Origin of the sequence: Buchnera aphidicola (Aphis nasturtii), from assembly GCF_005083345.1 — a bacterium.
GTDB lineage: Bacteria > Pseudomonadota > Gammaproteobacteria > Enterobacterales > Enterobacteriaceae > Buchnera > Buchnera aphidicola_R.
The window spans coordinates 115,344-173,014 of sequence record NZ_CP034888.1; the positions used below are offsets into that span (position 1 = coordinate 115,344).

General features: G+C 25.0%; 55 protein-coding genes (2 of these 55 cut by a window edge). 40 read left to right on the forward strand and 15 right to left on the reverse strand.

The genetic code is table 11. The features are described from left to right. The 10 genes from D9V63_RS00565 to tyrS form a co-directional block, all read left to right on the forward strand. Positions 1 to 599: the 3' portion of a riboflavin synthase subunit alpha gene (locus D9V63_RS00565; protein WP_158368418.1), read on the forward strand. It extends 28 nt beyond the left edge of the window; only the last 599 of its 627 coding nucleotides appear in the window; its start codon lies beyond the left edge, outside the window; its stop codon occupies positions 597 to 599. A 63-nt stretch (positions 600 to 662) separates the two neighbouring features. After that, positions 663 to 1,244, forward strand: a complete 582-nt coding sequence (gene rsxA, locus D9V63_RS00570) for an electron transport complex subunit RsxA (protein ID WP_158368420.1) — start codon at positions 663 to 665, stop codon at positions 1,242 to 1,244. 11 nt (positions 1,245 to 1,255) lie between these two features. Beyond that, the gene (locus D9V63_RS00575; protein WP_187308584.1) at positions 1,256 to 1,747 is read left to right on the forward strand and encodes an RnfABCDGE type electron transport complex subunit B; all 492 of its coding nucleotides are present in this window, start codon (positions 1,256 to 1,258) and stop codon (positions 1,745 to 1,747) included. 82 nt (positions 1,748 to 1,829) lie between these two features. After that, positions 1,830 to 3,380, forward strand: coding sequence for an electron transport complex subunit RsxC (gene rsxC / locus D9V63_RS00580; protein WP_158368424.1), 1,551 nt, complete (start codon positions 1,830 to 1,832; stop codon positions 3,378 to 3,380). Between the two features lie 24 nt (positions 3,381 to 3,404). Continuing rightward, a complete protein-coding gene (locus D9V63_RS00585) occupies positions 3,405 to 4,445 on the forward strand; it encodes an RnfABCDGE type electron transport complex subunit D (protein ID WP_158368426.1) in 1,041 nt (346 codons plus the stop codon). Beyond that, positions 4,432 to 5,046, forward strand: a complete 615-nt coding sequence (gene rsxG, locus D9V63_RS00590) for an electron transport complex subunit RsxG (protein ID WP_158368428.1) — start codon at positions 4,432 to 4,434, stop codon at positions 5,044 to 5,046. Before D9V63_RS00585 ends, rsxG begins: the two co-directional genes overlap by 14 nt. Positions 5,047 to 5,051: 5 nt before the next feature. Further along, complete coding sequence (locus D9V63_RS00595; protein ID WP_158368430.1) at positions 5,052 to 5,699, forward strand: electron transport complex subunit E; 648 nt, start codon at positions 5,052 to 5,054, stop codon at positions 5,697 to 5,699. Positions 5,700 to 5,733: 34 nt separating this feature from the next. Further along, the gene (nth, locus tag D9V63_RS00600; RefSeq protein ID WP_158368432.1) at positions 5,734 to 6,369 is read left to right on the forward strand and encodes an endonuclease III; all 636 of its coding nucleotides are present in this window, start codon (positions 5,734 to 5,736) and stop codon (positions 6,367 to 6,369) included. A gap of 16 nt (positions 6,370 to 6,385) precedes the next feature. Then, a complete protein-coding gene (priA, locus tag D9V63_RS00605; RefSeq protein ID WP_158368434.1) occupies positions 6,386 to 8,383 on the forward strand; it encodes a primosomal protein N' in 1,998 nt (665 codons plus the stop codon). Between the two features lie 101 nt (positions 8,384 to 8,484). Then, on the forward strand, positions 8,485 to 9,762 hold the full coding sequence (gene tyrS / locus D9V63_RS00610) for a tyrosine--tRNA ligase (protein ID WP_158368436.1): 1,278 nt from the start codon (positions 8,485 to 8,487) through the stop codon (positions 9,760 to 9,762). 38 nt (positions 9,763 to 9,800) lie between these two features. Here the strand turns inward: tyrS and D9V63_RS00615 are convergent, their stop codons facing one another. Further along, entirely contained in the window at positions 9,801 to 10,190 is a 390-nt protein-coding gene (locus tag D9V63_RS00615) for an iron-sulfur cluster assembly accessory protein (protein WP_158368438.1), read from the reverse strand. A gap of 219 nt (positions 10,191 to 10,409) precedes the next feature. Here D9V63_RS00615 and ydiK point away from each other — a divergent pair, with 219 nt between their 5' ends. From ydiK to yajC, 12 genes are all read left to right on the forward strand, one after another. After that, positions 10,410 to 11,504 (forward strand): AI-2E family transporter YdiK, encoded by a 1,095-nt coding sequence (ydiK, locus tag D9V63_RS00620; RefSeq protein WP_158368439.1) that lies wholly within the window; start codon positions 10,410 to 10,412, stop codon positions 11,502 to 11,504. A 397-nt stretch (positions 11,505 to 11,901) separates the two neighbouring features. Then, complete coding sequence (locus D9V63_RS00625; RefSeq protein WP_158368441.1) at positions 11,902 to 12,948, forward strand: 3-deoxy-7-phosphoheptulonate synthase; 1,047 nt, start codon at positions 11,902 to 11,904, stop codon at positions 12,946 to 12,948. Positions 12,949 to 13,064: 116 nt separating this feature from the next. Next, on the forward strand, positions 13,065 to 14,993 hold the full coding sequence (thrS, locus tag D9V63_RS00630) for a threonine--tRNA ligase (protein ID WP_158368443.1): 1,929 nt from the start codon (positions 13,065 to 13,067) through the stop codon (positions 14,991 to 14,993). A 3-nt stretch (positions 14,994 to 14,996) separates the two neighbouring features. Continuing rightward, complete coding sequence (gene infC / locus D9V63_RS00635; RefSeq protein WP_158368445.1) at positions 14,997 to 15,536, forward strand: translation initiation factor IF-3; 540 nt, start codon at positions 14,997 to 14,999, stop codon at positions 15,534 to 15,536. A gap of 68 nt (positions 15,537 to 15,604) precedes the next feature. Further along, positions 15,605 to 15,802 carry a 50S ribosomal protein L35 gene (rpmI, locus tag D9V63_RS00640; RefSeq protein WP_158368447.1) on the forward strand — a complete coding sequence of 66 codons (198 nt, stop codon included), beginning with the start codon at positions 15,605 to 15,607 and terminating at the stop codon, positions 15,800 to 15,802. 41 nt (positions 15,803 to 15,843) lie between these two features. Beyond that, positions 15,844 to 16,206 (forward strand): 50S ribosomal protein L20, encoded by a 363-nt coding sequence (rplT, locus tag D9V63_RS00645; RefSeq protein WP_158368449.1) that lies wholly within the window; start codon positions 15,844 to 15,846, stop codon positions 16,204 to 16,206. 216 nt (positions 16,207 to 16,422) lie between these two features. Continuing rightward, on the forward strand, positions 16,423 to 17,412 hold the full coding sequence (gene pheS / locus D9V63_RS00650; protein WP_158369269.1) for a phenylalanine--tRNA ligase subunit alpha: 990 nt from the start codon (positions 16,423 to 16,425) through the stop codon (positions 17,410 to 17,412). 9 nt (positions 17,413 to 17,421) lie between these two features. Next, positions 17,422 to 19,833 (forward strand): phenylalanine--tRNA ligase subunit beta, encoded by a 2,412-nt coding sequence (gene pheT / locus D9V63_RS00655; protein ID WP_158368451.1) that lies wholly within the window; start codon positions 17,422 to 17,424, stop codon positions 19,831 to 19,833. Positions 19,834 to 19,837: 4 nt separating this feature from the next. Then, a complete protein-coding gene (locus D9V63_RS00660) occupies positions 19,838 to 20,140 on the forward strand; it encodes an integration host factor subunit alpha (RefSeq protein ID WP_158368453.1) in 303 nt (100 codons plus the stop codon). A 29-nt stretch (positions 20,141 to 20,169) separates the two neighbouring features. Further along, the gene (gene queA / locus D9V63_RS00665) at positions 20,170 to 21,237 is read left to right on the forward strand and encodes a tRNA preQ1(34) S-adenosylmethionine ribosyltransferase-isomerase QueA (RefSeq protein ID WP_158368455.1); all 1,068 of its coding nucleotides are present in this window, start codon (positions 20,170 to 20,172) and stop codon (positions 21,235 to 21,237) included. A gap of 46 nt (positions 21,238 to 21,283) precedes the next feature. After that, on the forward strand, positions 21,284 to 22,393 hold the full coding sequence (gene tgt, locus D9V63_RS00670; RefSeq protein ID WP_158368457.1) for a tRNA guanosine(34) transglycosylase Tgt: 1,110 nt from the start codon (positions 21,284 to 21,286) through the stop codon (positions 22,391 to 22,393). 29 nt (positions 22,394 to 22,422) lie between these two features. Beyond that, positions 22,423 to 22,767 (forward strand): preprotein translocase subunit YajC, encoded by a 345-nt coding sequence (gene yajC / locus D9V63_RS00675; RefSeq protein WP_158368459.1) that lies wholly within the window; start codon positions 22,423 to 22,425, stop codon positions 22,765 to 22,767. Between the two features lie 34 nt (positions 22,768 to 22,801). On the opposite strand, the gene glyS is transcribed toward yajC, so the two are convergent. Next, positions 22,802 to 24,868: a glycine--tRNA ligase subunit beta gene (gene glyS / locus D9V63_RS00680; RefSeq protein ID WP_158368461.1), complete on the reverse strand. Its 2,067-nt coding sequence runs from the start codon at positions 24,866 to 24,868 to the stop codon at positions 22,802 to 22,804. A 43-nt stretch (positions 24,869 to 24,911) separates the two neighbouring features. After that, positions 24,912 to 25,778: a glycine--tRNA ligase subunit alpha gene (gene glyQ / locus D9V63_RS00685; RefSeq protein ID WP_158368463.1), complete on the reverse strand. Its 867-nt coding sequence runs from the start codon at positions 25,776 to 25,778 to the stop codon at positions 24,912 to 24,914. A 129-nt stretch (positions 25,779 to 25,907) separates the two neighbouring features. On the opposite strand from glyQ, the gene folE reads away from it, so the two are divergent. The 3 genes from folE (at position 25,908) to rplY (ending at position 27,891) form a co-directional block, all read left to right on the forward strand. Next, positions 25,908 to 26,576 (forward strand): GTP cyclohydrolase I FolE, encoded by a 669-nt coding sequence (folE, locus tag D9V63_RS00690; RefSeq protein ID WP_158368465.1) that lies wholly within the window; start codon positions 25,908 to 25,910, stop codon positions 26,574 to 26,576. A 143-nt stretch (positions 26,577 to 26,719) separates the two neighbouring features. After that, positions 26,720 to 27,556, forward strand: coding sequence for a deoxyribonuclease IV (gene nfo, locus D9V63_RS00695; protein ID WP_158368467.1), 837 nt, complete (start codon positions 26,720 to 26,722; stop codon positions 27,554 to 27,556). 50 nt (positions 27,557 to 27,606) lie between these two features. Further along, positions 27,607 to 27,891, forward strand: coding sequence for a 50S ribosomal protein L25 (gene rplY, locus D9V63_RS00700; protein ID WP_158368469.1), 285 nt, complete (start codon positions 27,607 to 27,609; stop codon positions 27,889 to 27,891). A gap of 28 nt (positions 27,892 to 27,919) precedes the next feature. Here the strand turns inward: rplY and D9V63_RS00705 are convergent, their stop codons facing one another. Beyond that, the gene (locus D9V63_RS00705; RefSeq protein WP_158368471.1) at positions 27,920 to 28,678 is read right to left on the reverse strand and encodes a DedA family protein; all 759 of its coding nucleotides are present in this window, start codon (positions 28,676 to 28,678) and stop codon (positions 27,920 to 27,922) included. A gap of 178 nt (positions 28,679 to 28,856) precedes the next feature. Here D9V63_RS00705 and D9V63_RS00710 point away from each other — a divergent pair, with 178 nt between their 5' ends. The 3 genes from D9V63_RS00710 (at position 28,857) to D9V63_RS00720 (ending at position 31,909) form a co-directional block, all read left to right on the forward strand. Continuing rightward, complete coding sequence (locus tag D9V63_RS00710) at positions 28,857 to 30,155, forward strand: peptidylprolyl isomerase (RefSeq protein WP_158368473.1); 1,299 nt, start codon at positions 28,857 to 28,859, stop codon at positions 30,153 to 30,155. A 94-nt stretch (positions 30,156 to 30,249) separates the two neighbouring features. Next, positions 30,250 to 31,065 carry a 16S rRNA (adenine(1518)-N(6)/adenine(1519)-N(6))-dimethyltransferase RsmA gene (gene rsmA / locus D9V63_RS00715; protein ID WP_158368474.1) on the forward strand — a complete coding sequence of 272 codons (816 nt, stop codon included), beginning with the start codon at positions 30,250 to 30,252 and terminating at the stop codon, positions 31,063 to 31,065. 31 nt (positions 31,066 to 31,096) lie between these two features. Next, complete coding sequence (locus D9V63_RS00720; protein ID WP_158368476.1) at positions 31,097 to 31,909, forward strand: symmetrical bis(5'-nucleosyl)-tetraphosphatase; 813 nt, start codon at positions 31,097 to 31,099, stop codon at positions 31,907 to 31,909. Positions 31,910 to 31,968: 59 nt separating this feature from the next. Here the strand turns inward: D9V63_RS00720 and folA are convergent, their stop codons facing one another. From folA to ribF, 8 genes are all read right to left on the reverse strand, one after another. Next, the gene (folA, locus tag D9V63_RS00725; protein WP_158368478.1) at positions 31,969 to 32,469 is read right to left on the reverse strand and encodes a type 3 dihydrofolate reductase; all 501 of its coding nucleotides are present in this window, start codon (positions 32,467 to 32,469) and stop codon (positions 31,969 to 31,971) included. Between the two features lie 77 nt (positions 32,470 to 32,546). Beyond that, the gene (gene carB, locus D9V63_RS00730; RefSeq protein WP_158368480.1) at positions 32,547 to 35,777 is read right to left on the reverse strand and encodes a carbamoyl-phosphate synthase large subunit; all 3,231 of its coding nucleotides are present in this window, start codon (positions 35,775 to 35,777) and stop codon (positions 32,547 to 32,549) included. 13 nt (positions 35,778 to 35,790) lie between these two features. Next, positions 35,791 to 36,930, reverse strand: coding sequence for a glutamine-hydrolyzing carbamoyl-phosphate synthase small subunit (gene carA, locus D9V63_RS00735; protein WP_410051812.1), 1,140 nt, complete (start codon positions 36,928 to 36,930; stop codon positions 35,791 to 35,793). Between the two features lie 179 nt (positions 36,931 to 37,109). Further along, positions 37,110 to 37,943: a 4-hydroxy-tetrahydrodipicolinate reductase gene (dapB, locus tag D9V63_RS00740; protein WP_158368484.1), complete on the reverse strand. Its 834-nt coding sequence runs from the start codon at positions 37,941 to 37,943 to the stop codon at positions 37,110 to 37,112. A 9-nt stretch (positions 37,944 to 37,952) separates the two neighbouring features. Beyond that, entirely contained in the window at positions 37,953 to 38,891 is a 939-nt protein-coding gene (ispH, locus tag D9V63_RS00745; protein ID WP_158368486.1) for a 4-hydroxy-3-methylbut-2-enyl diphosphate reductase, read from the reverse strand. A gap of 79 nt (positions 38,892 to 38,970) precedes the next feature. Then, positions 38,971 to 39,450, reverse strand: coding sequence for a signal peptidase II (gene lspA / locus D9V63_RS00750; RefSeq protein WP_158368488.1), 480 nt, complete (start codon positions 39,448 to 39,450; stop codon positions 38,971 to 38,973). Continuing rightward, entirely contained in the window at positions 39,447 to 42,257 is a 2,811-nt protein-coding gene (gene ileS, locus D9V63_RS00755) for an isoleucine--tRNA ligase (protein ID WP_158368490.1), read from the reverse strand. Before ileS ends, lspA begins: the two co-directional genes overlap by 4 nt. A 10-nt stretch (positions 42,258 to 42,267) precedes the next feature. After that, on the reverse strand, positions 42,268 to 43,215 hold the full coding sequence (gene ribF, locus D9V63_RS00760; protein WP_158368491.1) for a bifunctional riboflavin kinase/FAD synthetase: 948 nt from the start codon (positions 43,213 to 43,215) through the stop codon (positions 42,268 to 42,270). 184 nt (positions 43,216 to 43,399) lie between these two features. Between ribF and rpsT the strand changes: the two genes are divergently transcribed. Continuing rightward, positions 43,400 to 43,669, forward strand: coding sequence for a 30S ribosomal protein S20 (rpsT, locus tag D9V63_RS00765; RefSeq protein WP_158368493.1), 270 nt, complete (start codon positions 43,400 to 43,402; stop codon positions 43,667 to 43,669). A 53-nt stretch (positions 43,670 to 43,722) separates the two neighbouring features. Here the strand turns inward: rpsT and dnaJ are convergent, their stop codons facing one another. The 3 genes from dnaJ to D9V63_RS03125 all read right to left on the reverse strand — a co-directional run bounded on the left by dnaJ (position 43,723) and on the right by D9V63_RS03125 (position 47,218). Then, entirely contained in the window at positions 43,723 to 44,859 is a 1,137-nt protein-coding gene (gene dnaJ / locus D9V63_RS00770; RefSeq protein ID WP_158368495.1) for a molecular chaperone DnaJ, read from the reverse strand. Positions 44,860 to 44,955: 96 nt separating this feature from the next. Next, positions 44,956 to 46,872: a molecular chaperone DnaK gene (gene dnaK / locus D9V63_RS00775; RefSeq protein ID WP_158368497.1), complete on the reverse strand. Its 1,917-nt coding sequence runs from the start codon at positions 46,870 to 46,872 to the stop codon at positions 44,956 to 44,958. A gap of 199 nt (positions 46,873 to 47,071) precedes the next feature. Continuing rightward, complete coding sequence (locus tag D9V63_RS03125) at positions 47,072 to 47,218, reverse strand: hypothetical protein (RefSeq protein ID WP_187308589.1); 147 nt, start codon at positions 47,216 to 47,218, stop codon at positions 47,072 to 47,074. Here D9V63_RS03125 and ndhC point away from each other — a divergent pair. From ndhC to nuoL, 11 genes are all read left to right on the forward strand, one after another. Further along, positions 47,154 to 47,531, forward strand: a complete 378-nt coding sequence (gene ndhC, locus D9V63_RS00780; protein WP_158368499.1) for an NADH-quinone oxidoreductase subunit A — start codon at positions 47,154 to 47,156, stop codon at positions 47,529 to 47,531. The genes D9V63_RS03125 and ndhC overlap by 65 nt on opposite strands. A gap of 49 nt (positions 47,532 to 47,580) precedes the next feature. Beyond that, positions 47,581 to 48,255, forward strand: a complete 675-nt coding sequence (locus tag D9V63_RS00785; protein ID WP_158368501.1) for a NuoB/complex I 20 kDa subunit family protein — start codon at positions 47,581 to 47,583, stop codon at positions 48,253 to 48,255. A 93-nt stretch (positions 48,256 to 48,348) separates the two neighbouring features. Further along, the gene (gene nuoC, locus D9V63_RS00790) at positions 48,349 to 50,145 is read left to right on the forward strand and encodes an NADH-quinone oxidoreductase subunit C/D (RefSeq protein WP_158368503.1); all 1,797 of its coding nucleotides are present in this window, start codon (positions 48,349 to 48,351) and stop codon (positions 50,143 to 50,145) included. Between the two features lie 31 nt (positions 50,146 to 50,176). Continuing rightward, on the forward strand, positions 50,177 to 50,656 hold the full coding sequence (gene nuoE / locus D9V63_RS00795; RefSeq protein ID WP_158369271.1) for an NADH-quinone oxidoreductase subunit NuoE: 480 nt from the start codon (positions 50,177 to 50,179) through the stop codon (positions 50,654 to 50,656). Then, positions 50,653 to 51,999, forward strand: coding sequence for an NADH-quinone oxidoreductase subunit NuoF (gene nuoF, locus D9V63_RS00800; RefSeq protein WP_158368505.1), 1,347 nt, complete (start codon positions 50,653 to 50,655; stop codon positions 51,997 to 51,999). The genes nuoE and nuoF overlap by 4 nt, the downstream gene beginning before the upstream one ends. Before the next feature lie 47 nt (positions 52,000 to 52,046). Then, the gene (gene nuoG / locus D9V63_RS00805) at positions 52,047 to 54,770 is read left to right on the forward strand and encodes an NADH-quinone oxidoreductase subunit NuoG (RefSeq protein ID WP_158368507.1); all 2,724 of its coding nucleotides are present in this window, start codon (positions 52,047 to 52,049) and stop codon (positions 54,768 to 54,770) included. Then, positions 54,767 to 55,735: an NADH-quinone oxidoreductase subunit NuoH gene (gene nuoH / locus D9V63_RS00810; RefSeq protein ID WP_158368509.1), complete on the forward strand. Its 969-nt coding sequence runs from the start codon at positions 54,767 to 54,769 to the stop codon at positions 55,733 to 55,735. Before nuoG ends, nuoH begins: the two co-directional genes overlap by 4 nt. A gap of 24 nt (positions 55,736 to 55,759) precedes the next feature. After that, on the forward strand, positions 55,760 to 56,302 hold the full coding sequence (gene nuoI / locus D9V63_RS00815) for an NADH-quinone oxidoreductase subunit NuoI (protein ID WP_158368511.1): 543 nt from the start codon (positions 55,760 to 55,762) through the stop codon (positions 56,300 to 56,302). A 16-nt stretch (positions 56,303 to 56,318) separates the two neighbouring features. Further along, the gene (nuoJ, locus tag D9V63_RS00820) at positions 56,319 to 56,825 is read left to right on the forward strand and encodes an NADH-quinone oxidoreductase subunit J (RefSeq protein ID WP_158368513.1); all 507 of its coding nucleotides are present in this window, start codon (positions 56,319 to 56,321) and stop codon (positions 56,823 to 56,825) included. 34 nt (positions 56,826 to 56,859) lie between these two features. Continuing rightward, positions 56,860 to 57,162, forward strand: a complete 303-nt coding sequence (gene nuoK / locus D9V63_RS00825) for an NADH-quinone oxidoreductase subunit NuoK (RefSeq protein ID WP_158368515.1) — start codon at positions 56,860 to 56,862, stop codon at positions 57,160 to 57,162. Then, on the forward strand, positions 57,159 to 57,671 hold the start of the coding sequence (gene nuoL / locus D9V63_RS00830) for an NADH-quinone oxidoreductase subunit L (protein ID WP_158368517.1). Its footprint extends 1,320 nt past the window's final position; only the first 513 of its 1,833 coding nucleotides appear in the window; its start codon is at positions 57,159 to 57,161; its stop codon lies off the right edge, out of view. The genes nuoK and nuoL overlap by 4 nt, the downstream gene beginning before the upstream one ends.

Sequence of the window (57,671 nt, forward strand, 5' to 3'; positions counted from 1 at the left end):
CTCAAGTTATTTCTATAGATAAGAAAAAAAAATTACATACTTATACTATTAATTTGCCATCGATTTTATTAAAAGGGTTAAAACTTGGTGCTTCAGTTGCAAATAATGGATGTTGTTTAACAGTGAAAACAATCGATAGGTATTATGTAGTTTTTGACGTAATGCAAGTGACTCTTGAACATACTAATTTAGGGTTTGTTAATATAGGAGATTATATTAATGTTGAAAGATCTGTAAAATATGGTGATGAAATTGGCGGGCATATAGTATCTGGTCATATTATGAATACTGCTGAAATTTCTAAAATATTAAAATTAAATAATAATTATATTATATGGTTTAAAATAAAAAATTTCTCTTTAATGAAGTACATTTTTTATAAAGGTTTTATTTGCATAGATGGAATAAGTTTAACAATTGTTAATATTACTAGGAATGAGTTTTGTGTTAGTATAATACCTGAAACATTGTCTTTAACAACAATAGGTTTTAAAAAAATTGGAGAATTAGTTAATATTGAAATTGACTTATACACTCAAATTACTGTAGATACAACAGAACGTTTGATTAATAATAATTTTTTTGTTCCATGCAAATAATTTAAAAATTTTTTATAATATATTACTTAATTATATTTTATTTTTTATAAATGGAAGTTATAAGTGAAAAATTATTTTCTATTTTTTATATCAAATATATTAATTGATAATTTTATTTTGGTAAAATTTCTTGGTTTATGTCCTTTTACAGGAGCATCAAATAAATTCAAAATTGCTGTAGGTATTAGCTTTGCTACAACTTTTGTCGTATTTGTATCTACTATTATTTTGTGGTGTATTAATTTTTTCATTTTATCTCCATTTGATTTAGTTTATTTAAGAATTATTATATATATGTTAATAATTTCATTTTGTGTACAGTTTATAGAAATAATTTTACAAAATACTAGTCCTTTTTTATATCGTATACTTGGTATTTTTTTACCATTAATTACAACTAATTGTGCGGTTTTAGCGATTCCTTTATTTTGTTTATATGAAAATTATACATTTTTAGATTCAATATTTTATGCAATTAGTTCTTCTTTCGGTTTTTCTTTAATTATGATTATATTTGCAAGTATTAGAGAACGTATATTATTATCTGATATTCCTATTATATTTCAGGGATCTCCTATTGTTCTTATTACTATAAGTTTAATTTCTATCGCTTTTATGGGATTTAAGGGTTTAATAAAAACATAATTATGTTTACGATAATAGTTATTTTAATTTTTTCTTTATTTTCGTTTTTTTTAGGTTTAGTACTATCATATATAAATGATATTTTTCCTATAAAAAAAGACCTAATGATAGATAAGATTAATGATATATTACCTCAAAGTCAGTGTGCAAAATGCGGATATTCAGGTTGTTATCCTTATGCAAAATCAATAATAAATAATAATGAAAAGATTAATAAGTGTGTTCCTGGTGGAGATGAATTAATATTTAAAATTAATAAATTATTAAATTTAGACGATAATTTAAAAGATGTAAATATTCAAAATAAATCAATTGTATATACAACAGTAAAAATTGATGAAATAAACTGCGTAGGATGTTCTAAATGCGCTGTATTTTGCCCAGTAGATGCAATAATTGGAGCTCCTAATTTCACGCATACAGTAGTACAAAATTTTTGTACTGGTTGTAATATTTGTTTATTACATTGTCCAACTAATTGTATTAAAATAATTAAAGAATAATATCTAATGCTAAAAATAAAATATATTTTAAAAAAATGTTTATTTAAAAAATTTTGGAAAAATTTGATATTTAATTTTATTAATAAAAAAAAAATATAATTTTCCAGGTGGAGTAAAATGCTTACCAATAAAAGAAGAACTAAATAATTATATTATTAATCACATTCCTATTCCCAAAAATTTTATTATTTATGTTAAATATAATACTTTAAAAAAAAGTATGTTAAGAGTTAAAATTAATCAGAAAGTATTATGTGGTCAACCTTTAACTTTTGGTGATTCTTCAAGTGTCCCTATTCATTCTCCTACTTCGGGTTTAGTTCAAAGTATAGAATTTAATTCTAGTCATGTTGATTTGAATAAAGAAAACATAAAAATTACAATTTTATCTGATTATTTAGATCAATGGATTAGATTAAAAAAAATTGATAATTATAAATTATATTCTGCTAAAAGCTTAATAAAAATTATTTATCAATTGGGTATAGTAGGTCTTGGAGGTGCTCATTTTTCTTCTTCTAAAAAATTAACGCTAAGTATTAATAAAGTACATACGTTAGTAGTAAATGCAGTGGAAAGTGACCCTTATATAACTGCTGATTATTGTTTAATTAATAATTATTTAAATGAGATATTCATAGGATGTAAAATCGTTTCTTGGATATCTCAAGTAAAAAATATTTTAATTGTTATTCAAGAGGATAAAATTGAATTAATTTCAAAAATTCAATTATTAATTCAAAATAAAACACTATTTAAAATTTGTATTTTAAAAAAAAAATATCCTGGAGGTAGTAGTAAAGTTATTATTAAATCTTTAACAGGAAAAGAAATTCCTTTTGGAAAACACTCTATAGATATAGGATATCTTATTTTTAATATTTCAACTGTATATGCTATTAAAAGAGCTATTGTTAATGGAGAACCATTAATTCAGAGAATTATTAGTTTATATAATTATAAGAATCATTTATCTAAAAATTTTTTAATTAGAATAGGAACTCCTATAAACTTTCTTTTAAATTATTTAAAGATTAAAAATAATTTAGATCATATGATTTATATAGGCGGTGTATTTATGAATAATTTTCTTACTGATTTAAATTATTCAATATCAAAAGATATTAATTGTATTACAATATATAAAAAAAAACATAAAAAATCTATTAGTTACTCATGTATTAATTGTAGTTATTGTGTTCAAGTATGCCCAGTTAATTTACTTCCTCAAAAATTATATTTATATTCTAAAAATAAAAATCATAAAAAAACAAAGAACTCTTATATTATGGATTGTATTGAGTGTAAAATTTGTGAAAAGGTCTGTCCTAGTAATATTCCATTAGTTAAATATTTTAAAAATGAAAAAATTATTCAAAATAAAATCAATATAGAAACTAAGCAAAAAAAAATTTTTTTTCGTCGTTTTCAGTTACGAGAAGAAAGATTATTAAACCAAAAAAAAATGTTTTATGAAAATAATAATCACTTTAATAAAAAAAAATTAACAGAATCTAATATTTTAAAAAAAACATTAAAAAAAGAATTTATTAATAAAAACAAAATAGAAAAAAATATTAGAAAAGAAATATTGCGTTCTATAATAGAACGTGCAAAAAATAAAATTTTATAATCTTACTTTTAGAATAACATAAAAATGAATCTTCCTTATATATATAATATTTACAATGTAAAAAAAATGATGTTTTTTGTTCTTATAGCATCTATCCCGGCTATGTTAACAGAATGTTATTTTTTTGGTGTAGTTATATTAATACAAATATTTTTATTTATAATATGTTCTTTGCTATTAGAAATAATTATATTAAAAATATGTCGTAAAAATATTAAAGATAATATATTAGATAACTCATCATTGGTCACTTCAGTACTACTAGGTTTAAGTATCCCTTCTACGTTGACTTGGTGGATGATAATATTTAGTTCTTTTTTTGCTATTGTTGTCTCTAAACATTTATATGGAGGTTTAGGACAAAATATATTTAATCCAGCTATGATTGGTTATGCTGTATTACTCATATCTTTTCCTTTAAATATGAGTTCCTATTACAAAGAAAATACTAAATTATTTTCTTTAGATGATTTACAAACTTCAATAAATAAAATTTTTTTTAAAACAAAAAAAAGTATTATTTTAAATAATAGTCCTGATATTTTTACAGAAGCAACACCTTTAAATAACTTTAAAAACACGTCTCGTATTTTTTATGATACTTCTTTAAAGGATGTAACGATACAAAATAAAAAAATAACTATCTTTACGCCTTGGAGTTACATTAATATAAGTTTTTTATTAGGTGGTATTTTTTTATTATATAAAAAAATTATTTGTTGGCGTATTCCACTTAGTTTTTTATTATCTATATTTATTTTGTCTATTTTGAGTTATTTATTTTCAACGAATTTTATTGTTTCTCCATTTTTTCATCTTTTTTCTGGTGGAACAATGATATGTGCTTTTTTTATTTCAACTGATCCAGTTACAACCTCTTATAGTAATATAGGGAAAATGATTTTTGGTTTAATACTTGGCTTATTAGTTTACATAATTCGAATTTATAGTGATTATCCAGATGGAGTAGCTTTTGCAGTATTACTTGGAAATATGCTAGTTCCATTAATAGATGATTTTTTGAATACATCTGGATATGGGCATAAAAAATATGAAAGATTTTAAAAAAATATTAAAAAATTCATTTATAATGAGTTTTTTTTCTGTTTTATGTTTATGTATGGTTATATATATAAATTGTATTACGAAAAATCAAATAAAAAATCAAAAAGAACAAGAAAAAAAAATCTTTATTCAACAAGTAATACCATATAATATTTATAATTCTTATAAAGTAAAAAAATATTTAGTAAATAATGCATTATTAGGGGATTTAAAAAAACATAATTTATGGTTATTGTTGAAAAATCAAACAGCAAAAATTGCTATTATTGAAAGTATAGCCCCAGACGGATATTCTGGTTCAATTTATATATTAGTAGCAGCATATTTAAATGGTAAAATTATTGGTGTTAGAGTTTTATCTCATAAAGAAACTCCTGGAATTGGAGATAAAATTGATATATCTATTTCTAATTGGATTACTAAATTTAAAAATTTAAGTGTAAGAAATGAACAAGATAATCGTGTATTATTAAAAAAATATGGTGGTCAAATCGATCAATTTACAGGTGCTACTATTACACCACAAGCTGTAACTAATGCTGTAAAAAGAACAGTTATTTTCATTAAGAAAATCCCATTTATATTTTCTTTAAAGAGATAAAATATATGAGATGGAATAATTTTTTTAAAACAAGATTATGGTCAAATAATTCTTCTTTTGTTCAACTTTTAGGTTTATGCCCTGTTTTAGCTATGACTACAAATGCAGTCAATGCTATAGGATTAGGCATTGCAACGACATTTATATTAACTATTACAAATAGTATTATTTCTATATTTAAGTATATAATACCTAAAAATATTAGAATTCCTATTTTTATGTTAATTGTTTCTTCAACAGTAACTTGTGTGGAAATGATATTGCATGCATACCAATTTAATTTATATAAATCATTAGGCGTATTTATTCCGCTAATAGTAACGAATTGCATTGTTATTGGTAGAGCAGAATCTGTAGCTTATAAAAATTCTATTTTAATTTCTTTTTTTGATGGATTATTAACAGGTTTAGGATCAACATTAGCAATGTTTATTATAGGTTCAATACGAGAGATATTAGGTCATGGAACATTTTTATTTGAAAGCAATAAAGTTTTTAATTTTTTAGGAGCTAATGACTTTTTTACAATATTGAATAAAAATATAATAATAATTTTAGCAGTATCTCCTCCAGGAGGATTTTTAGTGCTAGGTTTTTTCATTGCTTTTAAAAATTATTTAGATATCAACAACACAAAAGAAAAAAAATTTTAAAATATATTCATTTAGGTTTGAGCATAATATAAATATGAATAGGACAATACGTTATAAAATTTTATCTTTATTTAATATATATCAACCATATCCTACAACAGAACTAGTTTTTACATCAGATTTTGAATTATTAATATCTTTGATATTATCTGCACAATCAACTGATGCTACGGTAAATAAAACAACTTTTGTTTTATTTAAAGTTGCTAATACCCCTGAAAGTATTTTACAATTAGGTGTAAAAAAATTAAAATATTATATTAAAAGCGTTGGTTTATATAATACTAAAGCCGAATATATTATTAAAACATCTTTTTTATTGTTGAATAAATATCATAATAAAATTCCTGATACTCGTATTGAAATAGAGTCTTTACCTGGGATAGGTAGAAAAATAGCAAATATTCTTTTAAATTTATTATTTAACAAAAAAACTATTGCGGTAGATACACATGTTTTTCGAGTCTCTAATAGAACTGGGTTTGCTATAGGAGAAAGCGTAATTAAAGTGGAAAAAAAATTAATGAAAGTTGTTCCATCTATATTTAAAAAAAATATTCATTTTTGGTTTGTATATCATGGACGTTATATTTGTAAAGCACGAAAACAAAAATGTAATATTTGTTTGATAAACAAATTTTGTGAATTTACTAATAACAATGCTATATGATACGTTGAATATATAAGTGATTATTGTAGATGTTGTCTTACCCTTTCCGATTAAAACATATTTTAGTTATATATTTCCATATTCAATGAATCCTATAGTTGGTGGTCGTGTAATTGTTCCCTTTCATTCAAAAGATGTCGTAGGTATTATCATTTCTTTTGATAAAAAAAGAAATTTAAATAGTTTAAATTTTAAATTTGTTAAACGCGTTATTGATCATCAACCAATTTTGAACTCTTCCTTATTAAATATTTTAATATGGTCAAGTAAATATTATCATTATCCTATAGGAAGTATATTTCTTTCGATCTTACCAAATATTTTTAAATCTAAAAATATAGATAAAAATATTGATCAAATTTGTTTTTCGCAAAATATAAAACAAGTTAATCAATTTAAAATTAATAAAAAATTTTTTTTAAGTAAAAAAATGTTGTTTAAAATAAATAAAATTTTAATTAAAAATTCTTTTACATCTTGGTTAATATCAGAAATTAATTTGTTTGTAAAAATTAAATTTTATTTAGGTTTATTCGAAAAAATTTTAAAAAAAAAATTACAAATTTTAATTATTGTTCCATATATAAAAGATACATATAAAGTATTGTTTTTTTTAAAACAGTATTTCAATATTTCTATTGATGTTATACATTCTAATCTGAGTGATCAAATGTTTTTTAATATATGGATTAAAACTAAAAATGGACAAAATTCTATTGTTATTGGAACAAAAAAAAGTGTGTTTTCTCCTTTTTTAAAATTAGGTTTAATTATACTGCTTGAAGAACATAACTCAATATACAAAAATATAGATAAATTTAAATGTAATATTAGAGATATAGCAATATTAAGAGCATTTAAAGAAAATATACCTATTGTTTTAGATTCAAAAACGCCTTCTTTAAAAACATTATATAATATTATTCATAAAAAAATTTTTTGGATAAATTTTAACCAAATCGATAGTGGTTTAATTTTAAAAAATGAAATTATTGATTTAAATAAAGAAAAAATAAGAACACATTTGTCAGATACTTTAATTAATAGAATTTTTGAAAATATAAAAAAAAATTTTTCAGTTTTATTAATTTTTAATCCGTCTGATTTTATTTTTTTAGGTTTAATTTGTAATTATTGTAATTGGGTACCTAGATGTAATATTTGTCATAATTATTATGAAGTGAAAAAATACAATGATATTGTATTTTGTAGAGCTTGTTTAATTTATTATAAAAAACCATTATTGTGTTATAAATGTAATTTGTTTCCATTAACGAAATTTAATTTTGGTATAAAAAAAATTAAAAAAAATATAAAAAAAATTTTTTCTAATATACCACTACTATTTTTAACAAATTCAAGAAATACTAAAATACAAAAATTAAATTCAAATATTTCTAATTTTTCTATTTTACATTCCGGTATTATTATTACCACAGAAAAAATAGTTCAAAATTATTATTTTCCAAATGTAAAACTAATTGGTTTAGTGAATATTGATCATCATTTTTTTTCTTTAAATTTTAATAATACTGAATATTTTTCTCAATTTTATTTTAATCTTATCAATCTAATACAAAAAAAATCAAAATTTTTCAATATATTAATTCAAACATCGATTCCTAATAACAAACATTTAATCAATATATGTAATAAAAAGTATTTTTTTTGTGCTCGTAATATCCTCATTACAAGAAAAAAATTTTTATTACCTCCATGGAATGTTCAAGTTGTTTTATATTGTCACAGTAAAAAATCTAAACAAAGTTGTATTTTTTTAAAATTTATATATATTTTTTTAAAAAAACAATCTAAAAAAGATAATATTGTTTTATGGTTTGTTGGCCCTGATCCTGTTTTTTCAATATCAAGAAAAAAATATATTTATAAATTATTAATACAATGTTCTTCACGTATTTATTTACAAAAAACATTACGAATTTCACTTGAAATTTCAAAATATTTTTCTATTTTTAATCACATTGAATGGTTTTTAAACTTTGATGTTAATTAATTTTAATAAAATCAAAAATTTTATATATCTTATTATTGAACTTAAAAAGAAATTAGAATAAAATATTAAGACAATTTAAATTTTATTTGAAAAGGTTTTTAATGAACCGTATTAATTTAATTGATGAATTAAAACAACGAAATTTAATATCTCATGTTTCAAATGAAATGATGTTAAAAAAAAATATTGAAAACAATATTATTTCACTGTATTGTGGATTTGACCCAACTGAAGAAAGCTTACATATAGGTCACCTTTTACCTTTGATCACGCTTAAAAGATTTCAAATGCAAGGTCATAAACCTATTGTTTTAATTGGAGGTGCTACAAGTCTCATTGGAGATCCTAGTTTTAAAGAAAAAGAACGTGTATTAAATTTTGATAATAAAATTGATATGTGGATAATCAAAATAAGCAAACAAATATCTTCTTTCTTAGATTTTGATTGTTCTAAAAATAATAATGCAACTATATTAAATAATAAAAAGTGGTTTGAAAAAATCAATGTTTTGTCATTTTTACGTAGTGTTGGAAAACATTTTTCAATTAATACTATGATTAATAGAGAAGCAGTAAAACAACGTATAAAAAGATTAGATCAAGGTATTTCTTTTACAGAATTTTCATACAACTTATTGCAAGCATATGATTTTTTTATATTAAATAAAAAAAAACAAGTATCTCTTCAAATTGGAGGATCTGATCAATGGGGTAATATTTCTGCAGGCATGCACTTAATAAATCGAACTTCTAAAAACGAAGTATATGGTCTAACACTTCCTTTACTTATACAATCTAATGGTATGAAATTTGGAAAAACAGAATCTGGAACTATTTGGTTAGATTCTAAAAAAACAACTCCTTATAAATTTTATCAATTTTGGAAAAACATAGAAGATACTAATGTTTATAATTTTTTAAAATTGTTTACTTTTTTAGATTGTAATGAAATTAATCAAAGAGAAAAAAATAAACATAAAAATAATCAAATTATTAACGATAAAGATTATTTGTCTAAATATATGACTCGTTTAGTACATGGCGAAGAACATGTGCTGGCTGCAGAAAGAATTACAAATATGCTTTTTTTACAAAATATAAATGAAATAAAAAAATCTGATTTACAGCAACTAAAAAAAGATGGAATACCTTATATTGAAGCGCACCAAATTAAAGATTTACAAGAAGCATTAGTATTATGTTCATTAGCAAAATCTCGAACACAAGCAAAAAACATGATAATATCCAATTCTATATCTATTAATACCAATAAAATTGTAAATACAAGTCATATTTTTAATAATAATGATAAATTATTTAATCAATTTACTTTAATTTCAAGGGGAAAAAAAAATCATTGTCTTATATGTTGGCAATAAATTATTTTTTATCTTCGATAGTGCAATCATTAATTAAATTATAAATCAATTGAGAAACTTTCTCCGCAACCGCAAAATTTGTCTAATTTAGAATTATAAAATTTAAAAATTTTATTAATATTATTTTTTACAAAATCAATTTTAATACCATCTAAAAATGGAATATCTTTTTTAGCAATGTGTATTAAAATATTTTCGTAAAAAAAAATTATATTATCTTCTGCTTTCGATTGTGTTTCATTATTAATTAACTCTATTTGATATCGAAAACCTGCACAACCAGATTTTTTTATACTTAATTTAATTCCTTTATTATTTTTTTGAAGACTGATTAGAAATAATATTTGCTTGATAGCACTCTTAGTAATTTCAATTCCCTTCCATGTGCATTGATTGAATAAATAAGTATTTTCTTGTTTTTTTTTCATTTTCTTCTCTTTAATTAATTTTTGATGAAAAGAATATTTTTTAAATAATAATTTAAGTTACGTTTATATATCTTTTTATTTTATTTAAAGAGTATTTTTTCTTTCATGATTTTTAAAATTTTAATGTTATAATTTTTGACTAATAAAATTTTTTAATTATTTTCACTCATCATCTATAATAAAAAAATATTTATAAAAATATTGAGGTGAAACAATTATATGCAAAATCCAAAAGAAAAAATGGATTTATCGCAGTTTATTTTATCATTAATATTTATTATTGCTATAAGCATTACAAGTTTTTTAATAATAAAACCATTTATATTAGGATTTTTATGGGCTAGTACGATTGTAATTGCTACTTGGCCTTTAATGTTAAAAATCCAAAAATTTTTAGGAGGTCAGCGTTTAGTTGCCCTCATTAGTATGATTATTATTTTATTATTATTGTTTATCATTCCAATAGTACTTTTAGTAAATAGTTTAATTGCAACAAGTATTCCTCTTATTCATTGGTTTAGTTCTAATACTTTAGAGTTTCCAGAGCTAATTTGGCTTCAGGATATACCAATTATTGGAAAAAAAATTTTTATTAGCTACAAAGAATTATTAGATAGTGATGGAGCCGAATTAATTAAAGAGGTTAAACCTTATATGGGTCGGACAACTGAATTTTTTATAATTCAAGCTAAAAATTTCGGATTATTTGTAATGCATTTAACTTTAATGTTGATATTCAGTATTGTGCTTTATTGGAATGGTGAAAAAATTAGTAACGCAATTCGTCAATTTGCATCTCGAATCAATTCTAAAAATGGAGATGCTATTATTTTACTTACAGTACGAGCTATAAGATCTGTTGCGTTAGGAGTTGTAGTAACAGCTTTAATTCAAGCTTTTTTATCTGGTCTAGGTTTATTGCTTTCAGGTGTTCCATATTGGACTTTATTGATGATTTTAATTGTTTTTTCTTGTTTAATACAATTAGGTCCATTACCAATTTTATTACCATCTATTATTTGGCTTTATTGGAATAATCACACTACATGGGGTACATTATTGTTAATTTGGAGTTGTTTTGTATTTATATTAGATAATATACTTCGGACTTTATTTATCAGAATTGGTTCTGATTTACCAACTTTTTTAATTTTATCAGGAGTTATAGGTGGTTTATTAACTTTTGGTATAATTGGTTTGTTCGTTGGACCCGTAGTATTAGTAATATTATATAGATTAACAATATCTTGGATCTATGGCATTTCTATCAATTCTTTTATTGACAATATAGATTCAAAATCAAAAATTAATTAATGGTCATAGAACATTAATAGTATTAAATCTGTAAATTTTAAGTTATAAAAATAAATTAGTTAATTTAATTTAAAAATAGAATAAGTACTTTTAAAAATAAATAAAAAATTATGATATTATAAAAAATAATTTAATTATGTTTAATATTTACTGAACAGAATATTAATAATCTTGTATAATTGTATGATTTTTAGGATTTTATCTTCATTTTATTTCCTATTTTAAGCTTTTTTTATGATGTTTAAAGTATACTATTATACTTCTTTTCTCTAAAATTATAATATTTTTAGTATGCCAAAAAAATTTCTTAGAGAAAAGTTTATGATTAATTAGTTTATCGTGATTTTATCACATTTTGATATTCTTTTTAGGATAAAAAATTCGTTTAGAGAATAAAATGAAAAAAACAGATGAACTACGTACAATACGAATCGATCCATTAATAACTCCTTCTGAACTAGCGAAAAAATATTCTATTACTTCAGATATTATGGATAATGTTATTATAACAAGACAGAATATTGCACGAATTATGACTGGTCAAGATTTACGTTTACTTGTTGTAATAGGTCCATGTTCTGTTCATGATCCTCTAGCTGCAGTTGAATACGCTCATCGATTATATGAATTACGCAAAAAATATCAAGATCGTCTTGAAATTATCATGCGTACATATTTTGAAAAACCAAGAACAGTAGTAGGTTGGAAAGGATTGATTTCAGATCCAGATTTAGATGGTAGTTTTAGAGTAAATCATGGACTTTCTGTAGCTCGTAAATTATTATTAGACATTAATACATTAGGAATGCCTGCTGCAACGGAGTTTTTAGATATAGTAGTAGGTCAATTTATTGCGGATTTAATTAGTTGGGGAGCGATTGGAGCGAGAACTACTGAAAGTCAAATTCATAGAGAGATGGCTTCCGCACTTTCATGTCCAGTAGGATTTAAAAACGGTACTGATGGTAATATACGTATTGCCATTGATGCTATTAGAGCTGCTCAAGCTCGTCATTTATTCTTTGCTCCAAATAAAGATGGACAAATGACTATTAACCATACTAGTGGAAATCCATATGGACATATTATTATGAGAGGTGGTCGAACTCCTAACTATCATGCTAAAAATATTGAATCAGCAATAAAAGAATTACGTGAATTTAATTTAATAGAGCATTTAATGATTGATTTTAGTCATGGAAATTGTTTAAAAGAACATATTCGTCAAAAAAATGTTGCTGTTTCTATTTCAAAACAGATCGCTTCAGGATCTAAAAACATATTTGGGGTCATGATTGAAAGTTTTTTAGAAGAAGGATTTCAAACGGTATTAAAAAATAAGCCGCTAATATACGGAAAATCAATTACTGATGCTTGTTTAAACTGGAAAGACAGTGTTTTAATTATTAAGCAATTAGCAGATGCGGTAGATACTCGTTTTTAGTTTATATGCTAGTCAACATTTTGACTAGCATGTTTTTATTAGTTAAATAAATTTAATTTTATAAAATTAATTTTTATAAATTATTAAAAATATTTTTTAAATAAAGGTATATCAGAATGCCTGTAATAAAATTTTGTGATGGAAGTAAAGAAATTTACGAGCATTCTATCTCGTTAGAAGAAATTTTAAAATATAAAAATCCTAATATACTTAAATCTTTGATTGCTATTTCTGCAAATGAAAATTTTTTACATTTAAATACTTTAATTAAAAAAGATACTTCTATAAAACTTATTACTAAAAAAGATATTGATGCATTAAAGATTGTTCGGTATTCATGTATACAACTCTTAAGTTATTCTATAAAAACAATATGGCCATTATGCAAAATTGCCGAAAGTAAAATTACAAGTGACGGTTTTTATTGTGATGTAGATATAGAAAGTAAAGTTTTAGAAAAAGATCTTATTTTAATAGAAAAAAAAATGAAAGATCTTTTAAACAAAAAATATAATATTGTAAATAAAAAAGTATCTTTTAACGAAGCTGTAAACAAGTTTGAAAAACGATTAGAGATATATAAAGTTGATTTAATAAAAAGTAACTTTCTAAAAAATGATCTAATTTCTTTATATTATCATGAAAATTATGTAGATTTTGATATTGGAATGCAGGTATTTAATATAAAGTTTTGCAAATATTTTAAATTACAAAAAATTAGTGGTGCTTATTGGAAAGGCAATAAAACAAATAAAATGTTACAACGTATTTATGGTACTGCTTGGTTATATCAAGAAGAATTAGATAAATATTTAAGTTATATTACTGAAGTAGAGAAAAGAGATCATAGAAAAATTAATAAGTACTTAAAATTATATCATATGCAAAATGAATCTCCTGGCATGATTTTTTGGCATAATAATGGTTGGATTGTTTTTAATGAATTAGAAAATTTTGTTCGAGAAAAACTAAAAGTATATAAATATAAAGAAGTAAAAACGCCTTTATTAATAGATAAATCAATATGGGGAAAAAGCGGTCATTGGGAAAACTATAAAGATGCTATTTTTACTACTTCATCAGAAAATAGAAAATATTGTATCAAACCTATGAATTGCCCTGGACATGTTCAAATTTTTAATATTGGATTAAAATCTTATCGAGATTTACCTATTCGTATGGCGGAATTTGGAAGTTGTCATAGAAATGAATCTTCTGGATCTTTACATGGCTTAATGAGAGTTCGCAATTTTACTCAAGACGATGCTCATATATTTTGTACTCCAAAGCAAATACATTCTGAAATAAACAATTGTATTAAAATGATATATGATTTATATAGTATATTTAATTTTAAAAAGATCATAGTAAAATTTTCTACTCGACCAAAAAATCGTATTGGTGATGATTTAATTTGGGATAAAGCAGAAAAAGATTTATCTGATGTTTTAATACAAAATAATTTAGAATTTGAATATCAATTGGGAGAAGGAGCTTTTTATGGTCCTAAAATTGAATTTATTCTACAAGATTCTTTAGATCGAAGTTGGCAATGCGGAACGATCCAGTTAGATTTTTATTTGCCAGTTCGTTTGAATGCATTTTATGTTAATGAATATAATAAAAAAAGTGTTCCTATAATAATTCATCGAGCTATATTAGGTTCCATTGAACGTTTTATTGGCATATTAATAGAAGAGTGTTCTGGAAAATTACCAACGTGGTTATCTCCAATACAGGTCATTGTCATTGGTATTAAAAGCTCTCATTCTATTTATGTAAACCAAATAGTTGAAAAACTTAATGTTTTAAATATTCGTGTTGAATCAGATTTAAGAAATGAAAAAATAAGTCTTAAAATTCGAGAACATACTTTACGTAAAATTCCATATATATTAATTTGCGGTGACAAAGAAATTCAATCTAACACAGTTTCTGTTAGAAATAGAAATGGAAATAATTGTGGTGTGTTAGATATTAATTTATTTATTAAAAAACTACAAAATGAAATATTTACTCGTAGTTTTTTTCCAATGGAGGAATAAAGTATTAAAGTCGGAAAAAGAACTCAATTAACAAAGCCAAATCGTATTAACAATGAAATTCGTGCAATTAAAGTTCGTCTGACAGGTATTGAAGGCGATCAAATAGGAATCGTTAGTTTACGTGAAGCTTTAGAAAAATCTGAAGAATTAGGATTAGATTTAGTAGAAATTAGTCCTAATGCAGAGCCCCCAGTTTGTCGTATTATGGATTATGGAAAATTTCTTTATGAAAAAAGTAAATCTTCTAAAGAACAAAAAAAGAAGCAAAAAGTTATTCAGGTAAAAGAAATTAAATTTCGTCCTGGTACTGATGAAGGGGATTATCAAGTTAAATTACGCAATTTAATTCGTTTTTTAGAAGACGGTGATAAAGTTAAAATTACCTTACGCTTTCGAGGTCGAGAAATGGCTCATCAAAAAATAGGCGTAAATGTTTTAAATAGAGTAAAAAATGATTTAATTGAATTAGCAATTGTTGAATCATTTCCATCTAAAATTGAAGGTCGTCAAATGATAATGGTTTTAGCTCCAAGGAAAAAATAGTAATTTTTGACTAAACGTTATTCAAAAATAAATATATAATTATTTTTATAATTTCAAAGAAACATTATATGCCAAAAATTAAAACTTTAAAAAGTGCAGCAAAACGTTTTAAAAAAACTGCATCTGGTAAATTTAAGCGTAAACAGGCAAATTTACGTCATATTTTAACAAAAAAAACAACAAGTAAAAAACGTCATTTGCGTCCTAAAGTACTAGTATTAAAAGGAGACATGGATAAAGTAAAATCATTCTTACCGTATGTATAAATTTACTTTTACTAAAATTGTATGAACAGGAGAGCATATCAATGGCTCGTGTAAAACGTGGTGTGACTGCTCATGCTCGTCATAAAAAAGTTTTGAAACAAGCAAAAGGTTATTATGGAGCTCGTTCTCGTATTTACAGAGTAGCATATCAAGCGGTGATTAAAGCTGGTCAATATGCTTATCGTGATAGGCGTCAAAGAAAAAGACAATTTCGTCAGTTATGGATTACGAGAATAAATGCAGCAGTTCGTCAAAGTAAACTTTCTTATAGTAAGTTTATATATGGATTAAAAAAAGCGTCTATTAACATTGACCGTAAAGTATTATCTGACATTGCAATATTTGATGTATCTGCATTTAATGTTTTAGTTGAAAAATCAAAAAAAGCTTTGCTTGTAATATAATAAATTGTTTTTTAATAAATAAAGCCAGGGGAAATTCATCTCCCCTCCATTTTAGTTATATTTAAATTTTTAGTTATGAGCAATATTTATTACATAAATTAATTAAAATATTTATATTGTCATATCTTAAAAATCCAATAAAATAAGCTTCCTTTATGGAAGCTTTTTAATATCCAAATAATGGTATACTTACATAAAAATATAAAAGAGTTAAAAATGTTAATGTTAGAAAAATTATGGAATATCATTGAAAATGAAATTGAAAATTCCGATAACATAAATATGTTAAATGAAATTAAAATTAAATACTTAGGAAAAAATGGTATTTTTAATGGTTACATGAAAAACTTAAAAAATTTTTCTTTTGAAGAAAAAAAAAAATACAGTATTATTATTAATACAGTTAAAAAAAACACGATATTTAAAATTAATACGAAAAAAATTGAATTAAATAAATTTATTATTAAAAAACGTATTGAACAAGAAAAAATTGACGTATCTTTACCAGGTCGTTATGTTAAAAATGGTTCTATCCACCCTATAAATTATAGTATTAATATTATAAAAAAATTTTTTTATACATTAGGATTTCAATCAGTTAATGGTTTAGAAATAGAAGATGAATATCACAATTTTAATGCGTTAAATATACCTAAAAATCATCCTGCACGTGATCATCATGATACCTTTTGGTTTGATGAGAACCGATTGTTAAGAACTCAAACTTCTAATATGCAAATTCGCATTATGAAATCGCATAAACCTCCAATGAGATTTATTTTTCCTGGAAAAGTTTATCGCAATGATTATGATTCTACACATACACCTATGTTTCATCAAGTTGAAGGTTTAATAGTTGAAAAAAATATTAATTTTTCTCATTTAAAATGGATTATATATAATTTTATATTTAATTTTTTTAATAAAAAAGTTTCTCTTAGATTTCGTCCTTCTTATTTTCCTTTTACTACGCCTTCATCTGAAGTTGATATCATGACAGATTCTGAAAAATGGTTAGAAATTTTAGGCTGTGGAATGGTGCATCCCTTAGTGTTAAAAAATGTTAATATTGATTCTAATGTATATTCTGCTTGTGCATTTGGGTTAGGGGTAGAGCGAATAACTATGCTGCGTTATGGAATTTCTGATCTTCGATCTTTTTTTGAAAATGATTTAAGGTTTATAAAACAATTTAAATATATTTAGCGAGATAAAATGAAATTCAGTGAAAAATGGTTACGTGAATGGGTTAATCCTAAAATAAATAGTGTTATTTTAAGTGAACAAATCATAAATTCTGGTATAGAAATTGAATCTATTCGTAAAATTACACCTTTATTTGAAGGTGTAGTAGTGGGAAAAATAATTTCTTGTGTTAGACATCATAAATTAAATCAGCTTAAAATAGTTACAGTAGATATAGGAAGAAAAAATTTATTAAATATTTTATGTAAATCTTTAAATTGCCGAAATAAAATCAAAGTTGCAGTCGCTGTTATTGGTAGCGTATTACCTAATAATATAAAAATTAATTTAAAAAAAATTTATGATCAAAAATCTGAAGGAATGTTATGTTCTTTTTCTGAATTAGGTTTATTTCATTCTAATAATAATGAAATTATTGAATTTCCCGAACAAACTCCAATAGGCATTAATGTTAATGATTATTTTTTATTAGAAGATAATATTATAAAAGTAAATACCACTCCTAATCGACCAGATGGGTTAAGTATTATAGGCATAGCTCGTAATATAGCAGTTATGAATAATATAAAGATCATTCCATTAAAAGAAAACGATAATCCTATTGTGATTAAAAATAAGTTCCCAATTTATATGAATTCGAAAAAAAAAGATATTAATTTTTTTGGAAGAATCATTGAAAATATAAATATGAATACGCAAACTCCGTTTTGGATGAGCAAAAAATTATTTATGTGTGATATGTTGTCAGACAATGTCATAATGAATATCATTAATTATGTTTTAATTGAAATTGGACAACCTTTAAACGTATTAAACTCGGATTTAATAGATACTTTTATTCAGATTAAAACAAATAATAAAAAAACAGTCTTCAATTTAAAAGAAGATCTCAAAGTAACATTAGATCAAAATGTATTAGCATTTTTTGATAAATCAAAAATATTATTTCTTCCTGGAAATATCAATTCTGATGTATTAGAAATAAATCAAAATACTAAAAATATATTTTTGATTTCATATTTAGTAGATCGAGAATCTATTTTTAATATCACTAAGATAGTTGGTTCGAATAAAGTTCTTCATTATTATGATCATGGTGTTGATTTTTCACTTCAAAAATATGCTTTAGAATATGCAACAAAATTAATTATTCAAATATGCGGTGGAAGTGCAGGTATCATTAGCTATCATAAGGATAATTTTAATTTAACCCGCATCAATAAAATTAAATTATATTGTAAAAATGTTAACAAAATAGCTGGTTTTTTTATTGATTCTAAAATTTTTTTAAATATTTTATCACGTCTTGAATATAAAATAGAAAATAAACAAGATTATTGGGATGTTACTCCACCAACTTGGAGATTTGATATATTAATAGAAGAAGATGTAATAGCTGATATACTTCGTATATATGGTTATGATGAAATTCCACTGATTCCATTAAAATCAAGTTTTAATCATAATTTTTATAAAACAACAAATGATTCTAAAAAAGATTGTATATTAAGTCAATTATCAAACTTACTTGTTCATAGAGGTTACTATGAAGTAATTACTTATCCGTTCATCGATCCTATTTTGCAAAAAAATATTTTATCAAATAATGGAAAAGAATTGTTTATTTCCAATCCTATTGCGCAAGATCTCTCTTGTATGCGTAAATCATTATGGCCAGGTCTAATTAAGACTCTTTCTTATAATAAAAATCATAAACAAGATAGTATTCGTATTTTTGAAAAAGGATTATGTTTTTCAATAGATAACCAAAAATCTCTTGGAGTAAATCAACAAATTTTTTTAGGCGGAGTGATTAGTGGTTTTAATGAAAAAGAGAATTGGCTTTCTCAAAGAAGAAAAGTAGATTTTTACGATTTAAAAGGCGACTTAGAATCCATATTAACATTAATATTCGGTTTGAATAATTGGACAATGAGACAATATAAAATACTAGGATTACATCCAAATCAAAGTGTACAAATTTTATTAAATAATAATGTTATTGGTAATTTTGGTAAAATAAATCCAATTTTAGAAGAAAAATTGGATGTAGATAGTAATACTTTTTTATTTGAGTTATTAATTGATACAATTTTTGATTTTAAAATTTTTAAAAATTTTAAAGTAAAAGATTATTCTAAATTTCCAAGTAGTCGTCGTGATATTTCAATATTAATATCAGAAAAAATTGCATATTCAGATATCATTGAATTATGTAAAAATTGTTTTTTAAATCAAGAAGTAAAAATTAATTTGTTTGATATTTATTCATGTAAAAATTTTCCTAATAAAAAAAGTTTAGGGATTAGTTTTATTTTTCAAGATCAAAGAAAAACTTTAAAAGAAAATGAAATTAATTTAATGCTTGATTATTGTATAAAAACATTAATAAACAAATTTCAAATTATTTTAAGGAAATGAATATATGGTATTAACAAAAGCTAAAATTTCAGAAAATTTATTTGAAAAATTAAAATTAACTAAACTTGACGCAAAAGCATTGGTAGAATTTTTTTTTGAAGAAGTGAGAAAATCTTTAGAAAAAGGAGAAAATGTTAAATTATCTGGATTTGGAAATTTTCAATTAAAAAATAAAAAAGAACGTCCAGGTAGAAATCCAAAAACAGGAGAAAAAGTAATTATTTCAAAAAGACGAGTTGTTACTTTTAAAGCAGGTCAAAAATTAAAAAATCGTATTGAATATTATTTTATAAAATCTAAATATTAATATTTAATTTATTTTTAAAGAAATAAAATATGAATCTTAGTAATTTTTCTTTTGAGATACCAAAGTCATTAATAGCTTTTTATCCCTCTTTAATACGAAGTCAATGTCGTTTAATGATAATTGATGGTTGTACGGGAAAAATAAATCATAAGTATTTTTTAAATATTATAAATGAGATTAATTCTGGTGATTTAATTATTTTTAATAATACAGAAGTCATTCCTGCTCGTTTATATGGTTGTAAAGAAAGTGGAGGTAAAGTTGAAGTTTTACTTGAAAAAATATTAAATAATAATAATATACTTGCATATCTTAAATCATCAAATCCAGTAAAAATCAATTCTAATCTTTTTTTTGGAATATATCATGAGATTAAAGGGTCTATAATTAGTTATAATAAACCATTCTATGAAATTAAATTTAATAATAATAAAATTTCATCTCTCCATATTTTTAATAAATATGGCTATATACCTTTACCTCCTTATATTAAACGGAAAAATCTAAGATTAGATGAAACTTTGTACCAAACCGTGTACAAAAAAAATTTAGGATCTATTGCAGCACCTACTGCAGGTTTGCATTTTGATATACCTTTGCTACAAGAATTATTTAAAAAAGGAGTAAATATAGGTTTTATAACCTTACATGTAGGTAGTGGTACATTTCAACCTGTCAAAACTATACAGATAGAACAACATGTTATGCATTCTGAATGGGTTAGTGTTTCTTCAGATTTAATTAATAAAATTAAAATATGTAAAAATAATGGAGGTCGTATAATAGCTGTTGGGACTACTACGTTACGTGCTTTAGAAAGTGCATATCATTCTACTTCCTGGAATAATATAGAAAACTATTCAACAAATACGAATATTTTTATATATCCTGGTTACAAACATAATGTTGTTGATGCATTAATTACTAATTTTCATTTTCCTGAATCAACACTAATCATGTTAGTCTCTTCTTTTTTAGGGTATCGAAATACTATTAATGCTTATCGTGAAGCAGTTGAAAAAAAATATCGTTTTTTTAGTTATGGAGATGCGATGTATATTACATACAATAAATTAGCTCCTTATGAAAAAATATAAAACTAAAAAATTTTCATTAATATGTTATTTATCTTATGGAAAAAAAATGAAATTTCAAGTTATCAGTCAAGAAAAAAAAGCAAGGTATGGAGTTTTTCATTTTAATAAACAACGTATAGAAACTCCTATTTTTATGCCTGTAGGTACATATGGAACAGTAAAAAGCCTTAGTACTGAAGAAATTCAAAACACTGGTAGTAAAATAATTTTAGCTAATGCATTACATTTACATTTAAGACCAGGACAAGATATAATTAAATTACATGGTAATTTAAACAGTTTTATGAATTGGGACGGACCTATTCTCACAGATTCTGGTGGTTTTCAAATTTTTAGCCTTTCAAAATTTTGCAAAACAAATGAAAAAGGAGTAATTTTTAAAAATCATATTAATGGTCAAAGTTTATTTTTGACACCGGAACTTTCAATGGAAATTCAATTAAATCTAGGTTCAAATATTATTATGGTTTTTGATGAATGCATTTCTTATACCAAAGATTGGGAAAAAACAAAAAATGCTATGGAAAAGTCATTAAATTGGTCTAAGAAATGTCGTATATATTTTGATTTAAATAAAAAAAATAACCATCTTTTATTTGGAATTATTCATGGAGGTATATATCCAAAATTACGAGATATATCGTTAAACGAATTAATTAAAATGAATTTCGATGGATATGCTTTAGGTGGCTTAGCAGTTGGAGAATCTAAATCTGAAATGCATCAGATCTTAGATCATATTGTTCCACAAATGCCGGAAAATAAACCAAGATATTTAATGGGAGTAGGAAAACCAGAAGATTTAATAGAAAGTATATATCGTGGTATAGATATGTTTGATTGCGTTCTTCCTACGCGAAATGCAAGAAATGGACATTTATTTGTAACTAATGGTATAATAAAAATCAGAAATAAAAAATATCAAAAAGATTTATCTGTATTAGATGAAAAATGTCTTTGTTATACTTGTAAAAATTATAGTCGCTCATATTTACATCATTTAGATGCTTGTAATGAAATTTTAGGGGCACGTTTAAACACTATACATAATTTACATTATTACCAAACATTAATGGATAATATAAGACATGCAATTAAAGAAAAAAGATTTGATGATTTTATAGTAAATTTTTATAACCAAAAAAAAATAAATTAATATTTATAAATATGCTAAGGAATTTTAAAATGAGTATTTTAATTGAAAATGCTAATGCTGCAGTACATCAACCAATAGAAGGAAATTCTTATTCTCTAATTATTATGTTAGTAATTTTTTTATTAATTTTTTATTTTATGCTTTTTCGTCCTCAACAAAAAAAAGAAAAAGAACGAAAAAATCTTATGAAATTAATTGCTTTAGGTGATGAAGTAATGACAACTAGTGGTTTTTTAGGTCGCGTAAAAAATATCACAGAAACTGGATATATTTTATTAGAACTAAATGATACAAATGAAGTTTTTATAAAAAAAGATTTTATACTTTCATTACTTCCCAAAAACACTTTAGAATCTTTGAAAAAAAGTAAATAATTAAAAATTTTTTAATTATATTAAATAAATTTTATTAATATAAATAAGAAAAGTTAGCTATTTTAAGAAAAATTTTTTCTACTTTTTTTAACAAAATTAATCTATTATTTTTAATCTCAGAGTTACAATGATTTATTTTAACTGTATTAAAAAAATTATTTATAGGTTTTTCAAAATTTTTTAATTTGGATAAAATTATTTTATAATTTTTTTCTATAAATAACTTCTGTGTATTATTATTAAAATTTGTTATTTCTTTAAATAAATTTTTTTCTTCTTCTATTTGTATTAAGTTAGTGTTAATTTTAATATTACTTATATCTTTTTTATGAATGCTTAAGATATTAGATATTCTTTTTATTATTAATAAAATTGATTTTGATTCTGTTTTTTCTTTAAAATTTGATATTGCTTTAATTTTTTTATGAATGTCTAAAATGTCTTGTACTTGGCAGAATAAAACCGATTTAATTATTTTAATGTTATATCCTTTTTTTTCATAAAAAGATAATAATCTTAATTTAAAAAAATTTATAATTTTATTAGATATTAATATATAATCTAATTCTTGTTTATTGTAAATTTTAAGACTATGATGAATTAAAAGATTTAAGTCTAAAGATATTTGTTTATTAATGATAATACGTATTATTCCTAATACAGCTCTTCTTAAAGCAAACGGATCTTTATTTGATAATGGTATTTGATTGATCAAAAACATGCCGCATAAAGTATCTATTTTATCAGCAATTGATAAGATCGATCCTATATCACTAGATGGAAGTATATCTTCAGAAAAAGCTGGTAAATATTGTTCTTTGATAGAAAGAGCAATTGTATGTTTTTCTTGGTTTTGAATAGCATAATACATACCGATTACTCCTTGTAATTCTGGAAATTCACATACCATGTCTGTAATAAGATCACATTTTGATAAAATTGCTGATTTTATTAAATCCATTTTATTATTACTACTAGACATAATATTTACGAGTAATTTTAAACGCATAGTTTTGTCATATAATGTACCTAAATTTTTATGGAATAAAACTTTTTTTAATGATGGGAGATAATCTAATAATTGTATTTTATTATCTTTATTTAAAAAAAAGATTATATCAGATAATCTAGCTTCCATTACTTTTTCGTTACCTAATATAATTTGACTTTCTTTATTTGAATGTATATTAGTTATAAAAACAAAATATGGTAAAATTTCTTTTTTTCTGTATATTGGAAAACATTTTTGTTGTTTTTCTATGATATAAATAAGAATTTCATTTGGTATATATTTAATATACTTTTTTTTGAAAGCAACTAAAACGCCTTTAGGCGATTCTACTATTGAATTTATTTCCTCTAAAAGATGATAGTTAATTTTTGCATGTCCATTTACTTTTTTAGCAATTTCTATTATTTCTTTTTTAATCTTTTCTTTACGAGTTTCATAATCAGCTATGATATTACTATATTTTAATAAGACAGAAGGATATTCTTTAGCATGATTAAGATATATTTCCTGTTCTTTGGAAGAAATATGATTATGAAGTTTATTTGTAGAGGTGATGTTAAAAACTTTATTATTAATGATTTTATCATCTAACATCATCAAAATATTTCTAATAGGACGAAAAAATTTAATATTGTTTATATCCCATCGCATTAAGTTTTGAATGCTGATTTTTTTTAATGACATTTCTACTATTTTAGGAAGTAATATTTCAATTTTTTCTTGTTTTTTCTCTTTGTAATATACTAACCATGAGCCTTTTTCATTTATTAATTGATTCGCTTCATTGATTTTAATACCGATTTGTTTAGCCCAAGAATATGCGTACTTTGTTGGCGTTCCATCAATATTAAAGGAATTTTTTAAAGAAGGTCCTTTTTTTAAAATTTTTTTTATTTTTTGAGAATTATCAATATCCAGAATTTTTAATGCTAATCTTCTAGGAGTAGCAAAATAATCAACTTTTTTATATTCGATATTATTTAGATGCAATGCATTAACAAAATTTTCATAAAATAAAATAATTAAGTTATATAATATTTTAGCAGGTAATTCTTCTGTTCCTATTTCAACTAAAAATATTTGTTTCATTTTTTTCTCTTTTTATTAATATATCAGATGTTTAGTTTGTTTTTCATTTTAAATATTCTTTTGCAATTCTTTTAGTTAAACTTCTAATTTTTAAAATATAATTTTGACGTTCGCTAGAAGATATTGCTTTTCTTGCATCTAATAAGTTGAATACGTGATTTGCTTGTAATGTTTTTTCATATGCCACCAAAAGTAACGGTTGTTTTAAATTAATTAAATTATTAGCTTCAAACATGTATTTTTCAAAATATTCAAATAATAAATCAATATTTGAATATTCAAAGTTATATTTTGATTGTTCGATTTCATTTTTTTTAAAAATATCACCATAAGTTATTGTTTGGAATTGATTTGAATTCCAAATTAAATCATATACATTTGGTTGATTTTGTATATGCATAGCGATTCTTTCTAAACCATATGTAATTTCTACCGTTACAGGGTTACATTCTATGCCACCAACTTGTTGAAAGTAAGTAAATTGAGTAATTTCCATACCATTAAGCCAAACTTCCCATCCAATACCCCGTGCGCCTAAAGTAGGGTTTTCCCAATTATCTTCTATAAAACGTATATCATTATTTTTTTCATCTATTTCAAGTAAATTCAATGATTCTAAATACATATTTTGAATATTTTCAACTGGAGGTTTAATAATTACTTGAAATTGATAGTAGTTTTGTAAACGATTTGGATTTTCCGCATATCTTCCATCAGTTGGTCTCCTGCAAGATTGTATATAAGCAGCTTTAATGGGTTTAGGGCCGAGTGCCCCTAAAAATGTTATATTATGAAATGTGCCTGCACCCATGGGTAAATCTAACGGTTGAAAAATAGTACATTCTCGTTTCATCCAGTATTTTTTTAAAATTTGAATTAAGTTATAAAAAGTATTGTAATGATTTTTCATTGTATACCTTTAAATCAAAAGAACAGTATTTATTTTTGTATATTATATATAATGACATTTATAATCTATATATTTTATATATAAACGTTATATAAAATATTATTATTAATAATCAGGAGAAGTTTAAATATGATTAAAATTAGTAAAGAAGCTAAATTAGCGCGTAACGCCTTGTTATCAAAAGACTTAGAAAATCCTATTCTAAAAGAATACAATGGTATAGAAGAAAAAGAAAGAGAATTATTAATTGCTAAATATATGCATAAAATTATGCATATTTTAAATTTAGATACAAAAAATGATAGCTTAAAAGAAACACCTTATCGTATATCAAAAATGTATAACAAGGAAATTTTTTCAGGTTTAGATTATAAAAATTTTCCAAAGATTACATTTATAGAAAATATAATAAAATCAAATGATATGATTATTGTTCGTGATATTATATTAATGAGTACTTGTGAACATCATTTTATTACTATTTATGGAAAAGCTACTGTTGCATATATTCCTAAAAAAAAAATTATTGGATTATCTAAAATTAATAGAATTGTACAATTTTATTCAAAACGACCTCAAATTCAAGAACGTTTAACTAAACAAATATCAGTAGTATTGCAAACTTTGCTTCATACTAAAGATGTTGCAATTATTCTTAATATGCATCATTTTTGTGTTAAAGCACGTGGTATTTGTGATGTAAATAGTACTGCTATCACTTCGTCTTTAAAAGGATTATTTAAAACTAAAAAAAGTATTCGTGATCAATTTTTTTTGAAAAATAATATGCAAGGATAAATATATTTACTATATTTAATTGATTAAAATATTATTTCTCAGTATGATATGATTTTTAATTTGTAAATATTTTGATATTTAAATTAATTTTAATATAAAAAAATTATTTGTGTAAATATTTAAAAATTTTTTGGACAATTAAAATGAAATATATTGGTGCGCATGTTAGTGCTTCCGGTGGTTTAGACAAAGCAGTTTTTCGAGCATTTCAATTACATGCTACAGCTTTTTCATTTTTTACTAAAAATCAATTACAATGGTCTGCGTTGCCTTTAAGTTTAATAGATATAAATAATTTTAAAAAATCTTGTGTTAAATATAACTTCTTTTTTGAAAAAATTTTACCACATAGTAGTTACTTAATTAATTTAGGTCATCCTAATAATGATTTATTAAAAAAATCTCGTATAGCTTTTATTCAAGAAATAAAACGTTGTAATGATTTGGGTTTATATTATCTAAATTTTCATCCTGGTAGCCATTTAAATAATATTTCAGAAAAAGATTGTTTATCAAGAATTTCCGAATCAATTAATATAGCTTTAGAAAACACTGATAATGTAACAGCTGTAATTGAAAATACTGCAGGACAAGGGACTAATGTTGGATATTGTTTTGAACATCTATATGAAATCATAAACAAAATAGATGATAAATCTCGAATTGGAGTTTGTTTAGATACCTGTCATTTATTTGCTGCAGGATATGATTTGCGTACAAAAGAGAATTGTCAAAATACATTTAATAAATTTTTTAATTTAATAGGATTGAAATACTTAAAAGGTTTGCATCTAAATGATTCAAAAAAAGAGTTGAATAGTCGTGTTGATCGCCATGAAAATTTAGGCTTAGGTTATATTGGGAAATTAGTTTTTGAATGGATTGTTCAAAACAGATGTTTTTCTAACATTCCAATGATATTAGAAACTAGCAATGCGACGATGTGGTCAAAAGAAATTTCTTGGTTAAAATCATTATAAAATAATGTTATATTTTAATACATATATTTTATTATAAGAGAGAGTATATTATGTTGATTATCAATGCAGACATAAGAGAAAAAAAAGGAAAAAGTTTTAGTAGGAAATTACGTATTCAAAATAAATTTCCAGCTATTTTATATGGGCTAAATAAAACTCCTATATCTTTAACTTTAGATCATAATTCTGTTTTTAATTTGCAAAAAAAAATAGATTTTTATCAAAAAAAAATATTATTATTGATTAATGGGAGAGAATATAAAGTGAAAGTACAATCTATACAAAGACATGCATTTAAACTAAAATTATTGCATATTGATTTTTTATATATTTAAAAATATATTTTAAAATTTTGCTAAAACGTCATAGTATACTAGATAAAACTTTTCTAAAAATTAACATTGTAGGATGGAATTGTATTAATATTAAACCAACCAATCCAAATATCAAAAATATGAGCGCAATAAATCCAATATTTTTTTGTATAATGTTTATATGATCTCTATTTTTTATTTTTTTTATTTTCCACCATTTTGATATTAACCATATTCCTATCCAAAATAAAATAGCAATAACTAATAAAAACCATTTAAAATAATTATTACTGGAATCTGTAGGTATATTAATAGTTATACCTGCAATAATTCCTGGGAAAAAATATACCGGAGGCCATAATATACAACCTATTAAACTAGGGAAAAAAAATTTTTTTAATGGTAATTTTAACATACCCGAAACCATTGGTATTAATGGTCTAGTTGGTCCTATAAAACGACCTATTAATATTGTTAACATACTATGTTTATGTAGCAATATTTTAGTTTTTTCTAATATTTTATAATGCTTTTTTAAAAAAGAAAGATTATGCAACCAGTTTTTAAAGTATAGCCCAATATAATATGATAACCAATCTCCTAATAAACATCCAATTATTCCTGCGACCCAAGAAGGATAAAAAAATAATTTTTTATTACCTATCAGCGTGCCTAATGTTGCCATTAATACTATTCCTGGAAGTAATAAACCAATTAATGCAAGAGATTCTAAAAAAGAAACTATACCTACTATACACAGTGAATATATTAAAGAATGTGTTATTAAAGATGTTAACCAATATTCCATAAAGATCCATACATTATTATTTTTATTGTGATAAATTTCAATATATTATTTGAAATTCAATATATTTTATACTTTATATTTTTTTTAAAAAAATCTCAAGTAAATATTTTATATTGGAATATCATTATAATATAAAAATAGTTATAATAAAAAATTTAAAATTTAAAGAAGAATAAAAATGAGAGTTTATGTCGTTGTGATTTTGTATGTATTATCAAGTGTATTTTCAAATTGTTGCGCTAAGATTTTTGAAATTGATAAGATTCTTGCTGTTGTCAACAATCAAGTTATATTAGATAGTGATATAGATCAAGTTCTTTTTTATTTAAAACAAGAAAACAACACTATCACAGTTCCTTTAAAAATCAATTTTTTAAGAGACAAAATATTAGAAAAATTAATTGTAGATTCTTTAATTTTAGAAGAAGCAAACAAGTTGAATATTACAGTTTCTGATATGCAATTAGATACAATATTTAGCAATATTGCTTTTAAAAAGCATATTACTTTAAATGAACTAAAGAATAACATTATATTAAATAACACTAACGATTTCTTCAATTATGAAGATTATATACAAAATGTAAAAAAATCATTAAAAATTAAAATGTTACAAGATTATTTGTTCAATAGTAATATTGATATCTCTGAAAGAGAGATATATCATTTATTAAACGAGAAGATAACAAAACAAAATGATTTAAAAAAAATTAATTTAAAACTTATTATTTTACCTCTTTCAAAAAGAGAAAATGATAAAGCAATTAAAAATAAAAAAATATTAATTAATCATCTTTTTAAAATGATTAATAATAATTCTAATTTTGACTATTTTTATGAATTTTTTAAAAAAAATAAAAATTGTTTTTTATCAGAAAATATATCATTAAAACATTTAAAAAATTTAAAAAAAATTTTTTTTAGTAAATTAGATATTTTTAAAAAAAATCAAATATTAGGACCCGTTTTAGGGAGAAAAGGTTTATATATTATTAAAGTTAACAATATTGAAAATAATAGTATTAAAAAAATAACAACTGAATTCCATATTCAACATTGTTTGATACGTCCTTCAATCATTTTAAATGATATACAGGCAAAAAAAGACATTTTTGAAATATATAACAATATAAAAATGAAGAATTATAGTTTTGAATATGCTGTTAAAAATTTTTCTCATGATTTTTATTCATCTCATAAACAAGGTGATTTAGGCTGGATTTCAAATAAATCATTTGATGGTGTTTTTAAAAATATTTTAAAAAATTTAAATAACAATGAAATCAGCCAACCAATTAGATCTAAATTTGGATGGCATATAATTAAGTTATTAGAAAAACGTCAAATAGATAAAAAATGGAAGATTGAAAAAGAAAAAGTTTATCAAATTTTATTACAACGTAAAATACAGCAAGAAAAAAACAACTGGATTAAAAAACTTAAAAAATTATCTTATATAAATATTTTTCAATATTAAAATAATATTTGAACAATTAAATAAGATAAAAAATAAAATAATTTATCTTTAAAAATTAAATTTTTTACAAGATTAAGAGTGAATAGAAATTTAAATGAAAAAACATATTCCTATGAAAAAGTTTAGTCAAAATTTTCTTATAGATTTTAATGTAATTAAAGAAATAGTTAAATTTATTAATCCAAAATCACATCAAACATTGGTTGAAATTGGACCTGGATTAGCTGCTTTAACTCAACCTATTTGTAATTTAATAGATGAATTAATTGTTATTGAAATCGATAAATTTTTATTAGAGAGGTTAAAAAAATATGCATTTTATTCAAAATTAATAGTATTTTATCAAGATGCCTTAGTGTTTGATTATTCAAAATTACTTAATAAAAGAAATAAATTAATTCGAATTTTTGGCAACTTACCATATCATATTTCTACATCTTTAATATTATGTTTGTTTGAAAGAATTAATATTATTAAAGATATGAATTTTATGCTTCAAAAGGAAGTTGCTGAGCGTTTAGTTGCATCTCCAGGAAGTAAATTATATGGTCGTTTAAGCATTATTGCTCAATATTATTGTAATATAAAAATTTTGTTAGATGTTTCTCCAAAATGTTTTAAACCTGTGCCTAAAGTAAAATCAACATTTCTCAGTTTAACACCTTATACTAATTATTTTCCTTATTTTACATATAATATAAAAGTACTTAGTTATATTACAAACTTAGCTTTTCAAAAAAGAAGAAAAATATTACGTCATAGTTTAGGTAAAATATTTTCTGAAAAAGTTTTGATAAAATTAAATATTAATCCAAAATTAAGACCTGAAAATATTTCCATCTTACAATATTGTCAATTATCTAATTATATGATAGAAAATAATATTTATCAGAAATATATTTCTATTTAAATATATATTTTATACTTTAAATTGGAAAAAAATGAGCATTTATTTTATCAGCGATATTCATGGTTGTTATAGAGAATTTAAAATACTTTTAAAAAAATCAAATTTTAATATTCAAACAGATTATTTATGGGTTGCAGGTGATTTAGTTGGTAGAGGTCCTAACTCATTGAAAGTAATGAGATATCTTTATTCTATACAAGACAGAATAAATATAGTGCTTGGAAATCATGATTTAAATTTAATTGCAGTATATTCCGGTGTCAAAGAAAATAAAAAAGAAAACTACTTCGATGAGTTTTTATCTGCTAAGGATCGTCATCAATTAATTCATTGGTTACGTTCTCAACCTATTTTAAAAATTAATGAAAAACAAAAAATTATTATGGTACATGCAGGCATTAGTTCACAATGGAATCTGAAGACCATAAAAAAATGCTCTTTAGAAATTGAAAAATCTTTATTAAGTAATGATTACCCGTCATTTTTAAAGTCTGTTTTTAATAATAAAATAGATTATTGGGATTTTAATTTAAGCAAAATTGATCAATTGCGATATAGTATTAATGTTTTTACACGTATCAGGTATTGTTATCCTAATGGAAAGTTAAATCTTACATGCAAAAAATCTCCTAGTGTTGTTCAATATCCATTATTACCATGGTTTTTTATTCCAAATAAATTTCAAGAAAAATATTCTATTGTTTTTGGGCATTGGTCTTCTTTAAAAGATACAAAGGTCCCTAATCAATTTATTCCGATAGATAAAGGTTGTTGCTGGGGTGGAAAATTATTAATGCTAAGATGGGAAGATAAAAAATGTTTTTATCAATCTTATTTAGGGTAAATGTAACTTATAAAACAAGTGTATAAATAAAACTTGTTTTAAAGATTAGAATATACATTCTATCTTATTAATATTTCAAAACAAAAATCATAAGTATGTTGCTTATCTTTAGGAAAATTTTTTTTAAAGATTGTTTTCCAATTTTTGCATATTTTATACCTTGGAAAATAAGTATCTCCAGAAATATTACAATTAACATGAGTAAGGTATAACTTATTAGCGTAAAACAACATTTGTTTATATATTTTAGATCCTCCAATAACCATTATTTCTTGATTTTTTTTATATTTTGAATATATAGTAGCAGAAATTATTGCGTTATTAATTGAATTTGCCCATATAATATTATGTTTAATAATTTTTTTTCGACTAATTACTATATTAGTTCTCATAGGTAAAGAATCTTTAATAGATTCCCAAGTTAAACGTCCCATAATAATACTTTTATTTATCGTATTACTTTTAAACCACTTTAAATCTTCTGGGAGATTCCAAGGTATTTTATTTTTCTCTCCAATCACAAGATTATTAGAAATAGCTGCAATTAGACTAATTTTCATATGTAAAATTTTTTTTAAGAGTTATAAATATGTTTTACAACATATTTATAAAAATGAATTTTTTATTTCAGGTACATTTAATTTTGTAAATTTATTTTTTTATGTATTTCTTGTAATGATCTAATATTTTTTACTGGATCTTCATTTAATGCCATAACTGTAGCGAATGCACCATTAATAGTTGTATCATAGTGAACTTTATATTGCAAAGCACTTTGACAAATTCGTTTTGCATCTTTTACACCTTGGTTACAAGAAGTTGTATTTACAATATATGCGTATTCTCCATTTTTTAAACGATCCTCAATATGAGGTCTTCCTTCATATACTTTATTTACTAATCTAGAAATAATTCCAGATTTTTTTAAAGCTGTAGATGTTCCTTTAGTAGCATCAATTTTAAATCCAAATTTTGTTAATTTTAAAGCTAAATTTACAATACTTTTCTTATCATTATCTCTCACAGAAAGCAATACACGTCCTGATCTTTTCATATTGGTATTGGCGCCGAGCATTGCTTTCGCAAATGCTTCTGAAAAATTTTTTCCAATACCCATTACTTCTCCTGTAGAGCGCATTTCTGGTCCTAATATAGGATCTACACCTTGAAATTTATCAAAAGGTAATACAGCTTCTTTTACTGAAAAGAACGATGGGATGATTTCTTTTACAAATCCTTGTTCTTTTAATGTTTTACCATACATAACACGTACAGAGATTTTTGCAAGTGCTAATCCTGTAGCTTTTGAAACAAAAGGAACTGTTCTAGCGGCTCTTGGATTAACTTCAATAATATATATTTCATTATTTTTAATTGCAAACTGTACGTTCATGAGTCCTTGTACAGATAATTCAAATGCTAGTTTTTTTACTTGCTTTCTGATGCTATCTTGAATTTTTTTTGTTAAAGTATAGGCTGGTAAAGAACAAGCTGAATCTCCAGAATGTACTCCTGCTTGTTCAATATGCTCCATGATACCTCCAATCAAAACTGTTTTTCCATCACAGATTGCATCAACATCTACTTCTGTTGCATAATTTAAATATTGATCTAGCAAAATTGGGGTGGTGTTATCTTGCTTTAATATTACCTTGAAATAGTTATCTAACTCAGACGGTTCGTAAACAATTTCCATTGCTCTTCCACCTAGAACATAAGATGGTCTAACTATAATAGGGTAACCAATTTTTATTGCGTTCTGATGTGCTTCCTGTAAAGTGAATACTGTAGCATTTAGTGGTTGTTTTAAATTTAATTTTGTTACAATTTTTTGAAAACGATTTCTATCTTCTGCTTTGTCAATAGCATCTGGTTTTGTACCAATAATTGGTATTCCTTCTTGTTCAAATTCTCGTGCTAATTTTAACGGTGTTTGTCCTCCATATTGAATAATCACTCCTTTAGGTTTTTCAATTTTAACTATTTCTAAAACGTTTTCTAATGTAATTGGTTCAAAGTAAAGTCGATCAGATATATCATAATCTGTAGATACTGTTTCTGGATTGCAATTTATCATAATTGCTTCAAATCCATCTTCTCTTAAGGCTTGAACGGCATGTACACAACAGTAATCGAATTCTATACCTTGTCCTATTCTATTGGGCCCACCTCCTATAATAATAATTTTTTTATCATTTTTAGTAGGATTAGCCTCGCATTCATCTTCCCATGTAGAATACATATATGCTGTTTCAGTAGAAAACTCAGCTGAACATGTATCGATTCTTTTATAAACAGGATGTAAATTTAATTCATTTCGTAAATTACGTATATCACGTTCTTTTTTATGAGTTAACATAGCTATACGTAGATCTGAAAAACCTTTTCTTTTAATAAAATATAAAAATTTATAATTTAATCCAGTAAATCCATTTTTTTTAATTTTTTCTTCTAATAGGATTATTTCTTGAATCTGCATAAGAAACCAAGGATCAATAGATGTTAATTCAAACACATCTTTTATCGACATACCAAGTCTAAATGCATCACCAATATACCAAAGTCTATCTGCTCCTGCTTCTTTTAATTCGTGTTTGATTTTTATTAAATATTGAGGATTTAATTTAGATATTTTTGAGTTAAAACCACATACTCCAATTTCTAATCCTCGCATTGCTTTTTGTATTGATTCTTGAAATGTTCTTCCTATTGCCATTACTTCGCCGACAGATTTCATTTGAGTAGTTAATCTATCGTTACATCCTGAAAATTTTTCAAAGTTAAATCTTGGAATTTTAGTGACTATATAATCTATTGATGGTTCAAAAGATGCTGTTGTATTAGTTCCTGTAATATCATTTGCAAGTTCATCTAGTGTATATCCTACTGCTAATTTTGCGGCTATTTTTGCAATTGGAAATCCTGTAGCTTTAGATGCTAATGCAGAAGAACGAGAAACTCTAGGATTCATTTCAATAACTATCATTCGGCCATTTTTTGGATTAATAGCAAATTGTACGTTAGAACCTCCAGTTTCTACTCCGATTTCTTGTAAGATTGCCATAGATGCATTTCTCATAATCTGATATTCTTTATCAGTCAATGTTTGAGCTGGAGCTACAGTAATTGAATCCCCTGTATGTATTCCCATAGGATCTAAATTTTCAATCGAACAAACAATAATACAATTGTTATTTTTGTCTCGTACAACTTCCATTTCATATTCTTTCCAGCCGATTAATGATTCATCGATCAATAATTCAGTAGTAGGAGATAATTTTAATCCTCTTTCGCAAATTTCTTCGAATTCTTCTTGATTATAAGCAATGCCCCCACCATTCCCCCCCATAGTAAAAGAAGGTCTAATGATACATGGAAAACCTACATTTTTCAATACCGATAATGCTTCTTTAATGTTATGTGCAATGCCGCATTTTGCAGTTTTTAAATTCAGCTTTTTCATTGAGCATTCAAATAATTTCCTATTTTCTGCTTTGTTTATTGCATCAATAGTAGCACCTATAATTTTAACACTAAATTTTTTTAGTATTCCTCTTCGATTTAGTTCTAATGCACAATTGAGTGCTGTTTGACCACCCATAGTAGGTAGCAATGCATCTGGACGTTCCTTAATTATAATTTTTTTTACTATTTTCCAATGAATAGGTTCAATATATGTAGCATCTGCCATATATGGATCAGTCATAATAGTAGCAGGATTAGAGTTAACAAGAATAATCTTATAACCTTCTTCACGCAATGCTTTGCACGCCTGAGCGCCTGAATAATCAAATTCACATGCTTGTCCAATGATAATAGGACCTGCTCCAAGAATTAAAATGGATTTTATATCAGTAGATTTAGGCATTTTTTTTTCCTAATTAATTACTGAATTTTGCTTGATTAAGTAATTTTATAAAATGATCAAATAGATAAGAACCATCATGCGGTCCAGGACTGGCTTCTGGATGTCCTTGAAAGCTAAAAGCTAGTTTATCAGTTAAGCGTAAACCTTGTACAGTACCATCAAAAAGAGAAGTATGTGTTATAAAAATATTTTTTGGAATATGTTGTGTATCAACAGTAAAACTATGATTTTGAGATGTAATAATTACACGATTAGTTTTTATTTCTTTTACTGGATGATTTGCACCATGATGACCAAATTTCATTTTAACGATATCGGCTCCACTAGCTAATGCAAGTAGTTGATGTCCTAAACATATTCCAAATATTGGAATATTGATTTTCAAAAAATCTTGAATGGATTTAATAGCATAGTAACATGGTCTTGGATCACCTGGACCATTAGACAAAAAAATTCCATCAGGAGATAAATCTAGTACTGTTTTTGAATCTGTTGTAGCAGGTACTATAGTTAGATAACATCCTCGATCTACTAACATACGTAAAATATTTAGTTTAACACCAAAATCATATACAATAATATGAAATAAAAATTTTCTTTTAGAACCAGATGCTGTGTTGTTTATAATATGACTATTTTTATTCCAATTATAAATAACGTCAGTGCTTACTTTTTTAGCTAAATCCAATCCTTGTAAGCTTAAACAATTTTTTGCTTTTTTATGTGCTATAATATAGTTTTCTTTTTTATCTTCTATAATACATCCATTTTGAGATCCTTTTGTTCGTAAAATACGTGTCAATTTTCTTGTATCAATATCAGATATTGCAACAATATTATTTTCTTTTAAATAAGAAGAAAAACTTTTTTTGCTACGATAATTACTGGATATCGGAGACATGTCGCGAATAATCAATCCTCTTATATGAATTTTAGATGATTCTTCATCATGTTGATTTGTGCCAATATTTCCAATATGAGGATGTGTTAGTGTTACAATTTGGTGTGAGTAAGAAGGGTCAGTGATTATTTCTTGGTATCCGGTTATTGATGTATTGAAAACAACTTCTCCTACAGTTGTTCCTTTAGCTCCAACAGAACGTCCGTGAAATCTAGTGCCATCTTCTAAAACTAATACTGCTGATTGGCCCAAAGCACCCTCCAAAAAATTTTTTAATATTGATTAAATTTTAACATAATAAGTAAAATACTTTGAAAAATTAAATATTTATTTTAACTAAAATTAATATTTTTGTCTATTATCGTAATAAATATTTTATATATCTTCATTTGTTAAAAAGTTGTTTTTAAATAAATGCATAATTTATATATTTATTTAGCATAAACTTTGAATGTATTTTTTAAAAAATCTTTCATGTTAAAAAGACCTTTGTTTTTTAAAATAATCCAAAACACTGATTGAATAGCACCTTTAGCAAAAGATTCTCTATTAAAAGCTGTATGAGTAATATTAATTTCTTCTTCAGAGTTTGTAAAAATCACTGAGTGTTTTCCAATAATATTTCCTGATCTTATACTAGAAAATCCAATTTTTTTTGATTCTCTAGTTTTTGTAAAGCCTTTTTTATAATATAATGAGTGTTTATTTAGATTCCATTTCATAACTTTTGATATGCTATCTCCGATAGTTAATGCTGTTCCTGAAGGTATATCAATTTTATTTCGATGATGAAATTCTACAATATCAATATCAGAATTATTTCCCAAAATTCGAGTAGTTTTTTCTACTAGATGATACAGTAGATTTATGCCGATGCTAAAATTAGATGCTATTAATATAGCAATGTTTTTTGAATACGATTGTATAATTTTCATTTCTGAATCTGAAAAACCAGTTGTACCAATAATTATATTTTTTTGAAATTTATTACAATATTTTAAATATTCTAGTGTTGCGATAGGATTTGTAAAATCAATCAAAACATCAAAATCATTTTTTTTGATATCCAAAGTATCTTGAATAAGCACTCCTATTTTGCCTATTCCAATTTCTTCTCCTATATCATGATTAATTGAGGGATGATTTGTTTTTACTATTGCTGCAGTTAAACAAGTTGTTTTATTTGCTTGCGTTTCTTTGACTAACATTTGCCCCATTCTACCTAGAGCTCCGGTAATAGCAATACGAGTTATTTTTTTATTCATAGTTTTATATTATGGAAGTGTTAAATATTTAGGTATATTAAAACTTATTTTTTCTTGATTCCCTGAAACTTCTTTTATATTCTCAGCGCCTATTTTTTGTAAATATTCAATTACTTGTTTTACTAAAAATTCCGGTGCGGATGCGCCTGCTGTGATTCCAATGTATTTTATATTTTTTATCCATTTTTTTTGAATATCTAAAAATGATTCAATTTGTTTAGTAAAAACACCAGTTTCTTTACCTAGTTCAGCAAGACGATTAGAATTAGATGAATTTTTAGAACCTATTACAAGTATCATATCAGTTATTTTTGATAATTTAATAATTGCATTTTGTCGATTGGTTGTTGCATAACATATATCTTCTTTTTTAGGTCCAGAAATATATGGAAATTTTTTTTTTAAAAATCTAATAATAGATTGAGTATTGCGTATAGATAATGTTGTTTGTGTAAAAAAATTTAATTTTTTATTATCTTGCTTAATTGGCAGTTTATTTATATCCTCTATTGATTCAATAAGATGTATTTTACTATTTTTATTATTATACTGACCGATTGTTCCAGTAACTTCAGGATGTCCTTTATGGCCAATGAAAATAGTTTCTATATTTTTTTCGCTTGCTTTTGAGACTTCTTTATGGACTTTTGAAACTAATGGACAAGTTGCATTTAAAATAATTAATTGTTTTTTTAAAGCCTTTTCTTGTGTTTTTTTTGATACGCCATGAGCAGAAAATACGACTATTGAGTTATTTGGAATATCTGAGATTTTTTCAACAAAAATAACCCCCTTTTGACGTAATGTTGTTATAACGTATTGATTATGTACTAATTCATGTTTAACATATATAGTTTTTTTATAAATTTTTAAAGCGTTTTCAACCATTAAAATAGCTCTTTTAACGCCTGCACAAAAACCTCTTGGATTAGCTAATAAAATATCCATTGTAAAAAAATCTCCAAGGAAATATTTGTATTAAAGTAATATATTTTATTCTAAAATATAAAAAATAATATACTTTATTTTATTTAATAATTTCATATTGATTTTTTATATATTTGTTTTTTATATAAATAATTATTCCAATAAAAATGCTAAAATCAGATATATTGAATGTTGCAAAATGCCAATTATTAATATGTATATCAATAAAGTCTATAACAAATCCATAATAAATACGATCTATTACATTTCCTATAGCTCCTGATAAAATAAAACAAAAATCTAATTTTTTTTCTTCTTTGTTTACTTTTAAAATTTCTTTAAATATAAATACTATAATAATTATACTCAATATTGATAAAAAAAATCTATTCCATAATGTTTCACTTGATAATATACTAAAAGCTATACCATAATTATGCACATGAAATAAATTTAGTACTGATAAAATTTTTTTTGTTTCATATAAATCTAAATAATTACAAACCCAGCATTTAGAAAAAATATCTATTATTAAAATAATTGTTGTAATTAAAAAATATTTTTTATATATTTTTTTCATATAAAAATTCGTTTTTCTCCTTGTCCTTCAGTATTGGAAATACATCGTATACAAATATCATGATGATTGTTCATTGGTATATTATAATGCCAGCATCTTTGACATTTTTTTTCTGTACTTTTTTGTAAAGCAATTTTAAATTTAGAAAATAAAAAACTTTTTTTCGTATCTATTGGTGCCAAATCATAATTTTTTACTAAAACATGAGATGTTAAAAACATAAATTTTAATTCATTTCCTAAAATTTTTAATTTTTCTTTTGTTTTAGGTTTGACATATAATGTAATAGAAGCTTCTAATGAATTGTTTATTGTTTTATTTTTGATTTCTTCTTCTATAATTTTGTTTATTTCATTTTTAATTTCTATTAATTCATTCCAAAATTGATGATTTAATATAGCATTGACATTTAATTCAAACAATTTATTAAACCATTCTTCCGTAAATACATACTCTGAAGTCTTTCCAGGTAAATAGCTCCATATTTCATTAGCAGTAAACGATAATATAGGAGATATCCATCTAACTAATGCATGAATTATATAATATATTGCTGTTTGACAACTTCTTCGCTCTAAACTATTTTTTTTCAAAGTATATTGTCTATCTTTAATAATATCAAGATAAAAAGCACCCATGTCAACTGAGCAAAAGTGCATTAATTTCTTAATTACTTCATGAAAATTATATTTGTTATAGAGTTGAATAATCTCTTCTTGTGTTATTTTAGCGCGAGAAACAGCCCACTGATCTAAGTAAAGCATGTTTTCTTTAGGAATAATGTTCTTATTTGGATTAAAATCATTTATATTAGCTAACATAAAACGTGCTGTGTTTCTTATTCTTCGGTAAACATCTGATGTTCTATTTAAAATTTCATTAGAAATAGAAATATCATTAGAATAGTTTGAAGAAGCAACCCAAAGTCTTAAAACATCGGCTCCTAACGTTTTGATTATATCGTTAGGACTAATAGTATTTCCTATCGATTTAGACATTTTTTGTCCTTTTCCATCAACTACAAAACCATGTGTTAAGACTTCTGAATAAGGTGCTTTTTCATTCATTAACATTGATATCATCAATGATGACATAAACCAACCTCTATGCTGATCAGAACCTTCTAAAAACATATCTGCATAATTTTTTTTATCTTTTTTATTTTTATATTTTATTGTCGTATGAGTATTTCCTGATTCGAACCAAACATCTAATATATCAAAAATTTGATCATATAAATAATATTCTGTACCCAATATTTCTTTTAAGTCAATATTCCACCATACTTGAATACCTGATAATTCTACTTTTTTAATTATTTTTTTCATTATAAAAGAATTTTTAGGGTGTATTTCACCTGTTTTTTTATTTATGAAAATAGACATTGGAACGCCCCATTTCCTTTGTCTTGAAATACACCAATCAGGTCTTTTTTTTACCATTTCTTCAATTCTAGATTTTCCCCATTGAGGAATCCATAAAACTTTTTTAATTTCTTTAATAGTATTAAAACGTAAATTATTTTTATTAATATTAATAAACCATTGTGGAGTCGCTCGAAATATAATAGGAGTTTTATGCCTCCAACAGTGTGGATAACTATGTATTAAAGGTTCATGGTGCAATAAACAATTATGATCAATTAATAATTGTATAATTATTTCGTTAGCTTGAGAAATATTAATTCCATCTAATTTTGGATGTATATTTTTTTTAAAATCACCTTTATAATTAATTAAATTTATTGTATTTATATTATATTTTTGACAAACAGAATAATCATCTTGTCCATGGTCTGGTGATGTATGAACTGCTCCTGTACCTGTTTCGAGAGTAACATGTTTTCCTAATATTACAGGTAATAAAATATTTTTTAAAAATGGATGTGAAAATTTTATACCTTCTAGTTTCTTCCCTTTAATAGAAATTAAATATTTCCAGTTTTTTATTTTTAAACTATCAAGTGTATTTTTTACTAATTCTTTAGCTAAAATTAAATTATATGTTTTAGTTTCAATCACGTGATATGTAAAATTAGGATGTACTGTAATAGCTTGACTAGATGGAAGTGTCCATGGAGTAGTTGTCCAAATTGGTAAATATGTGTCTTTGCCTTTTAATATGTCAGCATTAAATATTTTTTTTAAATTTTTATCACTACTTTTAATTGCAACAAAAATTGCATCTGATGTTTTGTCAAAGTATTCGATTTCTGCATCGGATAAAGATGATTGACATTTTAAACACCATTGTATAGGTTTGAAATCTCTATATAAATATTTTTTTTCGATAATTTTAGAAAGTGTTTTAATTATATTTGCTTCATTTTTGTAATCCATTGTAAGATGAGCATTATCCCAATCACCAATAACTCCTAATTTAATAAAATCCTTTTTTTGCTTTTCGACTTGATTTTTTGCATATTTTCTACATTCTTCTTGAAATTTTGAAGTATTTATTTTCTGCTTATATATACCTATTTTTTCTTCAACTTTTTGTTCGATAGGTAATCCATGACAATCCCATGATGGTATATATGGCGCATCAAAACCAGACAAATTTTTTGATTTAATTATTATGTCTTTTAAAATTTTATTCACTGCATGTCCAATATGAATATTTCCATTTGCATATGGAGGTCCATCATGTAAGAGAAAAATTTTTTTATTTTCTTTATTTTTTCTAATTATTTGATAGAGATTTTTTTCATACCAATTTTTTAAGATTTTAGGTTCTTTTTGAGTTAAATTAGCTCGCATAGAAAATTCTGTTTTAGGTAAATTTAAAGTTTTTTTATAATCATGCATAGTTTTATCTTTATTTTTTAAGTTCATCATTAGGAATATTAAAATATTTTTTAGCAATTTGAATGTCTTTCACAATCTGATCTTTTAGTTTTTTTAAAGATTCAAAAAAATACTCGTTTCTTATTTTTTTATATATTAAAATTTCTATTTTTTTATTATATAAATTAATATTTGTATTAAATAAATGAACTTCAAGGGTTTTATTTTTCTGTATATTAAGAGAACTAGGTTTAACTCCTATATTACATATTCCTAAATATATTTTTTTATAATTTATCTTAACTGCATATACTCCATTATTTAAAGAAATATTTTTATATAATTTTATATTAGCCGTTGGAAAACCTAACGTTCTTCCTATTTGATTACCATAAATAACGCGACCAATAATGCTAAATGGTTTTCCTAACAATAGTTGAGCTAATTTAATATTATTTTCTAATAAATATTTTCTAATATTAGTACTGCTAATTTTAATATTATTTTTGTATATTGGTTCAATTTCAACGATGTTAAATTTATATTTTTGACTCATTTTTTTTAATAGAAAAATATTTCCATTTCTTTTAGCGCCAAATTTAAAATCTTTTCCAATGATAATAAATTTTATATTTAGTTTATTAATTAATATTTTTATAATAAATTTTTCAGCACTGATATTTGAAAAAAAACTGTTAAATTTAATACATAAAACTATATCAATTTTATATAAGCGAATATATTTTATTTTTTGTTGAAATGTTGTAATTCTTTTGGGAGAAGTTTGATGACTAAAAAATTCTAATGGTTGCGGTTCAAATAAAATTATTATTGTTACTAAATTATTTTCTTTACCTATTTTATATACTTTAGAAAGTAATTTTTGATGCCCTAAATGTACTCCATCAAAATTTCCAATGCTTATAACTGAATTAGAATCTATTTTTTTTAAATTTTTAATACCTCGTATAATCTTCATTATCAAATTAATCCGATTAAATAAAGTGATATATGATAGAATTTATCATAAAACTTGTATGTAATAATAACTTTTTAATAATTTTTTATATAAATTATTTATTATTAATTTTTTATTATTTCTTGTATCATGTTTTATATATAGTATAATTTTTAGTATAATTTTTAATATTTAGGAGTTAAAATTGGCGAATATTAAATCATCTAAGAAAGATGCTGTAGCATCTGAAAAACGTCGTAAAAGTAATGTGAGTCAACGTTCAAAAATTCGAACTTTTATAAAAAAAGTGAGATTAGCTATTTGTTCTGGAGATAAAAAAAAAGCAGAAGATACTTTTAAAAATATGCAACCTGTAATTGATAAATATGCTACTAAGGGCTTAATACATAAAAACAAAGCAGCAAGACATAAATCTATTTTATCGTTACAAATTAAACAATTAAATTATAAGTAAATTTTGATAATAGTATTGCCTCTCATCTTTAAGAAGCAATACTTTATAATATTTTATTTTGTTAAATCATCAAAAAATCTTTTGACTCCATCAAAAAATCTTTTTGAACGAGGAGTGTTTTTTTCGCCTCTAAATCCATTAAAACTTTTTTCTAGTTCATTTAAAAGATATTTTTGTTGTTCGTTAAGATTCACTGGTGTTTCTACTACCACTTGGCATAATAAATCACCTTGATTTCTATTTTGTACTGATTTCACACCTCTTCCTCGAATACGAAAAAGTTTTCCTGATTGTGTTTCAGATGGTATTTTTAATTTAACTCTTCCATCTAGTGTAGGCACTTCAATTTCTCCCCCTAATGCAGCCATAGTAAAATTTATCGGTACTTCACAATAAAGATTATTTTCTTCACGTTCAAAGATAGGATGTTTATTTACTTTAATTTGAATATACAGATCTCCTGATGGCGCACCATTTATTCCAGCTTCTCCTTCATTATTCATTCTAATTCGATCATTAGTATCTACACCAGGTGGAATTTTGACTGATAATGTTTTATTTTTTCTTATTCTTCCTTGACCTTGGCACATATTACATGGGTCTTTAATTACTGTTCCTTTCTCATGACATGTAGGACAAGATTGTTGAACTGTAAAAAATCCTTTCCTGATATGTATTTGACCTCTACCCTGACAAGTAGAACAGTTTCGAGGTTTAGTGCCTTTTTTAGCGCCAGTTCCATAACAAATTTGGCATTTTTGAAATGCTGGAATTCTTATTTCTTTTATCGAACCTTTTACTGCTTCTTCTAGAGAAATTTCCATATTGTAACATAAATCAGATCCTTTTTTTACTCTTTGATTTCTGTTTCCTCCAAAAATGTCACCAAAAACATCTCCAAAAATATCACCAAAATCTGAAGAACTGGTAAAAGTATTATAAGTAGTATTTTGATTATGACCGTTTTCAAAAGCTGCATGTCCATATTGATCATATGCGTTTCTTTTTTCTTCGTTTATCAAAATTTCATAAGCTTCTTTTATTTCCTTGAATTTGTTTTCAGCATTTTTATCGCCTTGATTTCTATCAGGATGATATTTCATTGCTAGTCGTTTATAAGCTTTTTTAATCTCGCGTTCTTCAGCTGATTTTGAGACTCCTAAAATTTGATAGTAATCTTTTTTTCCCATTGTTACTCTCTTTCTACTTTTAAAATAATTACACGGGCGTAGATTTTTTCTACGCCCGTGTTGGTCTTTAGATGGTTATAATTATTTGTAAAACAATTATTTTTTAGGATCCTTTATTTCTTCGAATTCTGCATCTACAATATTTTCATCTTTTTTTGATGTAGATGATTGATTTTCATTTTTTAGATTGTCTTCTGTTGTGTTTTGATGCACTTCTGTTAATTTAGACGAAATTTTTAAGAGATTTTGTATATTTTTTTCAATTTCGGATTTATTATCTCCTTTTAATGATTTTTCTAAATCATTTAAAGCTAATTTTATTTGTTCTTGATCTTTAGCATCAATTTTTGTTTTATTTTCATCTAATTGTTTTTTTGTGCTATGAATTAATTGATCGCCTTGATTACGTATTTGAATTAATTCTTCAAATTTACGATCTGATTCAGAATTTGCTTCTGCGTCATCTATCATTTTTTTAATTTCTGATTCATGGAGTCCAGAAGAAGCTTTGATAGTAATTTTTTGTTCTTTACCAGTTTTTTTGTCTTTTGCTGAAACATGTAAAATTCCATCAGAATCAATATCGAACGTTACTTCGATTTGAGCTGTTCCTCTAGGTGCAGGTTCTATTCCATCTAGATTGAATTGTCCTAAAGATTTGTTGTCTGAAGCTCTTTTTCTTTCACCTTGTAGTACATGTATTGTTACTGCTGATTGATTATCTTCTGCTGTGGAAAAAACTTGACTATGTTTAGTAGGAATTGTGGTATTTTTACTAATTAGTGTAGTCATTACACCACCCATAGTCTCAATTCCTAATGATAGTGGAGTTACATCAAGTAATAAAACATCTTTCACATCTCCTGAAAGAACTCCACCTTGAACTGCAGCTCCAACTGCAACTGCTTCGTCTGGATTAACATCTTTTCTAGGTTCTTTTCCAAAAAAATCTGCAACTTTGGATTGAACCATAGGCATTCTTGTTTGCCCACCTACTAGTATTACATCATTAATATCTGTAATAGATAATCCTGCGTCTTTTAAAGCTACTTTAAGTGGTTCAATAGATCTTAAAACTAAGTCTTCAACTAAAGATTCAAGTTTTGAACGAGTAACTTTAATATTTAAATGCTTTGGACCATTAGAATCTGCTGTAATATATGGTAAATTTACATCTGTTTGTTGTGCTGATGAAAGTTCAATTTTAGCTTTTTCTGCTGATTCTTTTAGTCGTTGCATTGCTAATGAGTCATTTCTTAAATCAATACCTTGTTCTTTTTTAAATTCTTTCACTAAATAATTAATTAATCTACTATCAAAGTCTTCTCCTCCGAGATGAGTGTCTCCATTTGTAGCAAGTACTTCAAATGTTTTTTCTTTGTCTACATCATCTATTTCGATAATCGATATATCAAAAGTTCCTCCTCCTAAATCATAAACAGCAATAGTTCGGTTTCCCTGACCTTTATCTAAGCCGTATGCAAGAGCAGCTGCTGTAGGTTCATTTATAATTCTTTTTACTTCTAAACCAGCAATTCTACCTGCATCTTTAGTGGCTTGCCGTTGAGCATCATTGAAATAAGCGGGTACTGTGATAACAGCTTCCTTTATTGTTTCTCCTAAATAATCTTCTGCAGTTTTTTTCATTTTTTTTAAAACTTCCGCAGAAATTTGAGGAGGAGCCATTTTTTTTCTTTTTACATCAATCCAAGCATCTCCATTCTCAGAATTAATTATATTATATGGCATTATTTTTATATCGCGTTGAACTTCTTCATCTTTAAATTTTCTACCAATTAAACGTTTTATAGCAAACAAAGTGTTTTTCGGATTTGTAATAGCTTGACGTTTAGCAGGTTGACCGACTAAAACTTCGCCTTCTTTAGTATATGCAATAATGGAGGGTGTAGTACGATCTCCTTCTGCATTTTCTAAAACACGAGGTTTATTGCCATCCATAATGGCAACACAAGAGTTGGTTGTTCCCAAGTCGATACCAATAATTTTACCCATTGTATTTCTCCTATTTTGATAATTGGGTTTTCAACCCTTATGCGGCCATTTTTTTGGCTTTTATTAGCGACATAGGATTGTATTTTTATAATTATCTATCAGTGTTGTGATTATTAGATGGGGTCTTTTTTTTAGTCATCAAGGTCTAACTTCAAAAAAAATGAATTTTAAATTAGTTTAAATAGGATATAACTTTGTTTTATGAAACATAATTTATTATTTTACATTTTTCATGTATATTAAATTTTTTATTTGTTGAAAAAAGTTTTTGAGGCTTTCTTATGCTGGCATCATTTGACATTAGAGAATGTTTATCTTTTTTTTGTTTTATTTCTTTTTCTTTCATTTTTTGTTTTTTTATGTTATTTGCAAGTTCGTTTTTAGGAGGGAAGTCAACATCAAGATATAAACATACGCCATTTGAATCAGGTATTTCTCCAGTTGGAGATACATGTTTACATTTTTCTGTGAAGTTTTATTTAGTTGCAATGTTTTTTGTAATATTCGATGTTGAAGCTCTTTACCTTTACGTATGGTCCGTTAGTATAACTGAAACTGGTTGGGTAGGGTTTTTTGAATCTTTTATCTTTATTTTATTTCTTTTATTATCATTGTTTTATTTAATTCGTATTAAAGCATTGAACTGGGCATATAAATAAAATATTTTGAATTCATTATATTTAAGGATATAATTTAATGAAATATAAAATGAACTACACTTTAACTCGAGCAGATGAAAAAAATTCTAATAAAAAATATCCAAAAGAGTCGAGTCACTCTGTTGTAGATCCTATAGAAAATGATTTAAAAACAAATATTTTTACAGGTAAAGTTAGCCAGTTACTTCATAAATTAGTTAATTGGGGTCGAAAAAATTCGCTTTGGCCTTATAATTTCGGATTATCGTGTTGTTATGTAGAAATGGTAACTGCTTTTACTTCTATACATGATGTAGCGCGTTTTGGATCTGAAGTTTTAAGGGCTTCTCCAAGACAAGCTGATGTTATGGTTATTGCAGGAACACCGTTTATTAAAATGGCGCCTATTATTCAAAGATTATATGATCAAATGTTAGAACCAAAATGGGTTATTTCTATGGGTGCATGTGCTAATTCTGGTGGAATGTATGATATTTATTCTGTTGTGCAAGGAGTAGATAAATTTTTGCCAGTAGATGTTTATATTCCTGGTTGTCCACCTAGGCCAGAAGCGTATATACATGCTTTGCAATTACTCCAGAATTCTATTAGTGAAGAAAGACGGCCATTATCTTGGGTAGTCGGAGAGCAAGGAACATATCGAAAAAAAATGCTTTCAGAAAAAGACAAGAAAAGAGGTAAAAGAATTGCCATTGTTAATCTTCCAACATCAGATAAAATTTAATGTTTTAAATTATGTAAAATAATATCTTAGTGTGAAGATAAAAAAATTTTAAAAATATTTAAGTTTTTAAAATCAGTCATAAATGAGAAATCCATGATCGATGAAATTTTAAGCACAAGTAATGTTGTAAATCCAAATATTAATAAAAGTAACATAAACAATTGGATTTTTAACAAATTATTTAATATCTTTGGAAAAGATTTTTGTGTTATACAAGAATCTAAAATAGGTTTTCCAATAATTTGGATAAATAAAACTTTTTTACTACAAGTTATGAAATTTTTATTTAGTTCACATTATAATATGCTTTTTGATTTACATGGTGTAGATGAACGTTTTCGATTAAATCGAGAAAATCTTCCTAAAGCTGATTTTTCAGTTTTTTATCATTTAATATCTATAAAATATAATATAGATTTGATGATAAAAGTTCCTTTATTAAAAGATGATTTGATCTTATCTACATGTACTAATTTATTTCCTAATGCTAATTGGTATGAACGAGAAACATGGGAAATGTTTGGTATTATTTTTAAAAATCATTCAAATTTGACACGTATTATTATGCCTAATACATGGAAAGGACACCCATTGCGAAAAGATTTTCCAGCTAGAGCTACTGAGTTTAAAGCTTTTTTCTTAAATGAAGAAAGAGAAGATTTAGAAATGGAAAGTTTAAGATTCAAACCTGAAGCATGGGGTATGAAACGAAAAAATGATCATGTAGATTTTATGTTTTTAAATTTAGGCCCTAATCATCCCTCTGCACATGGTGCTTTTAGGATTGTTTTGCAATTAGATGGTGAAAATATTGTTGATTGTGTTCCCGATATAGGATATCACCATAGAGGAGCGGAAAAAATGGCTGAACGTCAGTCATGGCATAGTTATATTCCGTATACAGATCGAATTGAATATTTAGGTGGTTGTGTAAATGAAATGCCTTATGTATTGGCAGTAGAAAAATTAGCTAGTATTACTGTTCCAGAAAAAGTAGAAGTAATTCGAGTAATGTTATCAGAACTATTTCGAATTAATAGTCATTTATTATATATTTCTACTTTTATTCAAGATGTAGGTTGTATGACACCGGTATTTTTTGCTTTTACTGATCGTCAAAAAATTTATGATATAATTGAAGCAATAACAGGAGCGAGAATGCATCCTGCTTGGTTTCGTATTGGTGGAGTAGCTCATGATCTTCCAGCAGGATGGAATACTTTATTAAATAATTTTCTTCAATGGATGCCTAAAAGATTAAAATATTATGTAGATGTAGCTTTAAAAAATACGATTTTAATCAATCGCTCTAAAGGTATTGCAAAATATTCGCAAAAAGAAGCTTTAGAATGGGGAGTAACAGGAGCTGGTTTACGTGCTACAGGATTAGATTTTGATGTCAGAAAATGGAGACCTTATTCTGGGTATCAAAATTATAATTTTGAAATACCTATTGGTAATGGAATCAGTGATTGTTATTCTAGAGTTATGATCAAAGTAGAAGAAGTTTATCAAAGTCTATCAATTTTGAAACAATGCTTAAATAATATGCCAGAAGGTCCTTTTAAAGCAGATCATCCTCTAACTACTCCACCTCCTAAAGAAAATACTTTAAAAGATATTGATAGTCTGATTACTCATTTCTTACAAGTATCTTGGGGACCTGTTATTCCAGCAAATGAAAGTTTTCAAATGATTGAGGCAACTAAAGGTATTAATAGTTATTATTTAATTAGCGATGGTGGTACCATGAGTTATCGAACAAGAATTCGTACACCTAGTTTTGCGCATTTACAACAAATACCTTCAGTGATTCGTGGAAGTTTAATATCGGATTTAATTGTATACTTAGGAAGTATAGATTTTGTTATGTCAGACGTGGATAGATAATTATGAATAAAAAAAAAGAAAATTAAGAGAAATTTCTACAAAATTTTTACTAAGTTCCTGCGAAATAAATGAAATAGAAAATCAAAAAAAATATTATGAAAATTATAGAGCAATTGCAATAGAAGCTTTAAAAATTGTTCAGAAAAAACGCGGTTGGGTATCTGACTTAGCTATTATTGAAATTGCTAAAATACTTAATATCAATTCAAGTGATATAGAAAGTATAGCTACTTTTTATAGTCAAATTTATCGTCAACCTGTAGGACGAAATATCATTCGATATTGTGATAGTGTAGTTTGTTACTTAACAGGTTATCAAAAAATTAAAAAAGTATTAGAAAATTATTTATCAATTAAAACAGGTTATACTACTGTAGATAAACGATTTACTTTATTACCAATTTGTTGCTTAGGAAACTGTGATAAAAGTCCTACTATAATGATCAATGAAGATCTTCATTCTAAATTAACTCCAGAATCTATACCAAATTTACTGGAATCATATAAATGAATAATACAATTGTTCGCTTAGAAGAAACTCATCCATTAACATGGAGAATGCGAGATGACAATGAAACTGTTTGGATGAAAGAATATTGCAGTAAAAATGGTTATTCTGCTTTTCAAAAAACCTTATCTGAAAAAACACCACAAGATGTAATTAATTTAGTGAAAGAATCAGATTTAAAAGGAAGAGGTGGAGCCGGTTTTTCTACAGGTTTAAAATGGAGTTTAATGCCAGGTAATATTAATAATAAAGAACATCGTTATTTATTGTGTAATGCTGATGAAATGGAACCAGGAACTTACAAAGATAGGTTATTAATAGAACGTTTGCCTCATCAGTTAATTGAAGGAATATTATTATCAGCTTTCGCTATAAGAGCTACTCGTGGTTATATTTTTTTAAGAGGTGAATATGTTAAAGGCGAACATATCTTAAAAAAAGCTATACAAGAAGCGATGGATTGCGGTTATATTGGCGTAAATATTTTAAATAGTGGTTTTAATTTTGATTTATTTTTACATACTGGAGCTGGTCGTTATATTTGTGGTGAAGAAACAGCGTTGATTAATTCATTAGAAGGTAGAAGAGCCAATCCTAGATTTAAACCTCCATTTCCTGCAACTTTTGGATTATGGGGTAAACCTACTTGTGTTAATAATGTTGAAACTTTATCTAATGTTCCATCTATCTTATTACATGGTTCTAATTGGTATAAAAAATTATCTAAAAATTCTGATGCTGGAACAAAGTTAATGGGGTTTTCAGGAAGAGTTAATAATCCTGGTGTTTGGGAGTTACCTTTTGGTATAACTGCGCGTGAAATTTTAGAAGATTATGCATTTGGAATGGAATCGGGTTTATCTTTAAAAGCGTGGCAACCAGGTGGAGCAGGAACAGATTTTCTTACTCAAAAACATTTAGATTTATCTATGGATTTTAATACTATTTTACAAGCAGGAAGTCGTCTAGGAACAGCGCTTGCTATGGCTGTAGATAATAAAACTAATATGGTTGCACTTGTGTATAATATAGAAAAATTTTTTGCTCGTGAATCATGTGGTTTATGTACGCCTTGTAGAGATGGATTACCATGGATTGTAAAAATATTACATAGTTTAAAAAATAAAGAAGGACAAAGTAATGATATAAAAAATTTAGAACAGTTATGTTTTTCTCTTAGCCCAGGAAAAACATTTTGTGCTCATGCACCTGGGGCAATTGAACCATTGCAAAGTGCTATAAAATATTTTCGTTCAGAATTTGAAGATGGAATTAATATAAAAAAATTCAATTCGAATAAAAACATTATCGGAATTCAGTCTAATAAATTTAATTTAAATGTTTAATTTTTAAATATAAAATTTGTTTTTAAAAAGTTTTGGAATTTTCTATTATGTCTAAAATTTATGTAAATCAAAAAAAATACTATGTAAATAAATCTCATAATTTACTACAGGCATGTCTTTCAATTGGATTAGATATTCCTTATTTTTGTTGGCATCCTAAATTGGGTAGTATAGGAGCTTGTCGACAATGCGCGGTAACACAGTATAATAATTTGTCAGATTCTCAAGGACGATTAATTATGTCTTGTATGACTCCTATAATAGATGGATCTATTATTTCAACTAATGATTATACATCAAAAACATTTAGAAAAAATATAGTAGAACTTTTGCTAATAAATCATCCGCATGATTGTCCTGTATGTGAAGAAGGTGGTAATTGTCATTTACAGGATATGACCGTGATGAATAAGCATCATATTCGCAATTATCGATTTTTGAAAAGAACACATAAAAATCAATATTTAGGCTCTTTTATTAAACATGAAATGAATCGTTGCATTGGATGTTACCGTTGTATTCGATATTATAAAGATTACGCAGATGGCAAAGATTTAAATGTTTATGGTACTAATAGTAATATTTATTTTGGTCGTATAGAAGATGGAATCTTAGAAAACGAGCATTCAGGTAATTTAATTGAAATATGTCCTACTGGAGTTTTTACTGATAAGACACATTCCAAACAATATAATCGAAAATGGGATATGCAGTATGCTCCTAGTATATGTCAAAGTTGTAGTATAGGTTGTAATATTAGTATAGGTGAACGATATGGTGAAATACGTCGTATAGAAAATAGATATCATCAACACATAAACCATTATTTTATTTGTGATTTAGGACGTTTTGGATATTCACATAATTATTTAAAAAACCGACCCAAAAATCCTTCTTGTATTACTCATAAAAAATTAAAAGTATTAAGTTTTAATGAAGCAATAAAAGAAGCAGTAAATTTTTTTCGACGTTATAAAAATATTATTGGTGTTGGTTCGGCACGTGCTACTATAGAAAATAATTTTGCATTGAAAGAGTTAGTTGGAGAAAATAATTTCTCTCATGGAATGTCTCTTAAAGAAGAGTCTTGTTTAAAGCTGGTTTTAAATGTTTTTAAGAACAATGATTTATATATTCCATCTTTAAAAGAAATTGAAGATTATGATGTTATTTTAATTCTTGGAGAAGATTTAACACAAACATCACCGCGTATTGCATTAGCAGTGCGGCAAGCTATTAAAAACAAAGCTAAAGATATAGCTGAATTAAATGGAATACCGAAATGGAATGCAAACGTTGTATCTAATATTGCAGAAAATCATAAAAATTCTTTATATATTACTTATACACATGAAACTAAATTAGATGATATTTCTGACTGGTGTTATTTCGCACCAATTCATGATCAATCAAAATTTGGCTCTGCAATTGCATATAATTTAGATAATAGTTTACCATCTGTTAAAGATTTAAGTTCGTTTTTACTTAAACAAGCTGCTGTTATCTCAAAAAAATTACTTAACGCAAAAAAAGTATTAATTATTTCTGGTACAAGTTCATTTAGTACATCTATTATAAAAACAGCTATTAATATAGCAATATCTATTAAAAATAAAAAAATAAATCATATTGCTCTTACTTTTTTAACATCTTGTTCGAATACATTAGGATTAGGGTTACTTGGTGGAATTTCCATAGAACAAGCATATCAGAGATTAAGCCAAAAAAAAGCAGATGCTATTATATTTATGGAATACGATTTATATCGTTATTTTTCTCAATATGATTGTGAGAATTTTTTAAGAAATAAAAATAATGTTTTAGTAATAGATCATCAATACACTAACACTTATAAAAATGCTTCACTTAATTTACCTTGTTTAAATTTTTCAGAAAGCTCTGGTACAATAATTAATTTTGAAGGTAGAGCGCAGCGTTTTTTTCAAGTTTATGATCCAATGTTCATTAATCAAAAAAACTGTCTTTATGAAAGTTGGAAATGGTTGCATTTGATTCATTGTAAATTTTTAAATAAAGAAATATCTTGGTTGAATTTAGATGATGTGATTACTTCATATAGCAATAAGTATCCTATTTTTAAAAAAATAAAAACATCTTTACCAAATGCTGATTTTCGAATAAATCAGCAAAAAATAGCTCGCTCTCCTAATCGTTATAGTGGTCGAACTGCTTTAAAATCTCATATTGATATTCATGAACATTCTCAACCTCAAGATGTTAATACTATGTTTTCTTTTTCTATGGAAGGTTTTAATCAGCCCAATAAATCACTATCATATATTCCATTCGCTTGGTTTCCTGGCTGGAATTCACCACAAGCATGGAATAAATTTCAAGCAGAGGTTGGTGAAGAATTGATCTCTGGAGATTCAGGAGTTCATTTATTTAAAGATAATAAAAAAATTAAGGATATTTATTTATCTTTTAAAATAAATATTAAAAAAAAATATTGGTATATAATTCCATATTATCATATTTTTGGAAATGAAGAATTAACACAGTATTCATCTATTATTCAAGAAAATATAATTATACCATATGCGTTGATAAGTGAATTAGATGCAATAGAAATAGGTTTAAAAAAAGATTCCACAATAGAGTTTGATTGTTTAAATAAAAATTTTTGTTTAAATATAAGAGTATCTAAGAATTTACATAAAAAACAAATTGGATTGCCTATAGGAAGAAAAGGTTTTCCTATTGATTTAGTTGGAAAAAAAATTAAATATATAAGAGAATTTATTAAATGACATACTTTGGAATAGAAATATTAGAAATATTTTTAGGATTTTTTAAAATAATATCATTTGTTATTTTATTCATATTTTTTTCAGCAATGTTAAGTGTTTTTGAACGTAGATTATTAGCATTTTTTCAAAATAGACATGGTCCTAATCGAGTTGGTTATTTTGGTAGTTTACAACTGTGTGCAGATATGATTAAGATTTTATTTAAAGAAGATTGGGTTCCGAAATTTAGTAGAAAATTTATTTTTATCTTATCTCCAATTATATCTTTTGTTTCTTTATTATTCGTCGTTCCAATAATTCCATTTATTCCAAATCATCCTATAATTAACTTAAATATAGGAGTATTATTTTTTTTAATGATGGCCGGTTTATCTGTTTATTCTATCTTATTCGCTGGCTGGTCGAGTAATAACAAATATGCTTTATTAGGAGCTATTCGAGCTTCTGCGCAGACTTTAAGTTATGAAGTTTTTTTAGGATTATCCTTAATGGGAGTTGTTGCTAAATCGGGATCGTTTAGAATTATTGATATTATAAATAATCAAAAAGAAATTTGGAACATCATACCTCAATTTTTAGGGTTTTTATCTTTTTTTATAGCTGGATTAGCTATTTGTCATAGACATCCTTTTGATCAACCAGAGTCTGAACAAGAGTTAGCTGACGGTTATCACATTGAATATTCTGGAATGAAATTTGGTTTTTTTTTCATCGGAGAATATATCTCAATTGTTACAATTTCATCATTAATAACAGTAATGTTTTTTGGCGGATGCGCTGGTTTAGGAGGACCTAGTTTTTTTTGGTTTTTTTTGAAAATGATATTTTTTATTATTTTATTTATTTTGATTCGAGCTTCTTTACCAAGACCTAGATATGATCAAATATTATCTTTCGGATGGAAAATATGTTTGCCTATGACATTATTAAACTTGCTTTTAACAGCTTTTTTTATATTAATCTAAACTTTACTAAAAGAGATTGTATTGATGAACTTAAAAAGAATTATTGTTGCATTTTTTACGCAAATAAGAAGTATTTGGATGGTTTTCATAAATATATTTTCTAAGTCTGAAACTAAATTATATCCAGAAGAAAAAGTTTATTTACCACCTAGATATCGTGGACGTATTATATTAACAAGAAATAAAAATGGAGATGAGCGATGTGTTGCGTGTAATTTATGCGCAGTAGTTTGTCCAGTTGATTGTATTTCTTTACAAAAATCTGAAAAAATAGGTGGTCGTTGGTATCCGGAATTTTTTAGAATTAATTTTTCTCGTTGTATTTTTTGCGGTTTGTGTGAGGAAGCTTGTCCTACTGCTGCGATTCAATTAACTTCTGATTTTGAATTATCAGATTTTAAAAGGTATAATTTAGTTTACGAAAAACAAGATTTATTAATTTCTGGTCCTGGCAAATATCCTAATTATAATTTTTATCATTTTTCTGGTGCTCTTATTAGCGGTAAAAAAACAGGCGATCTAGATACAGAATCATCACCTGTCAATGTTAAGACTTTATTGCCATAGAAGAGGAGATGATTAAATGAATTTCGCTTTTTATACATGTTCTTTTATAGCTATAATTTCCACATTATTAGTAATTATTCAAAAAAATGCAGTTTATGCTTTACTCTATTTAATAGTTTCAATTTTATCGATATCAGGTATTTTTTTTACAATTGGAGCATTTTTTGCAGGCGCTCTTGAAGTTATTATATACGCAGGTGCAATTATAGTTTTGTTTATTTTTGTCATTATGATGTTAAATCTTGGAAGCAAAGATGATATAAAAGAAAAAAAATATTTACATCCTATTTTTTGGTTGATACCAAGTTTTTTGACTTTAATTCTATTTCTATCAATGACATATGTTATTTTTTTTCTTAAAGAAAAAAAAATCGAATTTTTTTTTATGGATACCAAAACTATAGGTATTAATTTGTTTGGTCCTTATTTATTGCTGGTTGAACTTGCTTCTTTTCTTTTATTATCTGCTTTAGTTGTAGTTTTTCATATTGGCACTGAAAAAAAAATAAATCAAAAAAAATAATCATAACTTCTTAATTTAATAAGGATAACGATTTATGATTTCTTTGTTTCATGGTTTATGTTTATCATTAATATTATTTATTTTAGGTTTAACATCTCTTATAGTTCGTCGTAATATGTTATTTATATTAATGAGTTTAGAAATAATGATCAATGCAGCTGCATTATCGTTAGTAATAGTTAGTACATATTGGAAACAACCAGATGGTCAAATAATGTATATTATTGCCATTACATTAGCTGCATCTGAAGCTAGTATAGCATTAGCATTGTTACTTCAATTATATAGAAATAAAAAAACATTAAATGTTAACTTGTTAAGTGAGATGAGTGGATGAATATTATTTTCTTGATAATTTTATTTCCATTATTTAGTTTTTTTATTTTATCTGTGACACAAGGAATATTGTCTAAAAGAAATATAGCTGTTATAGGAGTTGGTTCAATATTTTTTGCATTTCTTATCACTTTTTTTTACAGTATTATTTTCATTAATCACTCTTATCAATTTTGGTTTCAAAAGTTATGGTGCTGGATAAATATTGATACATTGAAAATAGATTGTAATTTAATTTTAGACGGTTTATCTTTAAGTATGTTGGGAGTAATTACAGGAATAGGTTTATTAATACATATTTTCTCTATCTGGTATATGAATAATAAAGAAGGTTATTCACGTTTCTTTGCTTATACTAATCTATTTATAGCAAGTATGTCTTTATTGGTATTAGCAGATAATTTAATACTTATGTATATTGGATGGGAAGGAGTAAGTCTTTGTTCTTATTTATTAATTGGATTTTATTATAAAAGTATTGATAATAATAAGTGCGCTTTAAAAGCTTTT

Coding starts and splice junctions, on each gene's coding strand:
- pheT (WP_158368451.1), top strand. CDS start 17,422: ATGAAATTCAGTGAAAAATGGTTACGTGAATGGGTTAATCCTAAAATA.
- nuoJ (WP_158368513.1), top strand. CDS start 56,319: ATGAATTTCGCTTTTTATACATGTTCTTTTATAGCTATAATTTCCACA.
- ribF (WP_158368491.1), bottom strand. CDS start 43,215: ATGAAGATTATACGAGGTATTAAAAATTTAAAAAAAATAGATTCTAAT.
- D9V63_RS00585 (WP_158368426.1), top strand. CDS start 3,405: ATGAATCTTCCTTATATATATAATATTTACAATGTAAAAAAAATGATG.
- D9V63_RS00625 (WP_158368441.1), top strand. CDS start 11,902: ATGAAAAAAACAGATGAACTACGTACAATACGAATCGATCCATTAATA.
- dapB (WP_158368484.1), bottom strand. CDS start 37,943: ATGAATAAAAAAATAACTCGTATTGCTATTACCGGAGCTCTAGGTAGA.
- dnaK (WP_158368497.1), bottom strand. CDS start 46,872: ATGGGTAAAATTATTGGTATCGACTTGGGAACAACCAACTCTTGTGTT.
- nuoH (WP_158368509.1), top strand. CDS start 54,767: ATGACATACTTTGGAATAGAAATATTAGAAATATTTTTAGGATTTTTT.
- D9V63_RS00660 (WP_158368453.1), top strand. CDS start 19,838: ATGGTATTAACAAAAGCTAAAATTTCAGAAAATTTATTTGAAAAATTA.
- pheS (WP_158369269.1), top strand. CDS start 16,423: ATGTTAATGTTAGAAAAATTATGGAATATCATTGAAAATGAAATTGAA.
- yajC (WP_158368459.1), top strand. CDS start 22,423: ATGAGTATTTTAATTGAAAATGCTAATGCTGCAGTACATCAACCAATA.
- nuoF (WP_158368505.1), top strand. CDS start 50,653: ATGAATAATACAATTGTTCGCTTAGAAGAAACTCATCCATTAACATGG.
- tyrS (WP_158368436.1), top strand. CDS start 8,485: ATGAACCGTATTAATTTAATTGATGAATTAAAACAACGAAATTTAATA.
- nfo (WP_158368467.1), top strand. CDS start 26,720: ATGAAATATATTGGTGCGCATGTTAGTGCTTCCGGTGGTTTAGACAAA.
- glyQ (WP_158368463.1), bottom strand. CDS start 25,778: ATGAAAAATCATTACAATACTTTTTATAACTTAATTCAAATTTTAAAA.
- nuoK (WP_158368515.1), top strand. CDS start 56,860: ATGATTTCTTTGTTTCATGGTTTATGTTTATCATTAATATTATTTATT.
- rplY (WP_158368469.1), top strand. CDS start 27,607: ATGTTGATTATCAATGCAGACATAAGAGAAAAAAAAGGAAAAAGTTTT.
- D9V63_RS00785 (WP_158368501.1), top strand. CDS start 47,581: ATGAACTACACTTTAACTCGAGCAGATGAAAAAAATTCTAATAAAAAA.
- rsmA (WP_158368474.1), top strand. CDS start 30,250: ATGAAAAAACATATTCCTATGAAAAAGTTTAGTCAAAATTTTCTTATA.
- nuoI (WP_158368511.1), top strand. CDS start 55,760: ATGAACTTAAAAAGAATTATTGTTGCATTTTTTACGCAAATAAGAAGT.
- rsxG (WP_158368428.1), top strand. CDS start 4,432: ATGAAAGATTTTAAAAAAATATTAAAAAATTCATTTATAATGAGTTTT.
- thrS (WP_158368443.1), top strand. CDS start 13,065: ATGCCTGTAATAAAATTTTGTGATGGAAGTAAAGAAATTTACGAGCAT.
- carB (WP_158368480.1), bottom strand. CDS start 35,777: ATGCCTAAATCTACTGATATAAAATCCATTTTAATTCTTGGAGCAGGT.
- D9V63_RS00595 (WP_158368430.1), top strand. CDS start 5,052: ATGAGATGGAATAATTTTTTTAAAACAAGATTATGGTCAAATAATTCT.
- D9V63_RS00710 (WP_158368473.1), top strand. CDS start 28,857: ATGAGAGTTTATGTCGTTGTGATTTTGTATGTATTATCAAGTGTATTT.
- D9V63_RS00615 (WP_158368438.1), bottom strand. CDS start 10,190: ATGAAAAAAAAACAAGAAAATACTTATTTATTCAATCAATGCACATGG.
- ydiK (WP_158368439.1), top strand. CDS start 10,410: ATGCAAAATCCAAAAGAAAAAATGGATTTATCGCAGTTTATTTTATCA.
- queA (WP_158368455.1), top strand. CDS start 20,170: ATGAATCTTAGTAATTTTTCTTTTGAGATACCAAAGTCATTAATAGCT.
- folE (WP_158368465.1), top strand. CDS start 25,908: ATGATTAAAATTAGTAAAGAAGCTAAATTAGCGCGTAACGCCTTGTTA.
- glyS (WP_158368461.1), bottom strand. CDS start 24,868: ATGAAACAAATATTTTTAGTTGAAATAGGAACAGAAGAATTACCTGCT.
- rplT (WP_158368449.1), top strand. CDS start 15,844: ATGGCTCGTGTAAAACGTGGTGTGACTGCTCATGCTCGTCATAAAAAA.
- D9V63_RS03125 (WP_187308589.1), bottom strand. CDS start 47,218: ATGAAAGAAAAAGAAATAAAACAAAAAAAAGATAAACATTCTCTAATG.
- lspA (WP_158368488.1), bottom strand. CDS start 39,450: ATGAAAAAAATATATAAAAAATATTTTTTAATTACAACAATTATTTTA.
- ileS (WP_158368490.1), bottom strand. CDS start 42,257: ATGCATGATTATAAAAAAACTTTAAATTTACCTAAAACAGAATTTTCT.
- rpmI (WP_158368447.1), top strand. CDS start 15,605: ATGCCAAAAATTAAAACTTTAAAAAGTGCAGCAAAACGTTTTAAAAAA.
- ndhC (WP_158368499.1), top strand. CDS start 47,154: ATGCTGGCATCATTTGACATTAGAGAATGTTTATCTTTTTTTTGTTTT.
- nuoC (WP_158368503.1), top strand. CDS start 48,349: ATGATCGATGAAATTTTAAGCACAAGTAATGTTGTAAATCCAAATATT.
- nuoG (WP_158368507.1), top strand. CDS start 52,047: ATGTCTAAAATTTATGTAAATCAAAAAAAATACTATGTAAATAAATCT.
- D9V63_RS00705 (WP_158368471.1), bottom strand. CDS start 28,678: ATGGAATATTGGTTAACATCTTTAATAACACATTCTTTAATATATTCA.
- dnaJ (WP_158368495.1), bottom strand. CDS start 44,859: ATGGGAAAAAAAGATTACTATCAAATTTTAGGAGTCTCAAAATCAGCT.
- folA (WP_158368478.1), bottom strand. CDS start 32,469: ATGAAAATTAGTCTAATTGCAGCTATTTCTAATAATCTTGTGATTGGA.
- nth (WP_158368432.1), top strand. CDS start 5,734: ATGAATAGGACAATACGTTATAAAATTTTATCTTTATTTAATATATAT.
- tgt (WP_158368457.1), top strand. CDS start 21,284: ATGAAATTTCAAGTTATCAGTCAAGAAAAAAAAGCAAGGTATGGAGTT.
- ispH (WP_158368486.1), bottom strand. CDS start 38,891: ATGGATATTTTATTAGCTAATCCAAGAGGTTTTTGTGCAGGCGTTAAA.
- D9V63_RS00720 (WP_158368476.1), top strand. CDS start 31,097: ATGAGCATTTATTTTATCAGCGATATTCATGGTTGTTATAGAGAATTT.